The 57,671-nt window shown below is 52.5% G+C and carries 49 protein-coding genes, 2 tRNA genes and 2 rRNA genes (2 of these 53 running past the window's edge); 21 read left to right on the forward strand and 32 right to left on the reverse strand.

All coding sequences use genetic code 11. The features are described 5' to 3' along the window. The 6 genes from LOS15_RS06860 to msrP form a co-directional block, all read right to left on the reverse strand. Positions 1 to 121 (reverse strand): 23S ribosomal RNA (locus LOS15_RS06860); it reaches 2,773 nt to the left of the window's first position. A gap of 254 nt (positions 122 to 375) precedes the next feature. Further along, positions 376 to 451, reverse strand: a tRNA-Ala gene (locus LOS15_RS06865). A 111-nt stretch (positions 452 to 562) separates the two neighbouring features. Next, positions 563 to 639, reverse strand: a tRNA-Ile gene (locus LOS15_RS06870). 86 nt (positions 640 to 725) lie between these two features. After that, a 16S ribosomal RNA gene (locus LOS15_RS06875) occupies positions 726 to 2,258 on the reverse strand. Together the 16S and 23S rRNA genes with 2 tRNA genes alongside form the textbook arrangement of a ribosomal RNA operon. Positions 2,259 to 2,530: 272 nt before the next feature. Continuing rightward, entirely contained in the window at positions 2,531 to 3,139 is a 609-nt protein-coding gene (locus LOS15_RS06880) for a sulfite oxidase heme-binding subunit YedZ (protein WP_263069086.1), read from the reverse strand. A 17-nt stretch (positions 3,140 to 3,156) separates the two neighbouring features. Beyond that, the gene (gene msrP, locus LOS15_RS06885; protein ID WP_263069087.1) at positions 3,157 to 4,125 is read right to left on the reverse strand and encodes a protein-methionine-sulfoxide reductase catalytic subunit MsrP; all 969 of its coding nucleotides are present in this window, start codon (positions 4,123 to 4,125) and stop codon (positions 3,157 to 3,159) included. 277 nt (positions 4,126 to 4,402) lie between these two features. Here msrP and LOS15_RS06890 point away from each other — a divergent pair, with 277 nt between their 5' ends. Then, positions 4,403 to 5,392: a cytochrome-c peroxidase gene (locus tag LOS15_RS06890; RefSeq protein ID WP_263069088.1), complete on the forward strand. Its 990-nt coding sequence runs from the start codon at positions 4,403 to 4,405 to the stop codon at positions 5,390 to 5,392. A 67-nt stretch (positions 5,393 to 5,459) separates the two neighbouring features. On the opposite strand, the gene LOS15_RS06895 is transcribed toward LOS15_RS06890, so the two are convergent. The 6 genes from LOS15_RS06895 to LOS15_RS06920 all read right to left on the reverse strand — a co-directional run bounded on the left by LOS15_RS06895 (position 5,460) and on the right by LOS15_RS06920 (position 13,457). Continuing rightward, entirely contained in the window at positions 5,460 to 6,452 is a 993-nt protein-coding gene (locus LOS15_RS06895; RefSeq protein WP_263069090.1) for an adenosine deaminase, read from the reverse strand. 21 nt (positions 6,453 to 6,473) lie between these two features. Then, positions 6,474 to 8,195: a thiol reductant ABC exporter subunit CydC gene (gene cydC / locus LOS15_RS06900; RefSeq protein WP_263069092.1), complete on the reverse strand. Its 1,722-nt coding sequence runs from the start codon at positions 8,193 to 8,195 to the stop codon at positions 6,474 to 6,476. Then, a complete protein-coding gene (gene cydD, locus LOS15_RS06905) occupies positions 8,192 to 9,862 on the reverse strand; it encodes a thiol reductant ABC exporter subunit CydD (RefSeq protein WP_263069094.1) in 1,671 nt (556 codons plus the stop codon). The genes cydC and cydD overlap by 4 nt, the downstream gene beginning before the upstream one ends. Before the next feature lie 4 nt (positions 9,863 to 9,866). Next, complete coding sequence (gene cydB / locus LOS15_RS06910) at positions 9,867 to 10,868, reverse strand: cytochrome d ubiquinol oxidase subunit II (RefSeq protein ID WP_263069096.1); 1,002 nt, start codon at positions 10,866 to 10,868, stop codon at positions 9,867 to 9,869. 2 nt (positions 10,869 to 10,870) lie between these two features. Beyond that, positions 10,871 to 12,286: a cytochrome ubiquinol oxidase subunit I gene (locus LOS15_RS06915; protein WP_263069098.1), complete on the reverse strand. Its 1,416-nt coding sequence runs from the start codon at positions 12,284 to 12,286 to the stop codon at positions 10,871 to 10,873. Between the two features lie 196 nt (positions 12,287 to 12,482). Beyond that, entirely contained in the window at positions 12,483 to 13,457 is a 975-nt protein-coding gene (locus tag LOS15_RS06920; RefSeq protein ID WP_263069100.1) for a calcium/sodium antiporter, read from the reverse strand. A gap of 150 nt (positions 13,458 to 13,607) precedes the next feature. Here LOS15_RS06920 and LOS15_RS06925 point away from each other — a divergent pair, with 150 nt between their 5' ends. From LOS15_RS06925 to LOS15_RS06965, 9 genes are all read left to right on the forward strand, one after another. Further along, the gene (locus tag LOS15_RS06925; protein ID WP_263069101.1) at positions 13,608 to 14,969 is read left to right on the forward strand and encodes a paraquat-inducible protein A; all 1,362 of its coding nucleotides are present in this window, start codon (positions 13,608 to 13,610) and stop codon (positions 14,967 to 14,969) included. Then, positions 14,962 to 16,647, forward strand: a complete 1,686-nt coding sequence (gene pqiB / locus LOS15_RS06930; protein WP_263069102.1) for an intermembrane transport protein PqiB — start codon at positions 14,962 to 14,964, stop codon at positions 16,645 to 16,647. The genes LOS15_RS06925 and pqiB overlap by 8 nt, the downstream gene beginning before the upstream one ends. 12 nt (positions 16,648 to 16,659) lie before the next feature. Next, positions 16,660 to 17,247 (forward strand): membrane integrity-associated transporter subunit PqiC, encoded by a 588-nt coding sequence (locus LOS15_RS06935; RefSeq protein WP_263069103.1) that lies wholly within the window; start codon positions 16,660 to 16,662, stop codon positions 17,245 to 17,247. 110 nt (positions 17,248 to 17,357) lie between these two features. Further along, the gene (locus tag LOS15_RS06940) at positions 17,358 to 17,828 is read left to right on the forward strand and encodes a helix-hairpin-helix domain-containing protein (protein WP_263069105.1); all 471 of its coding nucleotides are present in this window, start codon (positions 17,358 to 17,360) and stop codon (positions 17,826 to 17,828) included. 263 nt (positions 17,829 to 18,091) lie between these two features. Then, positions 18,092 to 19,345, forward strand: coding sequence for a DEAD/DEAH box helicase (locus LOS15_RS06945; protein WP_263069106.1), 1,254 nt, complete (start codon positions 18,092 to 18,094; stop codon positions 19,343 to 19,345). A 77-nt stretch (positions 19,346 to 19,422) separates the two neighbouring features. Next, on the forward strand, positions 19,423 to 19,926 hold the full coding sequence (locus LOS15_RS06950; RefSeq protein ID WP_263069107.1) for a hypothetical protein: 504 nt from the start codon (positions 19,423 to 19,425) through the stop codon (positions 19,924 to 19,926). Between the two features lie 9 nt (positions 19,927 to 19,935). Beyond that, complete coding sequence (locus LOS15_RS06955; RefSeq protein WP_263069108.1) at positions 19,936 to 21,135, forward strand: MFS transporter; 1,200 nt, start codon at positions 19,936 to 19,938, stop codon at positions 21,133 to 21,135. Between the two features lie 68 nt (positions 21,136 to 21,203). Beyond that, the gene (locus LOS15_RS06960) at positions 21,204 to 22,274 is read left to right on the forward strand and encodes an asparaginase (protein ID WP_263069109.1); all 1,071 of its coding nucleotides are present in this window, start codon (positions 21,204 to 21,206) and stop codon (positions 22,272 to 22,274) included. A gap of 85 nt (positions 22,275 to 22,359) precedes the next feature. Next, positions 22,360 to 22,599, forward strand: a complete 240-nt coding sequence (locus LOS15_RS06965) for a DUF2789 domain-containing protein (RefSeq protein WP_263069110.1) — start codon at positions 22,360 to 22,362, stop codon at positions 22,597 to 22,599. A 41-nt stretch (positions 22,600 to 22,640) separates the two neighbouring features. Here LOS15_RS06965 and LOS15_RS06970 read toward each other — a convergent pair whose 3' ends face one another. Then, positions 22,641 to 23,306: a VTT domain-containing protein gene (locus tag LOS15_RS06970; protein ID WP_263069111.1), complete on the reverse strand. Its 666-nt coding sequence runs from the start codon at positions 23,304 to 23,306 to the stop codon at positions 22,641 to 22,643. Next, the gene (locus LOS15_RS06975; protein ID WP_263069112.1) at positions 23,299 to 23,715 is read right to left on the reverse strand and encodes an SRPBCC family protein; all 417 of its coding nucleotides are present in this window, start codon (positions 23,713 to 23,715) and stop codon (positions 23,299 to 23,301) included. The genes LOS15_RS06970 and LOS15_RS06975 overlap by 8 nt, the downstream gene beginning before the upstream one ends. Before the next feature lie 203 nt (positions 23,716 to 23,918). On the opposite strand from LOS15_RS06975, the gene queC reads away from it, so the two are divergent. The 4 genes from queC to ltrA all read left to right on the forward strand — a co-directional run bounded on the left by queC (position 23,919) and on the right by ltrA (position 27,338). Continuing rightward, positions 23,919 to 24,629, forward strand: coding sequence for a 7-cyano-7-deazaguanine synthase QueC (gene queC / locus LOS15_RS06980; protein ID WP_263069113.1), 711 nt, complete (start codon positions 23,919 to 23,921; stop codon positions 24,627 to 24,629). Continuing rightward, complete coding sequence (gene queE / locus LOS15_RS06985) at positions 24,629 to 25,273, forward strand: 7-carboxy-7-deazaguanine synthase (RefSeq protein ID WP_263069114.1); 645 nt, start codon at positions 24,629 to 24,631, stop codon at positions 25,271 to 25,273. Before queC ends, queE begins: the two co-directional genes overlap by 1 nt. Further along, a complete protein-coding gene (locus LOS15_RS06990) occupies positions 25,273 to 26,133 on the forward strand; it encodes a 6-carboxytetrahydropterin synthase (protein ID WP_263069115.1) in 861 nt (286 codons plus the stop codon). The genes queE and LOS15_RS06990 overlap by 1 nt, the downstream gene beginning before the upstream one ends. A 368-nt stretch (positions 26,134 to 26,501) precedes the next feature. Continuing rightward, positions 26,502 to 27,338, forward strand: coding sequence for a group II intron reverse transcriptase/maturase (gene ltrA / locus LOS15_RS06995; protein ID WP_232059512.1), 837 nt, complete (start codon positions 26,502 to 26,504; stop codon positions 27,336 to 27,338). Here ltrA and LOS15_RS07000 read toward each other — a convergent pair. The 6 genes from LOS15_RS07000 to LOS15_RS07030 all read right to left on the reverse strand — a co-directional run bounded on the left by LOS15_RS07000 (position 27,253) and on the right by LOS15_RS07030 (position 33,144). Beyond that, the gene (locus LOS15_RS07000; RefSeq protein WP_011783503.1) at positions 27,253 to 28,113 is read right to left on the reverse strand and encodes a LysR family transcriptional regulator; all 861 of its coding nucleotides are present in this window, start codon (positions 28,111 to 28,113) and stop codon (positions 27,253 to 27,255) included. The genes ltrA and LOS15_RS07000 overlap by 86 nt on opposite strands. After that, positions 28,107 to 29,117, reverse strand: a complete 1,011-nt coding sequence (locus LOS15_RS07010) for a phosphonate dehydrogenase (protein WP_058579626.1) — start codon at positions 29,115 to 29,117, stop codon at positions 28,107 to 28,109. The genes LOS15_RS07000 and LOS15_RS07010 overlap by 7 nt, the downstream gene beginning before the upstream one ends. Positions 29,118 to 29,126: 9 nt before the next feature. Continuing rightward, positions 29,127 to 29,957, reverse strand: coding sequence for a phosphonate ABC transporter, permease protein PhnE (gene phnE, locus LOS15_RS07015; RefSeq protein ID WP_058579627.1), 831 nt, complete (start codon positions 29,955 to 29,957; stop codon positions 29,127 to 29,129). A gap of 10 nt (positions 29,958 to 29,967) precedes the next feature. Continuing rightward, on the reverse strand, positions 29,968 to 30,831 hold the full coding sequence (gene phnD, locus LOS15_RS07020) for a phosphate/phosphite/phosphonate ABC transporter substrate-binding protein (protein WP_058579628.1): 864 nt from the start codon (positions 30,829 to 30,831) through the stop codon (positions 29,968 to 29,970). Further along, positions 30,828 to 31,673 (reverse strand): phosphonate ABC transporter ATP-binding protein, encoded by an 846-nt coding sequence (gene phnC / locus LOS15_RS07025; protein ID WP_011784779.1) that lies wholly within the window; start codon positions 31,671 to 31,673, stop codon positions 30,828 to 30,830. Before phnC ends, phnD begins: the two co-directional genes overlap by 4 nt. Before the next feature lie 442 nt (positions 31,674 to 32,115). Further along, positions 32,116 to 33,144: an IS630 family transposase gene (locus LOS15_RS07030; RefSeq protein ID WP_054645368.1), complete on the reverse strand. Its 1,029-nt coding sequence runs from the start codon at positions 33,142 to 33,144 to the stop codon at positions 32,116 to 32,118. 191 nt (positions 33,145 to 33,335) lie between these two features. Here LOS15_RS07030 and LOS15_RS07035 point away from each other — a divergent pair, with 191 nt between their 5' ends. Next, complete coding sequence (locus tag LOS15_RS07035) at positions 33,336 to 33,617, forward strand: YkgJ family cysteine cluster protein (RefSeq protein WP_263069118.1); 282 nt, start codon at positions 33,336 to 33,338, stop codon at positions 33,615 to 33,617. Between the two features lie 28 nt (positions 33,618 to 33,645). On the opposite strand, the gene LOS15_RS07040 is transcribed toward LOS15_RS07035, so the two are convergent. Continuing rightward, complete coding sequence (locus LOS15_RS07040; RefSeq protein ID WP_263069120.1) at positions 33,646 to 37,542, reverse strand: AAA family ATPase; 3,897 nt, start codon at positions 37,540 to 37,542, stop codon at positions 33,646 to 33,648. Positions 37,543 to 37,573: 31 nt separating this feature from the next. Further along, positions 37,574 to 38,230 (reverse strand): tRNA-(ms[2]io[6]A)-hydroxylase, encoded by a 657-nt coding sequence (locus tag LOS15_RS07045; RefSeq protein WP_263069121.1) that lies wholly within the window; start codon positions 38,228 to 38,230, stop codon positions 37,574 to 37,576. Between the two features lie 474 nt (positions 38,231 to 38,704). On the opposite strand from LOS15_RS07045, the gene acnB reads away from it, so the two are divergent. The 3 genes from acnB to LOS15_RS07060 all read left to right on the forward strand — a co-directional run bounded on the left by acnB (position 38,705) and on the right by LOS15_RS07060 (position 43,945). Further along, entirely contained in the window at positions 38,705 to 41,308 is a 2,604-nt protein-coding gene (gene acnB / locus LOS15_RS07050; protein ID WP_263069123.1) for a bifunctional aconitate hydratase 2/2-methylisocitrate dehydratase, read from the forward strand. Between the two features lie 192 nt (positions 41,309 to 41,500). Further along, positions 41,501 to 41,995 (forward strand): ribonuclease E activity regulator RraA, encoded by a 495-nt coding sequence (gene rraA, locus LOS15_RS07055; protein ID WP_263069124.1) that lies wholly within the window; start codon positions 41,501 to 41,503, stop codon positions 41,993 to 41,995. 6 nt (positions 41,996 to 42,001) lie between these two features. Then, on the forward strand, positions 42,002 to 43,945 hold the full coding sequence (locus LOS15_RS07060; RefSeq protein ID WP_263069126.1) for a glycerophosphodiester phosphodiesterase family protein: 1,944 nt from the start codon (positions 42,002 to 42,004) through the stop codon (positions 43,943 to 43,945). A gap of 77 nt (positions 43,946 to 44,022) precedes the next feature. On the opposite strand, the gene ggt is transcribed toward LOS15_RS07060, so the two are convergent. Both ggt and ppsA read right to left on the reverse strand, forming a co-directional pair. Then, positions 44,023 to 45,813, reverse strand: a complete 1,791-nt coding sequence (gene ggt / locus LOS15_RS07065) for a gamma-glutamyltransferase (protein ID WP_263069127.1) — start codon at positions 45,811 to 45,813, stop codon at positions 44,023 to 44,025. Between the two features lie 210 nt (positions 45,814 to 46,023). Then, complete coding sequence (gene ppsA / locus LOS15_RS07070) at positions 46,024 to 48,408, reverse strand: phosphoenolpyruvate synthase (protein WP_263069654.1); 2,385 nt, start codon at positions 48,406 to 48,408, stop codon at positions 46,024 to 46,026. A 302-nt stretch (positions 48,409 to 48,710) separates the two neighbouring features. Between ppsA and LOS15_RS07075 the strand changes: the two genes are divergently transcribed. Continuing rightward, complete coding sequence (locus LOS15_RS07075; RefSeq protein ID WP_263069129.1) at positions 48,711 to 49,544, forward strand: pyruvate, water dikinase regulatory protein; 834 nt, start codon at positions 48,711 to 48,713, stop codon at positions 49,542 to 49,544. 13 nt (positions 49,545 to 49,557) lie between these two features. On the opposite strand, the gene LOS15_RS07080 is transcribed toward LOS15_RS07075, so the two are convergent. Genes LOS15_RS07080 through LOS15_RS07095 form a run of 4 tightly spaced genes read right to left on the reverse strand, consistent with a single transcriptional unit; the run spans position 49,558 to position 52,462 of the window. Then, positions 49,558 to 50,136 carry a hypoxanthine-guanine phosphoribosyltransferase gene (locus LOS15_RS07080; RefSeq protein WP_263069130.1) on the reverse strand — a complete coding sequence of 193 codons (579 nt, stop codon included), beginning with the start codon at positions 50,134 to 50,136 and terminating at the stop codon, positions 49,558 to 49,560. Positions 50,137 to 50,192: 56 nt separating this feature from the next. After that, entirely contained in the window at positions 50,193 to 51,203 is a 1,011-nt protein-coding gene (gene nagZ / locus LOS15_RS07085) for a beta-N-acetylhexosaminidase (protein WP_263069132.1), read from the reverse strand. Positions 51,204 to 51,243: 40 nt separating this feature from the next. Continuing rightward, positions 51,244 to 51,807: a L,D-transpeptidase gene (locus tag LOS15_RS07090; RefSeq protein ID WP_263069134.1), complete on the reverse strand. Its 564-nt coding sequence runs from the start codon at positions 51,805 to 51,807 to the stop codon at positions 51,244 to 51,246. Beyond that, complete coding sequence (locus LOS15_RS07095) at positions 51,785 to 52,462, reverse strand: TetR/AcrR family transcriptional regulator (protein ID WP_263069135.1); 678 nt, start codon at positions 52,460 to 52,462, stop codon at positions 51,785 to 51,787. Before LOS15_RS07095 ends, LOS15_RS07090 begins: the two co-directional genes overlap by 23 nt. A gap of 271 nt (positions 52,463 to 52,733) precedes the next feature. Between LOS15_RS07095 and lexA the strand changes: the two genes are divergently transcribed. Continuing rightward, positions 52,734 to 53,414 (forward strand): transcriptional repressor LexA, encoded by a 681-nt coding sequence (gene lexA, locus LOS15_RS07100; RefSeq protein WP_263069137.1) that lies wholly within the window; start codon positions 52,734 to 52,736, stop codon positions 53,412 to 53,414. A gap of 36 nt (positions 53,415 to 53,450) precedes the next feature. Here the strand turns inward: lexA and LOS15_RS07105 are convergent, their stop codons facing one another. Both LOS15_RS07105 and purU read right to left on the reverse strand, forming a co-directional pair. Then, positions 53,451 to 54,122 (reverse strand): energy-coupling factor ABC transporter permease, encoded by a 672-nt coding sequence (locus tag LOS15_RS07105; RefSeq protein WP_263069139.1) that lies wholly within the window; start codon positions 54,120 to 54,122, stop codon positions 53,451 to 53,453. Positions 54,123 to 54,140: 18 nt separating this feature from the next. Further along, positions 54,141 to 54,995 (reverse strand): formyltetrahydrofolate deformylase, encoded by an 855-nt coding sequence (gene purU, locus LOS15_RS07110; protein ID WP_263069141.1) that lies wholly within the window; start codon positions 54,993 to 54,995, stop codon positions 54,141 to 54,143. A 353-nt stretch (positions 54,996 to 55,348) separates the two neighbouring features. Here purU and LOS15_RS07115 point away from each other — a divergent pair, with 353 nt between their 5' ends. After that, entirely contained in the window at positions 55,349 to 56,950 is a 1,602-nt protein-coding gene (locus LOS15_RS07115; RefSeq protein WP_263069656.1) for a ribonuclease J, read from the forward strand. Here LOS15_RS07115 and moaE read toward each other — a convergent pair. Then, positions 56,947 to 57,426 (reverse strand): molybdopterin synthase catalytic subunit MoaE, encoded by a 480-nt coding sequence (moaE, locus tag LOS15_RS07120; protein WP_263069142.1) that lies wholly within the window; start codon positions 57,424 to 57,426, stop codon positions 56,947 to 56,949. The two genes, LOS15_RS07115 and moaE, sit on opposite strands and share 4 nt — an antisense overlap. A 4-nt stretch (positions 57,427 to 57,430) precedes the next feature. After that, a protein-coding gene (moaC, locus tag LOS15_RS07125) for a cyclic pyranopterin monophosphate synthase MoaC (RefSeq protein ID WP_263069144.1) crosses the window boundary here: on the reverse strand, positions 57,431 to 57,671 show its 3' end. Its footprint extends 557 nt past the window's final position; the window shows 241 of its 798 coding nt (coding positions 558–798); its start codon lies beyond the right edge, outside the window — the gene reads right to left on this strand; its stop codon occupies positions 57,431 to 57,433.

A 57,671-nucleotide genomic window follows, 5' to 3' on the forward strand; every position in this document is an offset into this window, starting at 1 on the left:
CATTCAGAAATGCCCGGGTCACAGGTTGTTTGCCACCTCGCCGAGCCTTATCGCAGGCTACCACGTCTTTCATCGCCTCTGGCTGCCTAGGCATCCACCGTGTGCGCTTCATTGCTTGACCCTATAACCCGAAGGAGTCTGGGATTCACAATGATAACGATTGCCGGATACGCTTGAGACGTATCACAAAACAATTTACGTATAAACACTTCTTAGAAGTGTTTATGTCAGCATGATATACATTGTTAAAGAGCAGCTGTTCAATGAACAGTGATAAAGCAGTGCGTTAAAACACAGTGACTTATCAGTGGTCACAAAACATTCACAAACGGTCGTTAAGGTACTATAAAACGATACATATAAAACAGTACGTAATGGTGGAGCCAAGCGGGATCGAACCGCTGACCTCCTGCGTGCAAGGCAGGCGCTCTCCCAGCTGAGCTATGGCCCCATCGTTTTTGCTGACCTTACCTCTTGCCATTAATTTCTGTGAGACAAGGTAAAATGCAATGACGTATAGCCTGCTATACGAGGAGCATTTTAACGTAGTATCGCAGGAATTTGGTGGGTCTGGGCAGACTTGAACTGCCGACCTCACCCTTATCAGGGGTGCGCTCTAACCAACTGAGCTACAGACCCAAGAGGGGATCGTGCTTAAACCGTTTGCTCTACTATCTGATCAGGTAATTCATTGTGAGCGCTTACCGCGAGGATGATGCATCGCTTAAGGAGGTGATCCAGCCGCAGGTTCCCCTACGGCTACCTTGTTACGACTTCACCCCAGTCATGAACCACACCGTGGTGATCGCCCTCTTGCGTTAGGCTAACCACTTCTGGTGCAGTCCACTCCCATGGTGTGACGGGCGGTGTGTACAAGGCCCGGGAACGTATTCACCGTGACATTCTGATTCACGATTACTAGCGATTCCGACTTCACGGAGTCGAGTTGCAGACTCCGATCCGGACTGAGACCGGCTTTTCGGGATTAGCTCACTCTCGCGAGTTGGCAACCCTTTGTACCGGCCATTGTAGCACGTGTGTAGCCCTACTCGTAAGGGCCATGATGACTTGACGTCGTCCCCACCTTCCTCCGGTTTGTCACCGGCAGTCTCCTTAGAGTTCCCGGCATTACCCGCTGGCAAATAAGGACAAGGGTTGCGCTCGTTACGGGACTTAACCCAACATTTCACAACACGAGCTGACGACAGCCATGCAGCACCTGTCTCTGCGTTCCCGAAGGCACCAAGTGATCTCTCACAAGTTCGCAGGATGTCAAGAGTAGGTAAGGTTCTTCGCGTTGCATCGAATTAAACCACATGCTCCACCGCTTGTGCGGGCCCCCGTCAATTCATTTGAGTTTTAACCTTGCGGCCGTACTCCCCAGGCGGTCGACTTATCGCGTTAACTTCGCCACAAAGTGCGCTAGGCACCCAACGGCTGGTCGACATCGTTTACGGCGTGGACTACCAGGGTATCTAATCCTGTTTGCTACCCACGCTTTCGCACCTCAGTGTCAGTGTCAGTCCAGAAGGCCGCCTTCGCCACTGGTATTCCTCCCGATCTCTACGCATTTCACCGCTACACCGGGAATTCTACCTTCCTCTCCTGCACTCTAGCTTGACAGTTCCGGATGCCGTTCCCAGGTTGAGCCCGGGGCTTTCACAACCGGCTTATCAAGCCACCTACGCGCGCTTTACGCCCAGTAATTCCGATTAACGCTTGCACCCTCCGTATTACCGCGGCTGCTGGCACGGAGTTAGCCGGTGCTTCTTCTGCGAGTGATGTCTTTCCTAGGGGGTATTAACCCCTAGGCGTTCTTCCTCGCTGAAAGTGCTTTACAACCCGAGGGCCTTCTTCACACACGCGGCATGGCTGGATCAGGGTTGCCCCCATTGTCCAATATTCCCCACTGCTGCCTCCCGTAGGAGTTCGGGCCGTGTCTCAGTCCCGATGTGGCTGATCATCCTCTCAGACCAGCTACGGATCGTTGCCTTGGTGAGCCATTACCTCACCAACTAGCTAATCCGACATAGGCTCATCCAATAGCGGGAGCCGAAGCCCCCTTTCTCCCGTAGGACGTATGCGGTATTAGCCTGGGTTTCCCCAGGTTATCCCCCACTACCGGGCAGATTCCTATGCATTACTCACCCGTCCGCCGCTCGTCAGCATCTAGCAAGCTAGATCTGTTACCGCTCGACTTGCATGTGTTAGGCCTGCCGCCAGCGTTCAATCTGAGCCATGATCAAACTCTTCAGTTTAAAATCATTGTGATGCTTACCTGTCACTTGAAAGCAACAGAAGCGCATCAAACTTGGCTCAAGGTTCAAACGAATTCAAAAGATGTGAACATCTTTCTTGTGCGCCTGCCTTGATATTTGGTGATTTATCACCCTCATCGGCAAGCGCCCACATGAATTACCTGATCAAATTGTTAAAGAGCTTTCGAAGGCTGCTGCCGTTCGATCTGTGCATATAATACCGGTTTTTTTTCTCTGGTCAAGCACATAGCTCAGTTTTTTATTACTCGTTTTTACTGACGATGAACCCATGCATCAACGAGCCGAAAAAAGACCAATCCAGCTAATAATAAAGCAAATAAAGTAGGCAGCAGATAATCTGCACGAGTGAGAACCCACAGGTGATATACCCCAAGTCCTGCAGAGATATAGATCAACCGATGCAACCAGTGCCAAGCTTGCCAAGCTTGCCAGCCTATCTTAGCAGGCACCCAATGAAATGAGGTTAAAGCCAATGGTATAAGTAGCAGCAGAGCTACAGCGCCATAGCGTATATATTCAAGAGCGATCATTTCATGCCAAATCCACTGCCACTCCCAGTACTGATACAACCCCATCCATGAGAGCATATGCAAGGTTAGCCAAAAAAAAGACCACAGACCAATTTGACGGCGCGCCTTCATAATTCCCAGCCAGCGTGTCAGCCGAAACGCTGGGCTAAAAGATATCGTTACTAATAGCAGCGACAGTCCAACCTTTCCAGTGAAGTGGATCACGGCTTCCGCTGGATTTGCGCCTAGGTCCCCAAAGTACCACTGCCATATTAGCCACAAGCCCGGTAACAGACCGGCTGCTAACACGCTAAGGCGGAACAACGCTATTGGCTGTGCATTAACTGCCATAAATTACTCACTGCTTATCAATAATGTTTTTGAAGATCCATACCTTCATAGAGATGAGCTACTGCTTCACCATAACCATTGAATATCAACGTTTCCCGACGGCCTGACTCACCAATTCTACGCTCTCTTGCCTGCGACCAACGGGGGTGATTAACCTCAGGGTTTACATTGGCGTAAAAACCATACTCTTCAGGATTACGCGCTTGCCAGGACGTCGTAGGTTGCTCCTCCCGAACACGTATTTTAGTAATGGATTTAATGCTTTTAAAACCGTACTTCCATGGCACAACTAACCGAAGGGGCGCACCGTTTTGATTAGGCATTTTTTCTCCATACATACCCACTGCTAGCAGTGTTAGGGGATGCATTGCCTCATCAATACGCAGCGCCTCCCGATATGGCCAATCGATAACGGAGCGACGCTGCCCTCTTAGGTTATCTGGATCATACAACGACTCAAATTCAACATAATTAGACCGGGACGTTAGGCCTTGGTGGTTAAGCAGAGCCGCCAGAGGTATTCCAATCCAAGGAATCACCATCGACCATGCTTCAACACAGCGTAATCGGTAAATACGCTCCTCCAAAGAGTGACGCCTGAGAATATCCTCAAAAGGTATAGCCCCTGTGTTATTTAGCTCACCTTCTAAAACGACGCTCCAGGGATCAACCGGCAAATTATGAGCATACACTTCCGGGTCTCGCTTCCCTGTGCCGAATTCGTAGAAGTTATTATATGTGGTGGCATCTCGAAAGTCGGTTAGCGCTTCACCACCCGCCAGTTCCTGGCGCGGCAGATCACTTTCAAGCGCAGGCTTGAGCACATCAGCCCAAGCATGCGCATTTTTGGGGAGAAGCATACTGGGGAAAAGCAAGGCACCAGCTCCGGCAGCAAAGCTCTGGCGCAAGAAGTGGCGACGATTATCGAAAACTGACTTAGGCGTTACTTCTGATTCAGGAATAGCAGGATATCGATAACGCGGCATACTACCTCCGTGCCATTAAGGCAGCTAAATTACATTTTCAATCAGGGTATCTCACACCCTCCTCTCCTATCCCCCTGCAGCTTAGAACAAACCTTAAGTTTTAATAAAAATTGCAACAAACATTGACCCAGCGCAAGCCACCCGATTACCCGACCATTACACTCGGTTGAAAATAAGCACTAAAAGCACCTATTTTGATTAAGGGTAGATTAGCAAGCAGTAAGACTAGCCAATATAAGTGCTATTTATGAGTGCTACTCAAGCAGGGGGATCATCAATGAAAATGACGCAAAAAATTCTGCCCGGCATTATTGCCAGCGCAGCTTTAATATCCACTGGCGCCGTCGTTGCAGAAGACGGCTTTGAGGATTATCGAGCCCGTTTTGAGGCGCTGCCATATTTGCCGCCTATTCCAGCGAGCAACTCACTTAGCGAAGAAAAAGTTGAGCTGGGTAATATGCTGTTTTTTGAGCCGCGAATTTCTTCTAGCGGTGTCATTAGCTGCGCTACCTGCCATAACCCAGCTCTAGGCTGGGCTGACCGCATCCCTCGTGCAGTGGGCCATGACGGACAAGTAGGAGAGCGCAACACCCCAACCGTTCTAAACAGTGGTTTTTTTGAAGCACAGTTCTGGGATGGTCGTGAACCAGATCTTGAAGGGCAAGCGCTTGGCCCTATCGAAGCCGATGTCGAAATGGCGATGGATCTTGAAATGGCACTGGAACGCTTAACGGAATTTGATCTCTACCAGGAAAAATTTGCTGAAGCCTACCCTGACGACGAAGATCCAATCAGTGCCGATAACCTAGCCAAAGCGCTTGCCTCCTTCCAGCGCACACTTAATACACCAAATTCGCCGTTTGACCGCTACTTACGCGGTGACCTAAACGCCATTAGCGATCAAGCAAAGGATGGCATGGCAGCGTTTGTAAATAATGGGTGTATCGCTTGCCACAGTGGACCAGCACTAACAGATAGCCGTTTCCACGCAATCCAGGTGCCAGGCTCTACAGACCTAGGCCGCTACGTGGTGACAGGGGAAGAGAGCGACAAATACCGTTTTAAAACACCTACGCTTCGAAACGTCGCCGTTACCTACCCCTATATGAATAACGGTGCTACTGAAACGCTAGAGCAAGCGGTCGCCATCATGGGAGAAGAGATGCTAGGCCGCGAATTTGATGATGCCACGATTAGCGACATTACTGCGTTTTTGCATACGCTCACAGGCGAAATGCCTGACTTCGAAATCCCTGCACTACCCTAGTGCTGATAAGATAATGAACTATACAACTGCCGGCCTTGCGCCGGCAGTTGGCTTCCATGCATATAATTTATGCATTCATTAAACGCTGCATCAGTAATTCACGGCGCGCTTCCGTTGTGAATGCTTCTTCGATCGCATGACGATTTAGCGTACGAAAAACATCTTCGTCCCAGCCAAATGCTTCAGCACACGCTAAATGGTTTGTAAGTAAACCACCTCCAAAATACGCTGGATCATCTGAACTGATCGTCACTTTTAATCCTTCCGATAGCAACCTAGGGAGCGGGTGGTCGCTTAATTGCTCAACCACTTTCAGGCTAACGTTTGAGAGCGGGCAGACGGTTAGTACCGTCTGCTGCTCTCGAAGGCGTTGAATAACAGCGTCACTCTCCAAACAGCGCACACCATGATCAATACGCTGCACATCAAGTATATCGAGCGCCTCAACAATATAGTCAGCTGGGCCCTCCTCACCTGCATGAGCCACACGCACTAAGCCGACATCCTTCGCACGCGCAAACAGTGTTTGAAACTTGGAGGGTGGGTTATCACGCTCCGCACTATCTAAGCCAATCGCGTCAAGAAACTTCCAATAGGGAGCAGCCTGCTCAAAAACGTGCAACGCTTCATCCTCTGGACGATCCCGAAGGAATGCCATGATCATGCCAACAGACAAATCTAGCGACTTTTCAGCATCATCTTTCGCTTGTAACAGACCTGCCATCACAACTTCAAGCGGAACCCCGCGCTGCAAGTGCGCTTGTGGGTCAAAGTGCATATCGATATGCACCACGCCCTCTTCTCGTGCTCGTTTAAAGTAATCCATCGCCAAATCATAAAAGTCCTGCTTATTGCGCAGTACATCCATGCCCTGGTAATAGAGATTTAAAAATCCCTGTAGATCATCAAACTGATAAGCAGCTTTGACATCTTCAACCGTTGCATAAGGCAGCTTGATATTATTCCTCTGCGCAAGCTCAAACATGAGTTCAGGCTCAAGAGAGCCTTCAATATGCAGATGTAGCTCTACTTTTGGAAGCTGGCGTAAAAATTCATGCATATCGAACTCCTTGTGGATCGCTTAAGTCACTGAGCTATTGATGCTAGTATCAGTAATTAGCTGACCTTCATCAAGCCGCCAGTAATATTCAACTCCTGGTAATAACGCTGCATCGTCTATTTGATGAATAAAATAAATCACTGTTTTTTGGCGAAGCCACTGATCTAAAGCACCCGCTATGTGCCGTGCCGTTTCTGCATCCACACCAGCAAAAGGTTCATCCAGCAACACGACGCTTGGACTACGCAAAAACAAGCGCGCCAAGGCCACCCGTCGTGCTTGTCCACCGGAAAGCTGCTGCCCTTTTTCACCTACCGGAGTTGCCAGCCTCCGTGGTTGGCGCTGTGCCCAGTCGCTTAACGCTACTTGATCCAACGCATTCCATAGCTGCTCATCACTTGCGTTGGGATTAGCAATACGTAAATTGTCTGCCAGTGAGCCATCGAAAAGATCCACCTGCTGAGACAGCATGGCGAAACGGGCTGCACGGCTATCTTCTGTCAGCTCAGAGGGAGCAACGCCTGCAAAGCTGACATTCCCCGTAGAGGGCGATACACGCCCCATTAGCAGCTGTGCAAGTGTTGATTTACCAGCGCCAGAAATGCCTGTGATCACTGCTCGCTTCGCTGTAGGAAGCTCCAATGAAACCTCTCTCAAAGCAGGCTCAAGCATGCTGGGATAGCAATACGAGACGTCTTTAACGCACAGTGAATGGGCTTGGTGCTCGGTAGGAAAGACGACTGATGACGGGCTAACTGTATTCGCCGATAACATATTAAGCCGCTGAACCGCCGCATAGCTTGCCCCTAGCTTAATAAAAGCAGCAGGCAACAAGTTAAACGCTTCATTGATACCCAAAATGATCAATACAACCATTACCATAATTGGTCCGTTGACACGCCCTTCAACCAAAGCAATGCTGGCAAGCCACAATACGGCCAATAACAGCATGCCGGTCACAAGGGAGACCAATGCATTACCTAACGCTGATTTAAGCGCTAAGCGTCGGTGGTTAGCGGCAGCATACGCTTCATGACGGGAAATTTTCTGCTGATGCCAAGCACTCGTGCCGTAACTCATCAGCTCTGCAGACGCTTGAACTTGATCAAGTACCAAGTGGCGTAGCTCTCTTTGATCGCTTACCTGCTGGTAACTGTTGGAAAATCCAAACCAGGCATAGCCCAACGTAATAATCAGCCATAGCAGACCTAATGAGACAGCAACCACCAGCGCAACGCCCGGCAACCAAATAGCGATAAAAGCTGACACGGCGAGTAAGCACAATAGCGCAACAAGGGGCGGAATCAGGAGGCGAAGATAGAAATTATCCAGAGTATCGATATCTGCCGTTAAGCGGCTCAACCAGTCGCTAGCGCGACGGCGACGTAAACTGGCATCGTCAAGGTGCGTCAAATATCCGAACACCCGAAAACGTAGATCCGCCAGCAGCGTTAATACCGTATTGTGGTTATAAAGACGCTCTACGTAACGCGCAACCGTCCGTAACAAGGCAAAAAAACGAATGCCGCCACCGGGCACATAAATATCTAAAGAAGAAGGCAGCCCTGCGGCTAATGCGATGCCCGCTAGGGCGCAGCAAGCGATAAACCACCCCGATAAACCGAGAAGAGAAAGGCCCGCCAGCAGAGTGATCCAGACCAGCAGAGCGCCAAGCAAAAAGCGTTGACGGCGACGCAACAAGAGAGCCAGCCAAGGCTTGAACTCACGGTAGATAGGCCTCATGCGACCACCTCATCGAGCTTACCTGCTTCACATATGAAGTAACGATTAGCCACGTTCACGATGGCAGGATGATGAGTTGCAATCACCAGCGTTCTCCCCTCTCTGGCCCATTCAAGCAGCGCTTGAACAACGACCTCTTCCGTCGATGCGTCCAAATTTGCCGTTGGCTCATCCAATACTATTAACGACGCTGTACTTAAATAAACACGAGCAAGGGCAAGCCGTTGAGCCTGCCCACCCGAAAGGCCAACCCCCCGCTCACCAATCATGCTTTCGAGCCCGGCGGGTAATGCCTCGAGTAATGCAGTCAATCCTGCCCTGTGCAATGCCGCCACCATCGCTGACTCACTCACTTCTGGATTAGCTAATCGGAGGTTGTCCGCCATACTGCCTTGAATAATGCAGGGGTTTTGGTCAAGCCACGCCACTTTTGATGACCGGCGCCGATACTCCCCACTGACTGGCACCATAAATCCTGCCAAAACCGCTAACAAAGACGACTTACCGCTTCCCGACGCTCCCGTGATGGCCACAACATCACCGCCAACAACCCTCATATTTACACCTTGAAGAGAAGGTTCCCGCTCGGCATACCCCACACTCACACAGGCTAACTCGCACTCCACGCATTGCGCCTGAGGTGCCGATATATGATGAGGAACCAATGGTGGCTCATTAAAAATTGCAACGATGCTTTCTGCCGCCCCTAATGCTGCCGCACGATCATGATAGTGCTGGGAAAGCGTGCGTAGAGGTTGAAAGAATTCAGGCGCCAAGAGCAGCACGGCTAAACCACTGAATAGTGTAAGCGATGGCGAAGGGCCGTAATCGATATAACCCAGTAGACCAAAGCCTACATACATAGCAACGACCGCAATCGCGACAGACGCAAAGAACTCAAGCACCGCAGAAGATAAAAACGCCAGTCGCAAAGTGCGCATACTTAAACGGCGATACTCATCGGTGGCATACCACACCGCTTGCTGAGCAGAGCGAGTGTGACCAAAAAGCTGCAACGTCGTCATGCCGCGCACACGATCAATAAAATGAGCGGATAAGCGTGAAACTGCCGCAAACTGATCTCGATTCAAACGCTCAGCCCCCATGCCTACCAAAGCCATAAATAATGGGATAAGCGGCGCCGAAAGGAGCAGAAAAATAGCGACTAAATAATCGAGCCACCCCACAACGCAGGCTATTAGCAGCGGCAAGGCAACCACAATACGCAGCTGAGGGTAAAAGCGAGCGAAGTAGCCATCTAACGCATCAATATGCTCCACAGCCTGAGTAGCTAGCGCGCCACTTTGCCGCTGCGTTAACCAAACAGGCCCCAGTTTCGCGATCTTCGCTAACAGTTCGGCTCTAGCAAACTGACGAATTCGAAGGCTGGCCTCAGCACTTAAGGCTTCTTGCCCCCACAGGAAAAGAGCGCGAAGCACTACCGCTAGGGCTAACCCGCCAAATAGCGGCAAAAGCTCCGTAAGTGAACGGTGATGAATCACTAGCTGATCAATAAACCAGGCTAACCCCACTACCAGCGCCACGGTTTGAATACCGGCTAGGACACCGCAAACTGCTGCCCCCGCTAGCCGGTAGCGCTCTCGTTGAGCGAGTATTTTCAGCCAGTAGCGGGGCGCAATATGTCGCGTTTCATTTTGATCAGGCATAGGGCTAATGGTACCCATCCCCAACCCTTACCTTGCCGCGGAACACCCAATACGTCCACGCGGTATAAGTGAGAATAATGGGAATAACAAACACGACACCTACCAACAGAAATAGCTGAGACTCTGGCGCCGAGGCAGCATCCCAAATTGTCAGATCTGGGGGTACAATAACCGGCCATTTACTAACAATAAGACCCAGGTAAGTAAATACGTAGATACCTATTGTGGCGATAAACGGAACACTCTCTTTTCTCTGCTTAACCGCCCGATACACTGTAAAGGCACACAGCAGAGCAAGTGCCGGGAACACCCAGATGATTTGTAAATGGCCAAACCAACGCTCCCAAACTGCTGGGTCAACGAAGGGGGTCCATAAACTAATAATCGCAAATACGCCCAATACAAGGGCTAGCAGCAAGGGAGTAATCTTGTAGGCCCACTCCTGAATATGACCTTCAGACTTTAAGATCAACCACGTGGCGCCCAGCAGTGCATAGCCCGCCATCAAGCCCAACCCCGTTACAACCGAAAACGGGGTGAGCCAGTCAAAGGCACCGCCGACAAAGGCGAAATTTTCAACGCGAAATCCCTGAATATATGCCCCCACCACGGCCCCTTGGGCAAAAGCGGCAACAGCGGATCCCCAGCAGAAGGCCCGATTCCACCAGCGACGGTTACGACGTGACTTAAAACGAAATTCGAAGGCTACACCGCGAAAAATCAGGCCTGCCAGCATCAGAAAAACCCCAATGTAAAGTGCCGGCAAGAACACCGAATACACCAGTGGAAATGCGCCTAGCAGCCCCGCTCCACCTAATACTAACCAGGTCTCGTTGCCGTCCCATACCGGCGCCACAGAGTTCATCATAACGTCCCGGGCATCTTCGTCTGGGGCGAAGGGATAGAGTATTCCAAGCCCTAAATCAAACCCATCCATTAAGACGTACATCATGATGCCAAAGCCGATAATGAACGCCCATATTAGTGTTAAATCAAACATTTCCATGTTTAGCTCCTAACCGGATCAACGTCATCATCAAAGGGTGTATGAGAAGCAGACATGGGGCGCATAGGCCGTTGAAAATTTTCACCTGCTGTTTCACGCTCTTCTTGCGGCAGCATGCCATTGCGTACAACCCGCGTGAGGTAGTAAATACCCGCGTAAAACACCACGCCATAGACCAATACGTAGCCAATCAGGGTAAATAGTGCCATCGCGCCTGTTAGCGACGGCGTAACCCCCTCGGCGTGGGTCATCATGCCATACACCAACCAAGGCGAACGGCCTGACTCGGTGACCACCCATCCGGCCAACACCGCGACAAAAGGCATCGCAATCATGCCTGTTAACGCCTTCAGGAAGACAGGATTATGATAAATACCTCCTTTACGACGTAAAATTAAGCCCGCGAACGCCACGGCAATCATTAACAGGCCGATACCCACCATCACTCGGAAAGCCCAAAAAACGATGGCTACCGGCGGCTGCTCATCAAGTGCGGCCTCTGAAATACCTGGCACCTCGCCATCTGCCGAATGGGTTAAAATAATGCTCGCCAAATTAGGGATTCCCAAGGCAAAGCGGTTGGTTTGCGCCTCTTGATCAGGGATAGCAAATAACAGAAGCGGTACGTTGGTGGATGTTTCCCAATTCCCCTCCATCGCCGCCACTTTAGTCGGCTGGTGCTCAAGCGTATTTAAACCATGATAATCACCCACAACAGCTTGCGCGGGCGCCAGGAATAGCAATAACCACAGGCACATCGAGAGTGCACGGCGGTTCGCCTCTGGATCGCGATTTCTCAATAAAAACCACGCGCTAACCCCTGCGACAACAAACCCGCCGGTCAGGAAGGATGCCATGGCCATATGGGCAAAGCGGTAGGGGAAGGAGGGATTAAAAATAGCTTCCATCCATGACACGACATGGAAGCGGTTATCAATCAGTTCGACCCCTGCCGGTGTGTGCATCCAACTGTTGGCGGAGAGAATCCAGAATGATGAGATAAACGTGCCAACGGCCACCATAATTGCGGCAAACAGATGCACACCCTGCGGCACTTTTCCTCGACCAAACAGCAGTACCCCAAGGAAAGCCGCTTCTAAGAAGAAGGCCGTAACCACTTCATAGCTGAGTACAGGCCCCAAAAAGTTAGATGCGGCCTGGGAGAAGTTGCTCCAGTTCGTACCGAATTGGAACGACATCACAATGCCCGACACCACCCCCATGCCAAACACCACAGCGAAGACCTTTGTCCAAAACAGCGACAAACGGTCCCAAGCTGGGTTTTTGGTTTTAAAATAGAGGCCGTGCAGTAGAGCAATATATGAGGCTAAGCCTATGGTAAACACAGGGAATATAGCGTGAAACGATACAACAAAGGCGAACTGTATCCGCGATAACACCAGGGGGTCGAGTTCCATCACACTCTCCTAAGACCTGAACAATTATCCCCTCAAAGGGGTCACACAAGCTTAGTTGAGCCTAAGTGGCACTGCATTTTAGTTATAAGCACTAAGCTTATTCTTTTAATTCCGGTTATCTTACAGATTCGACAAAAGCTATACAGAGAAAGTTTGCCGCTGAACTGTGTCGCATTGACGCAGAGATAAAAGCGCGTCAGCTAGCGACAACGATACTCACCATATAGCCCGTATATGCAAGAAATAGCGCCAGCAAAAAACCGCCTTCTAACCGGTTAATCCGACGTGGGCGACCGCGCCAGGAAAATGCAAAGATAACCATCAACAGTGTCATCCCCGTCATAACGCTCCAATCGCGAACCAGCACCTCACGCCCCGCTTCGATGGGGTGAATAACCCCAGCTAGCCCCACTACTGCTAAGCTATTGAATAAATTGGAACCTACAACGTTACCTAGCACCATATCGTGCTCTTTGCGACGCAGTGCACTAATAGAAGATGCCAACTCTGGCAACGAAGTGCCTATTGCAACCACCGTCAAACCGATAATCAAATCACTGACACCAAAACCCACGGCGATCTCAACCGCTCCCCATACCAATAGGCGCGAACTCACAATCAAAAGAATTAAACCCACCAGTGTCCACATGAGCGCTTTGCCACGGGACATAGGCTTACTATCCAGCGTCTCTGCAACTTCTTTTACCAGTGGATCATCCACTTGACTGCGAGAGCGAACGATACTCACGCCAATAAAGAGCGCTAGCGCGACCAGCAATATCAGAGCCTCCCAGCGTGAAATCCATCCATCAAACAGCATGACACCGGTTAAAAGCATGACGGCAATTAATAACGGCATCTCTTTACGAATGACGTCTGAATGCACTGCCAATGGCGCGATAAGCGCTACAAAACCCAACACTAGACCGATATTGGCAATATTTGAGCCATACGCATTACCTACCGCTAAACCGGGGTTTCCCTGCAAAGCGGCCAGCACCGACACGGTCATTTCAGGCGCAGACGTCCCAAAGCCGATCACAAGCATGCCAATCAGCAGTGGAGAAAGCCCAAGCCAGCGTGATGTGGCTGCGGCACCATCAATAAATTTCTCGGCACTCCAAATAAGTAGGATCAACCCCACCAACACCGCTAGATAAGCAAGCAACATTTCAGTTCCTTAATGTCGTAATGTTAGGCACTATCGCGGATGCATCCTTGTCCAACGCTACACGTCCGTCAAGTAGAGTTTATTCATCTGTTTGACAGCCCGGCACACCATCGTATTAGCTTTAACTACTTAATGCATTGAGAGTTCCTGTTGACCCACAGCCCTTTAAAAAGACGCCCGTTGCCGGTTAATACGCCGCTCGTCGACCGTTCGCCGCCTGAAATACGCGTTCAGCGTAGGCGATTGCGCGCCTGCCATGAGTGTGACTGGGTGTCCGCCCTTCCACCCCTTAAGTCTGGCGAGAAAGCCACTTGCCCGCGCTGCTCTCATGTACTGGTGAAGCGTAACCGTTATCCTGCCCAGCGCAGCATGGCATTAGCACTCGCTTCACTTATTGCCCTGCTCATCGCGATATCGTTTCCTTTTGTCAGCTTTAACTTAGGAGGCGTGGGCAATCGCATTGAACTCTCACAGACCGCGACGACATTGATCACCTTTCATCAACCCGTTGTCGCCATTGCGGTCATCATGACGATTGTCGTGCTACCAGCGATTTATTTGGTGGGTGTCATTTGGCTTCAATATGGGCTTTTACGCGCCAAGCCCATGCCCTTCAGCCGAGATATAGCGCGCTCTCTCACCCACTTAACCCCTTGGATGATGGCTGATGTCTTCATCATCGGCGCGCTAGTGAGCCTTATTAAAATCGCGGGCATGGCGCAGATTGAGCTGGGTATCTCTTTTTGGTCGTTCTGCATTTTTGCAGTGTTATTACTCAAGACGTCACAGTCCCTTGACGCCGACTGGATGTGGTTCTCGCTGGAGGGTGAACCCCTTGCGCCTGAGGGAACAAAAACCGGCACCACTGGCGCAAGTCAAGGCGTCACCGGGTGCCCTACCTGTGGCTTAGTCAATCGGCTTTCCTCGCCAAGCAAGAGCCGCTGTATGCGCTGCCATGAGAAGCTCCATCAGCGCTTACCTCACAGCTTACAGCGCACCTGGGCACTGCTTTTTGCCGCCACCATTATGTATATCCCCGCTAACGTCTACCCCATCATGACCACCACCAGTCTAGGGCACACAACGCCATCCACCATTATTGGCGGGGTGGTGCAGTTGCTACAAATGGGCTCCTGGCCGGTGGCCGCGGTTATCTTTATTGCAAGCGTCATTGTGCCGGTAGGTAAGCTAGTGGCCTTGGCGTGGCTCTGCCTTGTGATAAAGCGCAGCAACGAACTAAACGCCCAAAGCCGTACCAGGCTTTACAGGCTGACCGAGTTTATCGGCCGCTGGTCAATGGTCGATGTGTTTGTCGTCGCCATCTTAGTTGCCCTCATAAGGGCAGGCTCATTAATGTCGATTACTCCCGGACCAGCTGCATTAGCATTTGGAGCCGTGGTAGTGTTCACCATGTTAGCGGCCATAACTTTTGACCCACGCCTGATCTGGGACGCCCCACCACCACGCTCTGATCGCCGTAAAACGGCCACCAAGGAACCTGTTGATGGCTAATGATTCAACTCCGCAACAAAAACCAACACCTTCAGAAGAGAATAACCTGCACAGAGCGAAGTCTTCGCCTCAAACCAGGCTTTCGCCTATCTGGATTGTGCCCATTGTCGCCGTGATTATTGGCATGTGGCTGGTATACGACAACTACTCAAGCCGCGGCACGCTGGTCACGCTCAATATGGAAAATGCCGAAGGCATTGAGGCGGGCAGCACATTAATCCGTAGCCGTAACGTTGAAATAGGCCGTGTACAGAGTGTGCGATTATCCGACGACCTTTCTCACGCGGTACTGACTGCTCGTATTCAGCCTGAAGCCGAGGCGATGCTTCGTGAAGATAGCCGTTTTTGGGTCGTCAAACCGCGCATCGGGCGAGAAGGCATCAGTGGCCTTGGCACCGTGCTTTCGGGTGCTTATATTCAACTTGAGCCAGGCAGGTCGGAAGAGCCACGCCGGGAGTTTCAGGTCAGCGACGTTCCACCGGTCGCGCCTGCAGGCCAAGCGGGCCTGCAAATCCGCTTAGTCAGCCAATTGGGCAATTCACTGCGCGTAGGCGACCCAGTCTCTTTCCAAGGTTATACCGTAGGTCGTGTTGAAGACACCCGCTTTGAGCCTGAATCTCGCACCATGCATCATCAGGTCTTCATAGAAGAGCCCTATGCGCAGCTTGTAACGGACAGCACCCGATTTTGGACATCCAGTGGCGTTGATTTTCGATTAGATGCCGACGGCGTGCGTGTCAATGTGGAGTCCCTCGAAGCACTCTTGGGGGGTGGAGTTACCTTCGGCGTTCCCGAAGACCTCCCCATGGGCCGCCCTGTAGAAGCCAATGCCAGTTTTAGCCTCTATGTGGATGAGGACAGCGCCCGCGAAGGAACCTTTAACCGCTATCTTGAATACGTATTACTGGTTGAGGATACGGTACGTGGTCTCTCTAAGGGAGCACCTGTGGAGTTTCGTGGAGTTCGCTTGGGCACCGTTGCCGCAGTTCCCTGGAATTTTACTGCTCCACAACCCGATTCAAGAGCCCAATTTGCCATTCCCGTACTCATCCGTATTGAACCGCAACGGCTAGGGATTGAAAACGAAGATATCGATTTAGAAATGTGGGAAGAACGCTTTCAACGTATGTTCGGCATGGGTCTGCGCGCTTCATTAAAAAATGGCAATTTGCTGACGGGTGCTCTCTTTGTGGATCTTAATTTCCAGCGTGATTTAGCAAACCAGTATTTGGCAGAGTCTTTCTCAGAGCGCACTGTTTTCCCTACGGTGGCAGGCGGGTTTGCCCAAATCCAAGCCCAGGTGACCAATTTGCTGGATAAACTTAATGGATTAGAGGTAGAGCCGTTACTCGCTGGCCTGGATCGCAACCTGCAAGCCTCCGAAAGCGTGCTCAACGAGGTGCGTGAGGTTAGCGCGTCCATGAACCAACTGTTAAATGATCCAGATACTCAAGCCATTGGTGGCAACCTTAACGCTACGCTTGATGAGCTACGCAGCACGCTACAAGGCGTTTCACCCTCATCGCCCGCCTATCAAGAGCTAACCACCGCGATCCAACGCTTAGACCGTTTAATGCGTGACTTACAGCCACTCACCCGAACCTTAAATGAAAACCCAAGGGCGTTGCTGTTCGATAACCTGGATACCCAGGACCCAATACCCCGTGCTCCACGCTAACAAGGAGTTATCATGCGCTATCTAGCGAACATTTTACCGTTGCTTAGCCTAAGCCTTTTGCTCTCGGCTTGTGCAAGCAGCGTTACCCCACCCGCACGTTACATGCTACCCAGCAGCCCGGCGGTAGACGCCCCTGCCCAGCCTCAAGGCACACTGCACGTACGCTCGCTGCGGCTAGCGCATTATTTAGATGTCGACGGTATTGTGATGCAGTTAGATGACATTACCCTTAATGAAGCGCGGGAGCATCAATGGGCAGAAAGCCTCGCCCGCCAGCTAGAGCGCACTCTACGGGCACATTTGGCGCATGAACTCCCCACGACCCAGGTCGTCCGAGAGGAGAGCAATGCATCCAACGCTCTCACGTTGCAACTGGAAATTGACCAGTTCCAAGGCAGGTACGATGGTGTTGCGGTAGCCAGTGGCCAGTGGCAACTCAGAACCGCCAGCAATGAGTTGCTGGCATTGAAGAGCTTTACCGCTAAGACAGAGCTCAATGAAGATGGCTACCCAGCACTCGTTCGCGCGCTCAGCACCAGCTGGGCCAACAGTGCCGCTCAGATTGCGAACCAGCTTCTCCAAGGCAACTATTTTGAATAGCGTCCCAAACGTCCTTTAAATGTGCAAATGCATAACCTTTATTTGGTTTTTTAAAAAACGTTCTTAAACTGAGACTCAGGCTACTTAAAAGACCCGAACAAGGATGCGTTATGAATAGTGACGACAACACCTTTGACGTTGAGGCGCTTTGCAACCATCTTGCCAACATGACGCACTCTCTTGAGGCATGGCTTGGAGGTGACTTGTCACTCTCGTTACTAGAAAAAGCCCAACACAGCCACGAGGCACTCACTGACGTGCTAGCTACTCAAGGAGTGTCGACTGAGACCATCGAGGTCCTGGAGCGTATCGAACGATTCATTGCTGAACAGGCTCTTGAAATATACAGCGCGCCCAGCTTTGCCCAGCAGCAAGCACGTATTCTCGAAAACTTTACCGGCCCACTAATGACACTAGACGGCATTGGGCCTGCCACGGCGACACAGCTGTTTGACGCGGGCATAGCACACCCCAACCAACTCTTTGAGCTTAGCGCCGATGAAGTAGCCTCGCTGCCACTGCCTGCCGCCAGCCATGCGCGGGTTACCAGCCTTTATACGCAACACGTTAACCACCAATAACCGCGTTGAAAGGCACCGTCAGCTAGCAATCGTGATACACTGTAGCGGTGTATCACCGTTATTTTTCAGCACTACCCCGTCACTTCCGAACAAGGCTTTGTCATACGTGCTTGCCTTTTACGGCTAATAAATGTCCATCGCGGCTGCGCACTTTATCTGGCAAACTTCGCTGCCGCGACGGTGTATCATCCTCGCTTTTTGAACATTACGCTTAGCAAACCGCCGCCTATCGGTGTGACTTGCTAGGTGATTGCGGAGAACGCATGAGCTTTTCTGAACTTGGTCTGCACGACGATTTACTGCGCGCCGTTACCGCGCAAGGCTATACCCAGCCAACCCCTATTCAATTAAAGGCTATCCCCGTTGTGCTGGAGGGGCGTGACCTACTCGCCAGCGCCCAAACCGGCACAGGTAAGACAGCTGGTTTTACGCTACCTATGCTGCAGCGGCTGGCTAACGGCAAACGCCCTGCCAAGCGCCAAGTAAGAGCTCTTGTCCTCACTCCCACCCGAGAGTTAGCCGCCCAGGTAGGTGAAAGCGTTTCCGCTTACGGCCAACACCTTGCGCTGCGCTCTCATATTATTTTTGGCGGCGTCGGTCAGCAGCCCCAAGTAGATGCCTTGAAAGCGGGCTTGGATGTTTTGGTTGCCACACCCGGCAGACTGCTGGACCTTCATCAGCAAGGCCATGTCGATTTGTCGGCGGTTGAAATCCTGGTTCTCGATGAAGCCGATCGTATGCTCGACATGGGCTTTATTCATGACATTAAACGGATACTGCGCTTAGTGCCTAAGAAGCGTCAAAATCTGCTGTTTTCTGCGACGTTTTCTAATGAAATTCAAGCGCTCGCCCAGCAACTACTGGACAACCCCGCGCTAATTGAGGTTGCACCACGCAACACCACTGCCGAAAGAATAGAGCAAGCCATTTACCGCGTTGATCGCGATAAAAAGCGTGAACTGCTCGCCCATTTGATTCAACAGCATAACTGGTTCCAGGTGTTGGTGTTTACACGTACCAAGCATGGTGCGAACCGCTTAGCAGAACAGCTCTCAAAGCAAGACATTCCTGCGATGGCCATCCATGGTAATAAGAGCCAGGGCGCTAGGACGCGGGCATTGGGCGCTTTCAAAAGCGGGGATCTGCAAGTGTTAGTGGCTACCGATATCGCCGCACGCGGGCTGGATATCAATGAACTTCCTCATGTAGTGAACTTTGACCTGCCAAATGTAGCGGAAGACTACGTGCACCGCATTGGTCGCACGGGACGTGCTGGCAGCAATGGTGAAGCCATATCATTGGTCTGTGTTGACGAGCATGGCTTGCTTAGCGGCATCGAACGATTAATCAAGCAGACACTTCCCAAGCGTATCGAGCCCGGTTTCGAACCTGACCCCAATGCGAAACCTGAACCCATAGAAAACGGTCGCCGTGGCCAGCGACAACCCCGCGCTAAGCGTAAGTCCGAAGGTCACTCTGCGCCGTCAGGCGGCGAACGCCGTCGCGCCCGCCGCTAGCCTGCCGAGAAGGAATATGCGATGGTTAGCGCCTTGCATATTCCGGCATTACCGCTGAATTGATTCATGGAGTGATTATGGCGTCGAAGCAACTAATTAATGAATACCGTCAGTGGCTTGCCTTTCAGCATCAAGAGCAGTTGAGTCGTGAACATCAGGGTATATCACAGCGCCTGGAAGATGCGCGTGCGTCTTCGGGACAAGTGCTTCAAGCCTATCGCAGCATGGCTGAAAAGGCATCGATAGAAGGCGCCTGCTATCGCACGCTTTTTTTACGCGAGCGCGACAGCAATGACGCGCTACCCTGCGAAGGCTGGCTCTTCGTACGGCGTGTACTGAGCGAAGGCAACAGCACGCGAGTGCGCGTGACCCTGCTTGAAACGTTTACCCTTGAAGAAGGCATTATCGCTCCTGGCGATAAACCGGCACGCAAGCTCACCCTCGAAATCTATGATAAATTAGATATCAATAAAGGAATGCGCACCCAGGTTCGGGTAGATTGTTTGGATACTCCTCAGGACTATCACTTCATTACTCTACTTGATGCCGTGCGTGGTGATTTACGTCCACACCTTCAATAAGCACTCTCTATGGTCTCTCGTCGTGCGCTAACGTTCATCTTACTGATGTTCGTAGTAGGGCTTAATTTACGCCCTGCTATGTCGTCGGTTGCCCCGCTGCTAAACCGCTTACAAGAAACCGCCGGTTTAACACCGGTGGCGGCCGGCATCCTCACCACGTTACCGGTGCTTTTTTTGGGCCTATCGGCCCCACTTGCACCGCTATTGGCCCACCGGCTTGGCAGTGAACGCGCGTTAAGCGGTGCGCTATTATTATTAGCCAGTGGACTAATACTGAGGGGCCTACCGCTGCCGGGCAGTTTGTTTATAGGCTCGGCTATGGCTGGCGCCGCCATCGGCATTAGTGGCACGCTGCTGCCCGCCCTAGTGAAACGCGAGCTGCCCGAAAGTGCCGACTTACTCACGGGTCTCTACACCATGGCGCTCTGCTTTGGAGGTGCGTTGGGGGCTGGCCTTAGCGTTCCGCTTATGCAATGGCTAGGCAGCTGGCAGTTGAGTTTAATGAGCTGGTCACTGTTGGCGCTTGTAGCACTTCTTCTTTGGATCGTAAAAGCTCCCAAAGCCGAGCATTCAGAACAACCCACCGCATCAAACGCACCGCTCTTACATTTACTACGCAAACCGCTGACGTGGCACGTTATGCTATTTATGGGTATCCAGTCCTCAATGGCCTATATCGTGTTCGGCTGGCTGCCCACCTTATTGGTATACCGCGGCTATAGTGAAGCGGCGGCGGGCTGGACAATGTCTATTTCCATTATGTGTCAGTTAGGTGCTGCCCTTGCCGCCCCTTGGCTAGCACGCCTGGGTAAGGACCAACGCCCCACGCTGCTATTGGTGCTTTTCAGCACAGCACTTGGCCTATGGATGCTGCTCATCGCACCGCTGGTCTGGAAGTGGCCCGGCGCAGCACTACTGGGTATAGGCCAAGGCGGCAGCTTCAGCTTAGCGCTTAGCCTTTTGGTATTGAGAACCGCTACTTCCCGTTTAGCCGGACAGCTATCAGGCCTCGTTCAAGGTGGCGGTTACACCCTTGCAGCCCTTGGGCCATTTGGCGTGGGTTTGATGCTCCAAGCAGGGGCCAACATTGCTGACATTGCCTGGCTACTTATTTTATTGATTGCAGTCTGCTGCGGCTTTGCGCTGCTCGCCGGCCGTAGACGTCAACTCGACGATCAATCGGGCGAACTGTTAGTACATAACAACTAAATGACTCACTATGCTAACCAATAACAGCACCTCATGAGCGCAGCCTTCAAACACTTTAGGATAGAACTTTGAGCACGACTTCATCTTTAACGTCTATTGCGCCGACTAAAGATCGCCTGCTAGTTATTTATACCGGTGGCACCATTGGTATGTGGCAACAGGCCAATGGCTTATCCCCTGGCGGCAATTTTGGTGAACGCCTACACCAAGCATTCAGCACGCTTCCCCTGTCAAAACAGCAAAGCCTGCCCGCTTATGATGTCATTAGCTACGCATCGCTAATTGACTCAAGTGCTGCCACGCCGTTTCACTGGCAGCAGTTAGCGAAAGATATTGCCAACAATCTAAACAAATATTGCGGTTTCGTAATTATTCATGGCACCGATACCTTAAGCTGGACAGCATCTAGTCTCGCCTATCAACTACAGGGAATTGATCGTCCTGTGGTGTTAACGGGCGCTATGCAGCCACTAGAGGCCGCAGGTAGCGATGCCCTGGATAACCTATACGGCGCGTTTTACTTTGCCGCGCAACCAGCGCTGCAAGAAGTCGCCATCTATTTTGCTAATCGACTGCTACGCGGCGCGCGCTCCGTTAAGCAGCATAGTGAGGCAGTCGATGCTTTCTCCTCCCCTAATTATCCTCTACTTGGCGAACGGATAGGGGATGACTTCATACATTATCCTAGCCGCGGGCTGGCCTACCAACAGCGTGGCGCCCCGCGATTTGAGCTAGTTGACTATCGACCACTGGCCCAGGGAGAAGTCGCAAGAGTCGTTCTATGGCCTGGCATTAGCCCTTGGCAACTCAAAGCGATGCTGGGGGATTCGCGGTGCAAAGGTGCGCTCATACAGCTATGGGGAGCGGGCAACCTTCCCAGCAACCCGGAGCTGCTTGCCATGATCGCCGAAGCCAGCGGCGAGGGAAAAATGATCGCCGCAATCAGCCAGTGCCCGCAAGGAAGTATTCATCTTGGCGCCTATGCAGCGGGCGATGGTCTTCTAGACGCTGGCGTACTCTCAGGCGATGATATGACGCCTGAAGCAGCCTATACCAAGCTGGTACATCTGCTTGCGCAGCCGCTCTCGCTAGAAGACCAACGCCACCGCTTTTTAACGCCCCTTGTTGGCGAACGCTAATCCGTCGTTGATAAAAGAGACTGGCATAGTCGCTCATTCACGCTATGTTTAAGTGTACGTTAACCACTGGAAAGGAAAGCAAAATATGGAACAACCCGTACACCATTTTAGCGAGCTTTTTGAGCAGCTCGGCCTACCATCAGACGCTCAATCCATTGAGCGATTTATTCAGCGCCACTCCCCGCTACCCGAAGAGATGGCGTTAGCAGATGCACCCTGCTGGAACGAAGGCCAAGCGGAGTTTTTACGCGAAGCCGTCGAAGAGGATGCCGACTGGGCAGAAGTTGTCGACCACTTAGATGCTTCAATGCACAAAAATGCCTAATTGACTGCATTGCACAAAACAGTGCATCAACTAACAGAATGTTAAAACCTTCGCGCCGCCTCAACGCGGCGCCTGAACCAGCCTCCCACCAGTAGCAGCAACGTGAGTGCTAGAAGAGGGAATATAACGTCAAGCTGAAAAGCATCCTCCTCTTCAATCGCTTCTAGCGCGCCATAAATAGCACTGCTATATACTGCCCATTTCACCGATAAGCCAAGCGCTGCCGCGAGTAGATAACGGCCCAGCGCAATGCGCCGCAAACCGGCTGCAAAATTGATCACCGAATGGGGGAATCCCGGCAAGACACGCAGCGCGCACTGAGTAAGAAGATCGCTACGCGCCTCTAACGTGCTCATAACCTTGAGCGTCAATCCTTTTGGGTTCCAGCGGTCGCCCGCATGCGCCGCTAACTGGTATGCCCCCCATGCGCCAGCAACACTGCTAATCGTCAACATAAATGTCGCAATTAACGGCGAATAAAAGGGAGCAATTAACCATAGGCCAATGCTCCCTGGCAGCCCGATGGCTAACGTGACCGCCATGATTACCATAACACCCACGATCACTACAGGATGATGAGACATCGTGGCTGCCCAGCGTTTTACCTCTAGCAGATCCGGGGAGTACCATAGCCAAACATAAGCGAGCATCGCCACAACCGCGAAGCCAGCGACCCAGCGCCATGAGTAGCGTGTAAAATTATTCATGCAGACGAGCTTCAACCCGTTCGAGTATTTGGCGGCTAACTTTACCCACTAGCGGCTTGGCCGCTTTATTAACCGCTTTCTCCATTAAACGATTACGGATTTCATAGCGTAGCGTTAACTCTACCTTCGTACCTTCGGGCACCGCGCGCAGCTGGTAGCGTCCCTGATTCTTGACCCCTTCCAACGACTCCCATGCCAACACATGAGGAGGCTGAATCTCTGTCACTTCCACATCGAACGACCAGTCCATTCCGACCGCCCGCACATGCCAGCGGTAACGATCGTTGCCAAGCGTATCGATTGAGCGAATTAGGTCAGAGTAATCCGCAAAATCTTCAACACGACGCAATAACTCAAATACACGCTCTGGGGACGCTTTGATAATCTCACTATGTTCTATGGTGGCCATGAGCTTGTCTCTAACAGCTGGAATAAACAGCTTAACATGCCAAACCATACCGACATACTCAACGACATAGCGCCCCTCAAAGCTTCTCTACTGGTCATAACACACCACATTGCGTACACTGCCGCACTTCCGGACCGGACCCCGGAAAACTGCCTTGCCAAGCGGCAAGCACACGATAAATTCTCCGACAATGAGCATCTTGTATGTCACCTACCGCTACACCTGACGCTAGCGCGTCAACCACCGTCGTGATCTACTCAGGCGGCATGGACTCCTACACTGTTCTGCACCGCGCCTTAAAAGAAGGCCTTACCGTTCATGCTCTCTCGTTTGATTATGGGCAGCGCCACGCACGAGAATTGATAACAGCACAAAACGTATGCCAACAGCTAAAGGTGCCTCATCAAGTCATCGATATACGTGCCATTCACGGTCTGATCGATAACTCAGCATTAACCAACGACACCATGGCCATGCCAGAAGGCGACTATGCGGCAGACAACCTGCGCACCACGGTCGTTCCAAACCGCAACATGATCCTCCTCTCGCTTGCCATTGCTAAAGCGGTCAATATTGGTGCCCAGCGGGTCGATTATGGTGCCCATGGAGGAGACCACATCCTCTATCCCGACTGCCGTCCTGAATTTGTTCAGGCCATGAACCATGTGTCTGGTATCGCTAACTTTAAACCCGTCACTATCCACGCCCCTTACCTTCAATCTACCAAGGCGGAGATTTTACGTGACGGGCTCGCTATGGGCCTGGACTATCGCGACACCTGGACCTGCTATGAAGGGCGCGAACTCGCCTGTGGCAAATGTGGAAGCTGTCGCGAACGCTTGGCCGCCTTTGCCGCTAATCAAGCAATCGACCCACTTGCATATGCAAACGACGATTCGCAAGGGATCTCCTGATGTACCAGGTGAAAGAGGCGTTTTACACGCTCCAGGGCGAAGGTGCCCAAGCAGGCCGTGCCAGTGTATTTTGCCGCTTCAGCGGCTGTAATCTTTGGTCAGGCCGAGAGATTGACCGCGCTAGCGCCCAGTGCACATTTTGCGATACAGACTTCGTCGGCACTAACGGTATTAATGGCGGCAAGTTTGCCACGGCAAACGCTCTGGCCGAGCATATCCATGCACTTTGGCCCCAAAGTACCAGCCGGGCAACACCCTATGTTGTGTTCACTGGGGGAGAGCCACTGTTACAGCTTAATGCCGAGCTGGTAGCGGCATTGCACAGCCGTGGTTTCGACGTTGCGGTGGAAACCAACGGCACCGTTCTTCCCCCGCCAGGTATCGATTGGTTATGCGTTAGCCCCAAGGGAGCTAATCCCCTTGCCGTCACCCAAGGGGACGAGCTAAAGCTGGTTTACCACCAGCCCGACGCGCCACCAGAAAACTTTACCTCATTAGACTTTGGTCATTTCTTTTTACAGCCTATGGATCGCGGCAGTGAGCAGCTCAATACACAGACGGTTCAATCAACGACCGCTTACTGCATGGCTAATCCACAGTGGCGTCTTTCGCTGCAAACGCACAAAATCGCAGGATTTGAGTAATGTCTCTATTTGTTAACCACCTGACCCATATTGATGTCTCTCTTTGGTGCCCGGAAAAAGGCTTGAAGGGGTGCAGCTGGCAAGTGGATGCCCTACTGGATGGTGAGCTAGGTGAAGACGGTATGCTGTTTGACTTTGGTGAAGTGAAGCCTTGGATCAAACGCACCCTCGACAGTGGCCTAGACCATACACTGCTAATCCCCCTTAAAGCGCAAGGTGTTGAGGTCAGTGAGTGTTCCGAAGGCGTTTGCGTTCGAACGACGACTCCTTACAAACTGGAAGTACGCGGCCCCGCCGAGGCATTTACGTTACTCCCCTGGGAAACGATTACCATTGAAAATGTCGCGGATTTGCTAAGTAGCACTCTCACGTCGCAGCGGCCGGATAACGTGCACTATGTGAAGCTAAGCTTAAGCGATGAAGCGATTGAAGGCGCAGCTTACGGCTATAGCCATGGGCTAAAACGCCACTTAGGTAACTGCCAACGTATTGCCCATGGACACCGCTCCAGGCTCTATATTTGGCAAGAGGGTGAACGCCAAACGACGCTTGAGCAGCACTGGGCTGACTGGTTAGACAACCGCTATTTGCTTGAAGAGGCCGATATCACGCGTCATGATGACACCACGCTCACCTGCCGCTATATAGCTGCCCAAGGGGAATTTTCACTCACTATCCCTAAGGCTCGCTGCTGCATATTGCCTAAGCCGACGACCGTCGAAAATATTTTTTTAAATCTGGCATTGGCTGATACATCCCACAAACCTGCTAATGCGCTCGCAAACATCTGTCCATTCATACTGAAAACGATCAAGTTGAACAATTCTCTCTGCACTGAAATAAGCTCAATGTCGGACTGACAGAGAGTCTCATCTACTATAACTCGAATCTGAGCATTTTCTGGTAAGAAGGGTTTGATACCGAGTGTTCTGATATTGCTAATCACGTGAAAGTATTCGCCATCCATATACCCAATTGGTGGGTGGGCCATAATGAATTCAAGAAGAATGTCATGGGGGATGGAAGAAAAGCTGTTCGATCGATATCGCAAACTGGTCAAGACGTGACGATAGTCAACGGATAGTTCAGGTGAAAGAATCAGCTGATCTACGCGAACTGTCATTACCTTGTGATTATTAGCCATGGGCACAACCTCGAATATTAACAATGCAGCCATATTACTAACTGAGGGGCGTGCTGTGTTTTATCTAATTTCGGTATTTCCGCAATTAGAGAAAAAAATTCCAAGCGCCAGGTATGGAAGGCGTATCAGCGCGTTAAATCAAATCGAGGTGCGGCCGGTGTAGATGGCCAGACGATTCAGGACTTTGATCGAGACTTAAGTAAGAACCTCTATCTAATTTGGAATCGGATGTCGTCCGGCAGCTATTTCCCACTGTCCGTCAAAGCAGTTCCAATTCCGAAGAAAAGTGGAGGAGAAAGATTGCTCGGGGTACCCACGGTTAGCGATCGTATAGCGCAAACTGTGGTTACTATGACGCTGGAACCTATCCTGGAACCTGTCTTTCATGTGGACTCGTACGGGTATCGGCGCGGGAAATCCCCGCATGATGCGCTTGCGATCACGCGAAAGCGGTGCTGGGAAAGGGACTGGGTGCTGGAGTATGACATCCGTGGCTTGTTTGATCATATTGATCATGAGCTATTGCTCAAGGCCCTTGACCACCATTGCTCTGAATCCTGGGTGCTGCTGTATGTGAGGCGCTGGCTAACGGCACCGATGCAGACGAAAGATGGTAAGCAGGAACGACGGAACGTTGGCACACCACAAGGTGGCCCGTTATCGCCAGTTCTGGCAAACCTGTTTCTGCATTATGCATTGGATCGTTGGCTGACCGTTCGTCATCCGGATATCCCATTCTGCCGATATGCAGATGACGGAATACTGCGTTGTCGAAGTGAGCGTGAGGCTCAGTATCTGCATTCCCAGCTAGATATGCGTGAGGTGGACCCAATAGCTATTCACAGAGATGCCCAACAAACGAGTATACTGGCCTGTGTTTGTCCAGGCTGCTCGGATAAATCACCATCAGCTCCTTGCTAAGGCCAGGCTCACTCACGGGAATAGCCACCAGACTTCCATTTTGGACCTCCTCCCGTACAGAACTTTCAAGCACCAACGATGCGCCAAGTCCGACCTTAACCGCTTGCTTGACGGCTTCGGTGCTACCCAGCTGCATAGATACCGTCGGAAATGGCCCATGCTCACCGAAGTAGGTCGCCAAAAGCCGGCCAGTGCCGGTGCCGGGTTCGCCGCCGATCAGAGCCATGTTAGACAGCGTATCGCGGTCGATATCGGTTCGACGGGCTAACGGGTGACCAGGCGGAACGATTAGAACAACGGGCTCGTTACGCCACGCCTGAGCATGGAATCCGGGTAGATCATGCCACCACTCCATAATCGCCACGTCCAGCTCACCGTCCGATAAATGCCGTGCAATAGTCGGATTGGAATCTATTACCACATCCACCTCGGGCCCTACGCCCAGCTCCTTGTAACGACGGATGTAGGGCTGGAGCATATAAATCCCAATATTGGAGCTCGCCCCAACGCGAAGTCGAGCCTCCATAATGGAAGATCTCGCCTGCTCCTCCAGCCGGAGCAGACTTCGGGCAAAAGGCAACAAGGTTAAGGCAGCCCGGGTTGGCTCACAGCCAGAGCGCCCCCTGTGGACCAATAAAACGCCAAGTTGGTTTTCGAGTTTTTGAAGGTGCTGGGACAGTGTGGGTTGTGCGATGTCCAACTGGCGGGCTGCGGCCTGAAACCCGTTGTGGTCCAGCACCGCCACGAAACTCTTCAGCCAGACAAGATTCAGCATGGGCCGCTCTCGCGGCCACTGGGATCATTGATCGCATCACCCGGCCGCTCACCCCGAAGCACTTGCAGAATGTTCCGAGCAGCGCGTTGCTCGATAGCCAGACGCACCTGGCTGACTGCCGATCCGATGTGAGCAGTAAACAGCGTGTTGGGGTGGGCCCTGAGCCCCTGGGCGATCTCCCTCGGACGATCTTCTCTCGCCCAATCTTCCATCTCAAACACATCAGCGGCGTACCCCCCCAACTGACCGGATTGAAGCGCTTGCAGAACACTACCCTCATCCACCACAGATCCACGGCAGGGATTGATAAGGAATGCGCCCGGTTTCATTCCTGTTAGCGTTTCGCGATTAATGGTGTGGAGGGTTTGCTCATTGAGCGCCAGTGCCAGGATCACAATATCTGACTGGGCCAGCAGCATCTTGAGGGGAGTATGGGACAAACCCAGTGCCTGCTCATGCTGCACGGGTAAACGTTCCGGCTGGGAATAGATTAAATCCGCTCCCCATCCGTTCAGGCGCTGCGCCACCGCTTGGCCGATGGCCCCCATACCCACAATACCAATCCGTGAGCCTTCGATCCCCTGCCCATAGAAGCGTGGTGTCCAGCCAGTAAATTCACCGGATCGAACGAAGTGGTCCGCCGCCTTGACTTGTCGGGTGAGACTGATCGTCAGCCCGACCGTTAGCTCTGCAGTAGGCACGGTTAGCAAATCCGGTACAAATGTCAGCCAAACCCCATGACGCGTGCAGGCATCCACATCAAAGTTGTCATAGCCTTTCAGGGCTGCACCAATCACCTTCAAGCGCGGACACCCCTGTAGGAACTCCACTCCAACTCGGTCTGGCATGAACGCCATCATCGCATCAGCGTCTGCAACGCGCGCAGCCACTTCCTCCTGGGGCAACGTGGCGCCGGATTGGTTGGTGACCAGCTCGCAATCTTGGGCAAGTTCATCCAGAACACTGTCATGGATCTTATGGGTTATCACAATCTTGGGTTTCATAGACGGTCCTTATTTGAATTTCTTACGAAGGCGGCCACTGAGACTGTCCACGACGGTGACCATCAACAAGATGACAATGAGAATGGCGCTGACTTCCTGATACTGCATGATTCTCAGCGAGCCCATCAATTCGAAGCCAATACCACCGGCACCCACCATGCCCATTACGGTCGAGGCACGGAAATTGTATTCCCAGCGATAAATGGACACGTCCGCGAATTGAGGAAGTACTTGTGGCAGCACGGCGTGATAGAGCACCTGCAAGCGAGTAGCGCCGGCAGCATCGGCCGCTTCCACTGGCGCCTCATCTACATGCTCAATCGCTTCGGCAAAAAACTTTCCAACCATGCCAATGGAGTGAAGACCGAGCGCCAGTACGCCAGGCAACGCCCCAAAACCAACAGCAGCCACGAAGATGATGCCCATGATCAGTTCCGGGACTGAACGCAAACCGTTTAAAAGGGTTCGAGTTACTTGGAACACCACCGGATGTGGAGAGGTGTTGCGCGCAGCCAGGAATGCCAGTGGCACAGACAAGGTTACTGCAATGGCAGTACCGGCAATGCTCATCGCAAGCGTGTCGATTAACGGCGACACCCAGCTGGCCACATTGGTGAAGTCAGGTGGAAGAGATTCGCCAATGAGTGTGCCTATGGCTGGCACGCCATTGGCAAGTGTATTGAAATTGAGCAGCCCTACGTGCCAACTTGCGACAAAAATGATGAGCAGCACTAACAGCGACTGTCCGAGTTTTTTCCGCCAGCCTTTCGCGTGCTCATCCAGCACGGAGGCCGACGGGGCCGGCGACAGAGTCGCCGGTTCCTTCGTTGTATAGTTCATGGGGCACTCCTCACATTTTTGCGAAATCAAGATTGAGCAGGCCACCCATAGCGCGGATGACATCGTAATCTTCGTCGGTAATTGCCGCGAATCCCTCAGCCTTCAGGTTGTCGAGAATCTCCGGGTCATCGATCTGCAGAAAGGCTTTCTGAATGTTGCTCTTCAGCTCAGGGGCCAGGTTCGAACGCATGGCCCAGGGGTATTGAGGAAAGTCACCGCTGTAGCCCAGCACTTTGACCTTGCTCCGATCAATCAAACCGAGGTCCATCACATGCTCGAAGATAACTTCGGACAACCCTCCGGCGTCGGCATTGCCATTGGCGACGTTAACCGCAACAGCGTCATGGCTACCGACGAAATGAGCCTCATAGTCCTTTCCGGCTTCGAGCTCTGCCTTCTCAAGGAGTACGGTCTTGGGGATCAGGTGGCTGGAAGTGGATGCGCGGTCACCGTAGGCCATTTTCTTGCCTTTGATATCCGCGAAGGAGCCAACGCCAGAGTCCGCATTGGCAATAATGATGGAGCGATAAGTCGGCTTCCCGTCTACCACCATGGCGGCAAAGGGTTCAATGTCACTCTTACTCTTGGCCATCACATAGGACAACGGACCAAAGTAAGCCAGGTCAATTCGGCCAAAACGCATGGCTTCGATCATGGAGGAGTAATCGGTGGTAACAATCAGTTCTACTTCCTTACCAAGAGTGGTTTCCAGGTAATCCTTCAAAGGTTGGTTTCGCTTGATCAGTTCTGACGCGTTCTCATCCGGCAGCAAGGCAACTTTCAAAAGATCAGGGTCTGTATCTGCGGCATGGGCTGACCAATGGATGCCGAGCATCATTATCAGAGCCAGCAAAGAGTGAATCATTGTCTTCATTGTGCTATCTCCAGTACGTCTGTTGTTATCGGGGTGGTCTTAGGTTTATGGATGGCTGGTTTGCCTTCCGCAGCTACCACGCTGGGTGAACGGTGGTAAATCTCGTCCAGGTGTTTCGATTTCAGGTTTTCAGGAGCATCGTCAAAAACGATATGAGCGTTCGAAAGGCCGATGATCCGGTCTGCAAAACGCTGGGCGTATTCCAATTGGTGCAAGGAAATAACCGCGGTGATTCCATCTTCCTGACAAATATCGCGCAGTAGGCCGAGTACCTTTTCAGAAGTGGCCGGATCCAGGCTGGCAACGGGCTCATCGGCAAGAATCATGGATGGTTGCTGCACCAATGCTCTGGCGATTCCAACCCGCTGCTGCTGGCCGCCGGACAACTGATCTACTCGGGAAAGCGCTTTGTCAGCCAGACCTACGCGGTCGAGGCATTGCAGAGCCAACTCCAGGTCCTGCCGGGGCAGGGGAAGCAGGCTTCGCCAAGTACCGTGATACGCAAGTCTGCCTGTCAGCACATTCTGTAACGCGGTGTATCGTTCGATCAGCTGGTGATGCTGGAACACCATGGCGGTGCGGCTGCGGTGCTGTCGCAGGATTCTACGGTTGGTCAGTTCACCAAACTCGCCAGACACAACCTTCCCGGTTGTGGGCTTAACCAGGTGATTCAGTGAACGAAGCAGAGTGGATTTACCCGCGCCTGAAAGTCCCAGTAGCACGGTGAATTCGCCCTTGTGAAAGTGAACGTTGGTGGGTTTGAGCGCGAGGACGTTTCCCGGGTAGGTTACGCCCATACTCTCGACTCGAAGCATCACATTGGTTGATTGAGTTGGGGCCACAGGATCACCTTTTGCAATAAATAAGCTCGCCGTATTGCGAGTTACAATTGAACGATAAAGCTGAGAGATGACACCGTCGTGTCACTGACGTGACAGTTTGATGAAGTGCTTTTGGTTCGCAAGGATTTTCCGAAGGGCTCTGTGAAATACATGGAGCTCAGCCAAAGTGGAACGAGCCACCCAGGAGCTTAAGCAACAAAAATTGCGTTCCACCGTCAGTCGGCGAATCTCACGGTACAGTTCGTCCGTGCTGAGTTCATCGAATTGCTTACCGACTATACTCTTGCCTTCGAGGAGGTCGGACGCGCTCTCCAATAGGTCGCGCTTCCAGGTGCTGACTATGGTGGGGTGGATCTGGAAACGGGCAGCAATTCAAGGTGTGGCCTTAAGGGTGGGCAAGGACAGCCTTGCACTTACTAATTCGAAATAAAGTAAGCGAACATTACCCGGAGATATAAGCCAAATCCGGATGGCCAAAAAACGATTTCAATAGTCGTGGCAATTTTTGCAAACGTCGAAGCTGCCGGTAAACAGTGCTCCGAAGTTGTTCTTTGCTGTTAATGATCTTTTTACCGACGTGATGGTATTTGATATAGCCCCAAACAGACTCGTCAGGATTCAGCTCCGGCGAGTACGGCGGCAGGAAGAACAACCTGAGCTTGCCGTCGAGACTCTCAACATAGTCTCGAACCCGACGAGCATGATGAACCGGGTGGTTATCGAGGATCAGGAAAACCGGCTTGTCAACGTCTTGCACCAGAGCCTTGAGGAAACCAAGAAACGCATCGGTGTTCATGTTGCCCTGAATGGTCTTAAAGCGAAGCTCGCCGCGAGGCGAGATGGCCGAGATCAGATTGATGCTGAAGCGACTGCCCGTATTACGGATGATCGGAGTTTCACCCCTGGGTGCCCAGGTGGTGCCACTGTGATAATCAGACCGAATGCTGGCTTCATCGCCGAAATAGATGGTGGCGCCGACTTTTTTTGCTTCCTTGCGAATTTCCGGGTAGGTCTCTTCTTTCCATTGTTTCACGGCCTCTGGCTTTTGCTGGTAGGCCCGATGCAGGGGTTTCTGAGGCGTCAGCCCCAGGTTTCGAAGCAGACGACCGACCGAGACATCGCTTAACCGGACGTTGAACTTTTGCCGGATGAGCTCACGCACTCGGCCCCGAGTCCACAGGGCAAAATCAAACTTCAACTGGTCCGGCGTAAAGGTCGTTATCCAGATATACAGCTCCCGGATCTGAGCACCGCTCAGTTTCTTGGGACGACCGGAAATCTGCTTGGCCTTGAGCGCGTCAAAGCCACCCTCGCGGTAGGCAGCCAGCCATTCATAGATTCGTGCTCGGCTCATCCCCAGCGCTTTGATGACGACTTCTGGACTCTCGCCATCCATGACCCGTTGAACGGCGCGAACGCGAATGGCTTCTAATGTTTTGTGATCAAGTTTACGACCGTCATCGTGGCGCATGTGTGTAAATATCCGATAAGCTTGGCGAACGGAGCCTACATTATAAATGATGTTCGCTTACTTTCGAACCCATTAGTAAATGGCTTTATTGCCTCATGGTTAGCCGACCAAATATCCGTACAGAGCGGAAAGTCATCTTCCGTACAGGCATTTGAAGGGATTAACAAAGGCGCGATGGCTGACGTATTAACATGAGCAGTAAGATCATTGCGAAGCAGCCGGCAGCGTGCCGTGTCGGCTGTGGGGCATGCTGCATCGCCCCCTCCATCACATCCCCTATACCGGGGATGCCTCACGGCAAACCCGCTGGGGTGAGATGTGCTCAATTAAGCGAGGACAACCTGTGTAAGTTGTTTGTCCATCCCACTCGCCCGGCGGTGTGCAGGCAGTTCGAGTTTGATAGCCAGGTGTGTGGCGAGCACCGCGAACAGGCGATCGCCACACTCACGTGGCTTGAAAAAACGACCGCCTAGATAGCGCGCTTCTTTACGTAAGCCAGCATCAGCTCTCCACACTTGTCGCATGGGAACGACGGTCTAGCAGGCTCATCCAACGCACTAGAACGGGCGCATCGCTGTGGCTAATTTCACCTAACAAACACCTAAATGCTTCTCTAGCCTGCTGGTCGCTAGGCGCTATACGCGTTAACCAAAACTCCAGCGCCGCTAACTCCTGATGACGATTACCGTGCTCTTGAGATTGATGAACCGCCATTTCCGCGAGCGCCTTTACCTCATTGGCTGGATGCCCGAGTAAATCGCGCACTTTAGCCAGCTGGGTAGCAAGCTCAGGCAAAAACAGTGTGGTTCGCTCACGCGCAATGACTAAACACTGATCGAGATAATCCTCCGCCTCAGTAAGCTCTCCAAGCTCAATACAGGCATCTGAGTACCACAATACTGGTCGTTGATAACGATCGCGGGCATTGAGTTCAGCCATTTGATCTAAACTCTCACGTATCTGCGCCAATCCACCTTGATCACCCGCCAAAGCACGTTGCCAGCCTAGCACTCCCTGGGCAGAAATTTGCCAAAGCTGCAAATCCGGGGTTTCTGTCATCGCCGCCGCACGCTCAGCATGACGTGCAGCAAGGTGCACATGACCCAACTGGCGATAAAGTGCAGCGGCAAACATTAACGCCATGGCTAACGTGCCAGGATGCCCGATTTTTTCAGCTAGCCGAATAGCGGATGAGACATGCCGTTCAGCACGCTGATAATCTCCCCGCAAACAGAGCGCCCATCCCTGGAAACACGCAGCCGTTACCTGCGGGTGATCTGAGAACGGGAGCCACTCAATCATCATCTGGGCGTTAAGTGGATCGATCTCATCGAGATGGTCGTGGGCCTGCTGAATTCGTCCCGCCCAATACTCGCACTGCGCCCTGGCATAGTCGGCCAACCGTTGATAGCGGGGGTCTTCCAAGCGCTCGGCAATATCAGACAGGGTAGATGCCAAAGCAAACGCATCCGCATGGGCATAGCGCTGGCTACGCCCCACCCATAATCCCCATTTGACGAGGAAAATTTGTTCGAGATCTTCTGGCTCTTCAGAGGCTTCGCCACACGGATGACGCAACAGCTCTCGGGCACGCACAAAGCTCTCATGTGCAGTTGGCGAGCCATGTCCCTCAAGCGCGAAAGCAGCCTGTCCACGCACCGTCAGCAGACTCACTTCCCGCTCTACTGGGTGTTCTACATGGCGCAGGCTCGCTAACCCAAAATCGGCCATACGCAGCGCCGTTCGATTGGCGCTCACTTTTAACGCCTCACGAGCGGCGAGTTCAAAATAACGAGCGCCACGGGCATAATGACCGCTGCGGCGCAAATGCGTAGCGAAGTCGCCAGGATGCCGACTAATCCATACAGGGAAACGCTCTTCAATCAGCGTTACCACTTGCTGGTGTAACTTAACCCGAACATCTCTAGGGCATGAAAGGTAGGCGGCCTCCTGAAGAAGCTGATGATTAAACTGGAACTCGTGTTCACCGCTCTCTTTTTCAACAGATTCAATAATTTCCAGCCGTCGCATATGCTCAACGGCCTGGGTAAGGCGCGCCTTGTCCCAACCGCTACACTCGAGCAAAAAGTCCAACCTAAACCGCTTACCTAGCACTGCCGCCACATGGGCTATTTCGCGGTCGCTTTCAAGTTGATCGATACGGCTGGCCAAAAGGCCTAATAATCCCTTGGGAAGCTCGTCGAACTGCACGCTGCGACCTTCCCGGCGATCCATATCCAAACGGCGGCAAATTTCTTGCATATACAGCGGCACGCCGTCGCAACGCTCAATAATTTGATTGCGCAACCGCGGGCTTAAGTGAATTCTATAGCGTCTTGAAAGTTGAGACAGCAAGCGAGATGACTGCAGTGCATCCAGTTTACTGAGCGAAATTTGCTGGTCCCAATGTAGCTTCACAGGGAGGGGCTCACGGCCGTGGTGACTCGCCACCAGCATAAAGGCCGTGTTGATAGGCAACCGCGCCTGAAGCCCTGCCAATACTTTAAAGGAGGGTTCATCTAGCCACTGCAGGTCATCAATCATCAGCACCAGCGTTTTAACCCCAGACTGCTGATCGACTAAGCGGTGAAGCAGACGAACTACCAGCTCAACGGCTTCACCATTTTGGGTAAGCTGAGTAATCTCCTGGACATCTCGGACGCCAAGCGCCTCTTCAAGCAGTTGCTGGCGTTGCTCGTCCAAAGGTTCTATTTCCAACTGAGCCTGTAGCTGACGAATAGAGTCGCAGGTAGGCGCTGCTTCTAAGAACCACGCCACTAAGGTCCGCGCAACACCATAAGGCTCTAGCACCGAAAGGCGCGTGGTAGGTTGCCAGCAAATAGCCGCATCACGGCTAAGCTCTAGCTGGCGAAACCCCACCATCAAAGCGGATTTCCCCATGCCAGAAGCACCACGTACCAGCACACTCTGGCGCAGCCCAATACCGGCTCGAGCGAGAGCATCCCGCAACGTACGTAGCGATGTTTCACGGCCCACTAGACTTGGCGGTAGTGCATCACGGCCACCCTCATTTTGGCCTAACACCAGGGCGCGTAGGCGAACACGGCCATCGCTGGCGACCAAGCGCGACACAAGCCTAGGCTGAAGATCAAGCGCAGGCGGCATGTGCTGACTCGACTCTTGAGAAATGACCAGCTCGCTACCTTCTGCTGCGCTCATCAGCTCCAAGGAAACCTGGGTTACCTGGCCAAGCGGATCCGCAAGTTGGCGCTCAGGCAGATAAACGACGCGACCACTATGCAGTCCCGCTGCCAGTTCAAACTTAGGCGGCTCGCCGTCCCCGGTCCAGTGTCGTGCCGACTCCTGAGGCAACGCTTGGCGGCAGTGCTCATATAAAGCCACCAGTTCTGCCAATTGGTGCGCTGGCCCATGGGTGCCAAAGCAGGCGAGACCCAATCCTCCTGTTGCCCCGGGAAGCCAGAAACCTCCCAGGTGGTGACACTGCTGCTCTAACCAGCGCAGTAGCTCTAATTGAAGAGCCAAGCAGTTGCGCGTTGCGGCACGCTCCTGCCAATCGCCTTGAAGCCTCAAACGAATCGCCATAACAGAGAGCTGACGCAGCTCAATTTCATCTTCCCTAAGCGGCTTGCTGTCAGCCGCTAACGCGCGGGAAAATGCCCCCTGAGGACTCATCGCCCGCGGATCGTGGTGACCGTCTGACCAGTAAGTGGCTAACTGTAAAAAGCTCGGTTCAGGCTGCTGGCCAGAAAGTGCCAATAGTTGTAAATAGCTATTAAATTGCTCATGCGCCGCTGCCATTTGGTTCTTTTCCGCAAGCTGGCGAACTAAACGCTCGTGGAAAGGCCCATAGCCTGAAAAGCGACTGACCAATCCCTCTAGCATGGGATCAGGCACATCGGCATGGGCTTCTAATACCTGTTCAGCAAAGCGAATTACGCGTTGACGCCACTCATTTCTTACCTGAACCAGCCAGCGTTGGAACTCACTACAGTTAGCAAGCTGCAGCTCTTCAATAAGGTCGCCTTGATAACATGCCATGACCGCCTCAAGCGTGGCTAAATCACGCGGACCCTCCAGCAATTGCTGTAATTCGTGTAAATCCACCTGCCAATGATTAGGCAGCTGGAAAGCGATCGTTTGGCGAGATACGTTCAGCACGTGCTCAGCATTATCGCCCATGGACTGGCGAAGACAGTGCAGCGCGTGGCGCAAATTGGTTCTGCCCGATGAGAGGCCTTGGTCGGGCCAAAGCAATTCAGCAAGCGCAGCGCGATTAACCGGCTGGCGGTGCAACAACAAATAAACCAAAAGGGCTTTAACTTTGTCGTAGCTGAAATGTGTCAGCACATCTTCGCCTTGGGTTAGCGAAAAATGGCCAAAAAGAGTCAGCTGGTCTGTCGGTTGAGCATCGCGCATGATACACATCCTGCCTGGGGCTAGCGGTGGCTTAAGCTGGCACGCCACTATGAAAACGAAAAGCCGTATCTGGCGAAGTTATCAGCTCCGCTTCACGCGCCACGAAAAAGGCGATTCGATCATCTAACGAATCATCAGTTTGCTGCCGTGCAAGCAATAAATAATCTTCAAAATGACGCCCTTCCGATTTCACCAGCGTGCGGTAAAAGCGCGCCAGCTCTGCATCTAGAAATGGAATTAAGCGAGCAAAGCGTTCACAACTACGCGCTTCAATTAATGCACCAATGATAAGTACGTCGATTAGCCGTTCAGGGTCGTTGCTGCGTAAATGTTTGCGCAACCCTTCAGCATAGCGAGACGCTGTGAGGTGCTGATAGGCCACGCCCCGTTTTTCCATCAATCCTACCACCTGCTCGAAATGCAGTAGCTCTTCTCGGGCAAGTTGTGACATTTTACTTAGCAAAACGGGCTGATCGACGTAACGATACAGCAAGCTCATTGCCGTAGAAGCCGCTTTCTTTTCGCACTGTGCATGGTCAATTAGCAGCGTCTCGGGATTCGCTAACGCCCACTGTAGCCATACATCTGGCGTTGGACATGCCAGAAAAGCTTCAAGACTTTCCGGCAGCAGATCATCCGCTTGAAGACCATGACCCGCCGGTTGCAGTACACTTAGTTGTATTGACATAACACCATTACCAATCGCTCATCACACTATTGTACAACATATAAACGCCTTATGGCGTTTTCTCCCTTTAAAACCGCGTGTCTTTTAACGCCAATTAACAACAGATAAAGAGGCTATCAGTCGCTATGGGGCGAACAACATGCACGCTTTTCACTCCATCAGCGAAAGGTATGGTAACGCGACAGCACCCTAATCACACCCGCACACGGCATCACTCACTCTTCTTAGGTAAAAAACTTACAATATATTGGCTTAAAATTTTAAATCGGCTCGCTCAAGAAACTAAATATCAGCTCATCAACATAAAGTACAACGCGCCCAGCCGCTTGTCTCCTTAACATTGTCGACAGTTTGCCGTAGAATCTCAGCCATCCACCAGACGCTGTTTGTCAAGCGTATGTCATGTGTACGGGCGTATATTCAATACCGTGTGAGTATGCGTTCGTCACCACTAGAAGATGAGAGGGCCCCAACGTGCTTGAAGCTTACCGCCAACATGTCGAGGAACGCGCTGCTGAGGGCGTCCCGCCCAAGCCCCTAAATGCTGAGCAAGTCGCTTCCTTAATTGAGCTGCTGAAAAATCCGCCAGCGGGTGAAGAAGAGATCATCCTTGATTTGATCACTAACCGTGTCCCGCCGGGCGTTGACGAAGCTGCTTATGTTAAAGCAGGTTTCTTAACCGCAATTGCCAAAGGGGAAGCCACCTCTCCACTTATCGATAAAATCCATGCGGTTAAATTGCTCGGCACCATGCAAGGCGGTTACAACATCGTCTCTATGGTTGAGCTGCTAGACAATGAAGAGTTAGCTCGTGAAGCAGGTGAGCAGCTAAAACACACCCTGCTGATGTTTGATGCCTTCCACGATGTGGAAGAGCGCGCTAAAAACGGCAACGCTGTCGCTAAGGACGTGATTCAATCCTGGGCTGACGCAGAGTGGTTCCTTTCCAAGCCTGCACTGGAAGAAAAAATCACGCTGACGGTGTTCAAGGTGCCGGGCGAAACCAACACCGATGACCTCTCCCCTGCCCCGGATGCTTGGTCACGCCCCGACATTCCGCTGCATGCTAACGCCATGCTCAAAAATGAGCGCGATGGTATCGAGCCGGAAGTCCAAGGCACCACTGGCCCGCTGAAGCAGATCGAAGACGTTAAAGCCAAAGGTTTCCCGGTTGCTTATGTAGGCGATGTCGTCGGCACCGGCTCTTCGCGTAAGTCAGCCACTAACTCCGTACTGTGGTTCTTCGGCGACGACATTCCTTACGTCCCGAACAAGCGTGCAGGTGGCTTCTGCTTCGGCGGCAAAATTGCGCCTATCTTCTTCAACACGATGGAAGATTCTGGTGCGCTGCCGGTAGAAATGGACGTTTCCAAGTTGGAAATGGGCGATGTCATCGACGTTTACCCCTACGCAGGCAAAGTGTGCAAGCACGGAACTGACGAAGTCGTTTCCACTTTTGAGCTGAAGACACAGTTAATTCTGGATGAAGTTCGCGCAGGTGGCCGTATTCCGCTAATTATTGGTCGCGGACTCACTGGCAAAGCGCGTGAATCATTAGGCCTTGAGCCATCCGACGTATTCCGCCTACCCGACCAGCCAAAAGATACGGGTAAAGGTTTCACCCTTGCTCAAAAAATGGTGGGTAAGGCCTGTGGTTTGGACGGCGTCCGTCCAGGCATGTACTGCGAACCCAAAATGACCACGGTTGGCTCTCAGGACACCACCGGGCCAATGACGCGTGATGAGCTAAAAGACTTAGCGTGCCTGGGCTTCCAAGCCGACTTGGTTATGCAGTCTTTTTGTCACACCGCGGCTTACCCCAAGCCAGTTGACGTTGATACGCACCACACACTGCCTGACTTTATTATGAACCGTGGCGGTGTTTCGCTGCGTCCCGGTGATGGCATTATTCACAGCTGGCTTAACCGCATGCTGCTGCCCGACACCGTAGGCACCGGGGGTGATTCTCACACCCGTTTCCCGCTGGGCATCTCGTTCCCTGCAGGTTCAGGCTTGGTAGCATTCGCTGCGGCGACCGGGGTTATGCCGCTGGATATGCCTGAGTCTGTACTGGTGCGCTTTAAAGGTGAACGTCAGCCAGGCGTTACGCTTCGCGACCTGGTTCACGCCATTCCGCTTTATGCTATTAAGCAAGGCCTTCTCACCGTTGAAAAATCCGGTAAGAAAAACGCTTTCTCTGGCCGTGTGCTAGAAATTGAAGGTCTTGAAGAGCTAACCGTCGAGCAAGCCTTTGAGCTTTCTGATGCGTCTGCCGAGCGTAGTGCTGCGGGCTGTACCATCACCCTCTCTGAAGAGAGCGTGACCGAATACCTAAAATCCAACATCACACTATTGAAGTGGATGATCGCGAATGGTTACGGCGACGAGCGTACCATTAGCCGCCGTATCGAAGGCATGGAAGCATGGCTTGCTAACCCAAGCCTGATGCGTGCCGACAAAGACGCTGAGTACGCCGAAGTTATCGAAATCGACCTCAGCGAAATTAAAGAGCCAGTCCTTTGCGCCCCGAACGACCCAGACGATGCACGCTTACTGTCTGACGTAGCGGGCCAAAAAATCGATGAAGTATTCATCGGTTCATGTATGACTAACATCGGCCACTTCCGCGCTGCCGGTAAACTGCTTGAGAAGCAGCCCGCAGGCAGCCTGAAGACCCGTCTATGGCTGGCGCCGCCCACCAAGATGGACCAGCACCAGCTGACCGAAGAGGGTTACTACGGCATTTACGGCCGTGCAGGTGCCCGCATGGAAATGCCGGGTTGTTCTTTGTGTATGGGTAACCAGGCACGCGTGGCTGCGAAAAGTACCGTGGTGTCTACGTCTACACGTAACTTCCCGAACCGTTTGGGCGATGGTGCCAATGTCTACCTCGCCTCGGCGGAACTGGCAGCGGTAGCCGCTGTAGAAGGCCGCTTACCCAGTGTTGAAGAGTACCAGCGCTATATGGGCGAATTTGACGCTATGGCGGGAGAGATATATCGTTACATGAACTTCCACGAAATCGAGGAGTATCAGAAGATTGCCTCGAACGTGATTCCGATTGCACAAGAAGCGTAAATTCTTTGTTGCAATCGATCTATCGCCGATGCTCGCACCATCGCAGAACAGGTGAAGACTACCTTTTTCTGAGTCGATGACCGAACGCCCCGCCCTGTTCACAGGTCGGGGCGTTTTTTATTGCTAGCCTCTGGCGTTACTCCATAACAAGCAAATTACTAACCAGCTAACTACTAATAGAAGGAGCATGTGATGCCCGCAACAACGATCGTGACCCCAGATTTATGCGATGCCTATCCGGAAGTAACCGTGCTTGAACCGATGTTTGCCAACTTTGGCGGCGTCGACAGCTTTTACGGCCCTATTCGCACGGTGAAATGCTTTGAAGATAACTCCATGGTGAAGCAGGCCGTCGCCGAACCTGGCGAGGGCGCGGTGCTAGTCGTTGATGCAGGAGGCTCACATCGTTGTGCCATGCTAGGTGACATGCTGGCCGAGCAAGCCGCTAAAAATGGTTGGGCAGGCGTTGTCATGTTTGGCTGTGTGCGGGATGTCGATATCTTAGCAACGCTTCCCTTGGGAGTGCAGGCAATGGGTAGTCATCCAAGAAAAAGTGAAAAGCGCGGCGAAGGCCAGCGAGATATTGCCGTGACCTTTGCTGGCGCCACTCTTCGGCCAGGCCAATGGCTCTATGCTGATAATAACGGCATTATTATCGCGGAGAAGGCGCTCGACCTTGCCGAATAGCGCACCTTGCCAGGCGTGGCAGATAGTGCCACCCTGGTGTTTCACTTTGACATTTTTGTGACCATGCAGCCGTTAAATCAATTAGGTTACGCGTTATTAAAAACCCTTCGTGATCATCTTCGCCCCCTGATTGCGTACCATCTACTCTTTACACTACTCGCCACCGCGCTTTTGGTGCCCTTGATTGCATGGGCAGCTCGGGCCGTTCTGGCGCAGCTTAATCGTGTGGTGATTACTAATGATGCGCTGATTAGTTTGCTGTTTAGCCCTTTAGGTTTAATGGCTATGCTAGTGGGGCTTGGATTTACCTTCTTGCTCATCTATTGGCAGCAAGCGGGTATGCTAATGGTGGCCGTAAAGCCTAAAGACAATCACTACCAGCTTGCATTTGAAGCACTGTGGCACAGCACAAGACGTTTGCACGCCCTATCAGGCTTAGTCGTCTTACAAGTAGGTACGCACCTGCTGCTATTGGCTCCTTTTATGGCTGGCCTTGCTTGGCTGTATGATTTTTGGCTGAGTGGGCTTGACCCCTACTACCTGCAGAGGGCGCGCCCTCCAGCATTTTGGTACTTTATAGCCAGTGCGTTTCCTCTGTTAATTGGCTGGGTAGGGCTTGCGGCATGGCTCTACTTACGCTGGCTGCTGGCACTGCCATTGGTTGCGCTAGAACGTTATACCCCCTATCAGGCACTCAAGCACAGCGTTGTATTAACCCGAGGATGGCACCGCTCTATAGGCATTGCGGTACTAACTCTCTTGGCCATTATTATTGGCCTTCCTTTCATCGCTACCTGGCTATTTGATCTTGTCTTTACGCCTCTTCTTTGGTGGCTACCTGAACGAAGTGCCGTACTTATTCCCGCGATGCTGGCCTATTTAACAGGCTATATACTAATAACACTTACCCTTACTTTTTTGGGTATAGCGACCAACGCTTTGCTGTCGGCCTGCCTCTACTTGCAACTTGCCTATCGTGAGGTGCGTCCCGCGCCCCGCTCTGATCAGGCGCATCCAGGCCGCTGGGCCTGGGCAATCGAACTCAGCGTGATAGTAATAGCAGCACTTCAAGCCTGGTGGATTCTCAATAGCTTCGAGATACGTGACCAAGTAACGGTCATTGCTCATCGTGGTAGTTCCATGGTGGCGCCGGAAAATACACTCGCGGCGGTAGAACAAGCCCTGATAGACCGTGCTGACTATGTTGAACTTGATGTGCGCCTGAGCGCCGATAATCATGTCATGCTCTACCATGATCGAACATTAACGCGCTTAACCGGCGATCCTCGCGAGTTTGGCGATTTAACCAGAGAAGAGCTAAGTCTTTTCGACGTAGGCAGTTGGTTTGGCGACGCCTATCAAAATGAAAAAATTGCGGGCCTCGATGAAACCCTGGCGCTGGTACGCGGACGCGCTGGGCTGATGATCGACATGAAACCCCTCCCCGGCCAAGAGCGGGCACTTGCCCGGGCTGTTTTAGATACGCTGGACGCAGAAACGGACCTTCGTTACCACTGCTGGGCCTCTCAAGAGAACACGTTAATAGCGGTCGCTAACTGCGGGTTACCCAACGCCTTGATGGATATGCGTATAGCCACTATGTCACCCGATACTGTTCGCTATATCAAACAGCAGGCCCCTGAGCTAAGGGTCACGCTGCTCGCCCAGTTAATACTACCCGGCAATCTTGATCGCCAAAGCTTCGACGCGCTAGGGCTCAGGCATAATCGTATAAATCGACGAGAAATCAGCCTAGCCGCGCTTTACGGTTACGAAATACACGCATGGACAGTTAATGACACAGCGCGCATGTCGACGTTAATTGACCTCGATGTTGATGCCATCATTACTGACTACCCAAATCGTTTGCGCGACCTAATGGAAGAGCGCCGCACGTTAAGCGACGGTGGACTCATGCTCGTGAAACTACGCAATTGGCTGCGTGAATAGCGGGGTGTAACGTCTCATCGAGCTGGCGCTCATACAAACGGCGGCCTGAGGGCCGCCGTTTGTTCTCCAACCCCTCATTAGTCTCCCATCACTACCCCTTCTCGGCGTGGATCTGCACCACCAAATAACGTCCCGTCGTCTAAACGCATAATCGTCTGCAGGCCGCTAGTTAGCTCTCGCTCAGTCACCGTATGCCCCCGCTCGCGTAAATCCTCTATTGTCTCGGCAGGAAAGCGCCCCTGCTCAACAAACACGTCTCCACCTAAGGTAATCGCATGGGGTAAATTCAGTGCGGCTTGCGCGTTTTGTCCCCAGTCACGCATTGCTACAAGCGTACGGGCCGTGTAATGGATAATAGCGGCTCCGCCGGGAGAGCCTAAACTGGCGACTAGCTCGCCGCTCTCTTGATCGAAAACGAGCGTAGGGGCCATGCTAGAGCGGGGGCGCTTACCCGGCTCAACGCGGTTAGCCACACGTTCTCCATCAACTTCAGGCACAAATGAAAAATCAGTTAGCTCGTTATTGAGCATATAACCGCCGGGAAGCCCCGTTCCTCCGTCAGCCAGCATCCGCGACCCAAAGGCCTGCTCAATAGAGGTTGTCATCGCAATGGCATTACCCTCTGCATCGATAATACTCATGTGGCTAGTGCCATACTCAGGCTGCTCAGGCTGGCTTGCAAAGCTAACCGCTTGCTCTCCAGGATTACCCGGCTCAGCGCTGTCGCCCATACTTTCCGGCCCAATTAAAGCGCTACGGCTGGCAAGATATTCTGGCGCCAACATCAATGACCAATCTCCTCCGGGTGCTTCAACAAATGCGGGGTCAGCGATATAACGGCCACGGTCTGCGAACGCTAAGCGAGACGATTCCAAAAACTGGTGCAGCCAGCCGCTGCTGGCGGCAGCATTATCTAGCGGAGCTTCTAATAGAGGCTGCTGATCCAGCATGCCTAAAATCTGCATGACGGTGATATGCCCAGAGGAAGGTGGAGGGAAACCGCATACCTCCCACTGCTGCCAAGGCGTACATAAAGGATCACGTTCAAGCGCTTGGTAACTACTCAAATCTTCCAGCGTCATATCACCGGGGCGTGCAGGGTGCGTTTGGACACGGTGGACTAAGTTTTCAGCGATCTCGCCCTCGTACAGCGCTACGCTCCCTTCACTGGCAATACGCTGTAAAATAGCTGCCAAGGCGGGGTTCGTCAGGGTCTCTCCTATCGCAATGGGCTCGCCGCTAGCATCATAATAAAAAGCACTTGCCAGAGCATCTTGACGCAACGCTTCATCGTTCGCCAAGCTGGTATGCAGGCGCTGACTAACGGCAAACCCCTCCTCGGCCAAAGTAATGGCCGGCTCAAACAGCACTTCCCATGGAAGCTGGCCATGGGTTGCATGGGCTTTTTCAAGCATTTTAAGCGTGCCCGGCACCCCGACGGAAAGGCCGCTTGCTACCGCATCCATAAACGCCAGTGGTTCGCCCTGCTCGATGAATAACTCTCCACTAACCGCTGCGGGGGCCGTCTCTCTGCCGTCGTAAGCCTGAACGCGTATACCATCGTAGTGCATCAGAAAAGCACCGCCACCGATGCCGCTGGACTGAGGCTCCACAAGAGTAAGCACCATCTGTACCGCTACCGCTGCGTCAACGGCATTGCCACCCGCTCTTAATACTTGATACCCAGCATCGGTTGCCAATGGGTTGGCCGCGGCCACTGCAAAAGACGATGTCGCCCAACCCGGTTTGTCTTCGTATCCTGAACCCACCTCGGGTGTCACGGAGGGTGCTTCATAGCTAAACCCATAGCTATACAGCGGCAACAGCAATAAACCTATTAGCGCCACATTTGTCTTAATGAACGACATAACCGTACTCCCTGTTAAAACGTCTGGCAGCCCCATTCAGCACCCTGTGTTTTGCATACCGCTAACTGTTTTGCTTACCGCGCAGCATTTTAAGCCAGAGCACTGACAAGGCCTTGCTCTCCAAACCACTAATGAATAGTAGCCTATTAAACGACTGCGCCCGGCACAATGGCCGGGCGCAGCAGCATTTAGATAGCCAGTTGGTGGCATCTAAGCAATGGTTTCTCCCGCCAGCATAAACCACGTTTCCAGTACCGCATCCGGGTTTAAAGAGACAGAGTCGATACCCTGCTCCATCAACCATTTGGCTAAATCAGGGTGGTCAGAAGGCCCTTGCCCACAGATACCCACGTATTTCCCCTGGGCTTTACACGCCTGGATAGCCATAGCGAGAAGCTTTTTCACTGCAGGGTTCCGCTCATCAAACAGGTGCGCCACGATGCCTGAATCACGATCCAAGCCGAGGGTTAACTGTGTCAAGTCGTTCGAACCGATAGAGAATCCGTCGAAGTACTCAAGGAATTCATCCGCTAACAGCGCGTTAGCAGGCAACTCACACATCATAATAACTTTGAGGCCATCGGGATTTTCAGCCCCGCCCCGCTTCAACCCATTAGCAGCAAGCAGTTCAACCACTTCACGCGCTTCATCCGGGGTACGTACAAAGGGCACCATGATTTCGACGTTATCGAAACCCATCTCTTCACGCACACGCTTAAGCGCCCGACACTCAAGTTCAAAGCAGGGGCGGAAAGCCTCTGAAATGTAACGGGACGCGCCCCGGAAACCTAGCATGGGGTTCTCTTCACCAGGCTCATACAGCTTGCCGCCGATAAGATTTTCGTACTCGTTCGATTTAAAATCCGACAGTCGAACAATCACTCGCTGAGGGTGGAATGCAGCCGCTAGGGTAGAAATACCCTCCACCAGTTTATCAACATAAAAACTGACAGGGTCTGAATAGCCAGCGGTGCGCAGGTCGATCACCTGCTGAAGATCAGCAGGCAAGGTGTCGTATTCAAGCAGTGCTTTAGGGTGCACGCCGATCATGCGGTTAATAATAAATTCAAGCCGCGCCAGGCCCACGCCCGCATGGGGCAGGCTGGCAAAACCAAATGCGCGATCTGGGTTACCAACATTCATCATGATTTTAAAAGGGATTTCTGGCATGGCATCGACACTCGACACTTTACAGTCAAATGCCAGCAACCCTTCGTACACGTGGCCGGTATCGCCTTCAGCACACGACACGGTCACATCAATGCCTTCTCTGAGCTGCGTCGTTGCATCACCACAACCGACGACAGCGGGAATGCCCAACTCCCGCGCAATAATCGCCGCATGACAGGTACGTCCACCGCGGTTGGTCACAATGGCCGAGGCACGCTTCATGATCGGCTCCCAGTCCGGGTCCGTCATGTCGGTAACAAGGACATCCCCCTCTTGGATTTTGTCCATTTCATCGGGGGTAAGCACAATTTTCACCGCACCCCGGCCGATGCGCTGCCCAATGGCTCGGCCGGTAATCAGCGTGCGTCCTTTCTCGCGCAGGTGGAACCGTTCAAGCTTGCCTCCCTCCTGCTGAGAGACCACGGTCTCAGGGCGTGCCTGAACGATATAGAGCTTGCCATCATCGCCATCAAGCGCCCACTCGATATCCATAGGACGCTGGTAATGCTGCTCAATGGTCATCGCCTGACGCGCAAGATCCATCACTTGCGCATCACTGATACAGAAGCGGCCGCGGTCTTTTAACGGTACATCTACTGTTTCGACCGATTTTCCTGCACTTGCATCCTGACCATAAACCATCTTAATAAGCTTTGAGCCTAACGTGCGACGCAACACGGCGGGGCGCCCTGCCGCGAGAGTCGGTTTATGCACATAGAATTCGTCAGGATTGACCGCCCCCTGGACCACCGTTTCACCCAGCCCCCAGGATGCGGTAACAAAGACCGCGTCACGGTAACCAGACTCGGTATCCAGCGTAAAGAGAACGCCCGACGCACCCGTTTCGGAGCGCACCATTTTTTGCACACCCGCCGACAACGCAACGTTCTCGTGGGCATAGCCCCGGTGTACCCGGTAAGAAATAGCACGGTCGTTAAACAGCGACGCAAAGACTTCATGTACCGCATGTTTGATGTTATTGAAACCTTCAATGTTCAGGAAGGTCTCCTGCTGACCCGCAAAGGACGCATCAGGTAAATCTTCGGCCGTGGCCGAACTGCGCACCGCAACTTTTAAATTCGGGTGCTGATTTTGTAGCTCTTCATAAGCACCGCGCAGTGCTTTTTCAAACGCAGGGGGCAAAGGCGTATCGATAATCCACTGGCGGATCATGCTACCCGCCTTGGCTAGCGCTTTAACGTCATCGACGTCTAAACGCGCTAAGGTAGCGTTAATGCGGTCATTCAGCCCTTCATGGGATAGAAACTCGCGATAGGCATGCGCGGTTGTGGCAAAACCACCCGGCACCGTCACGCCGACACCCGACAAGTTGGAGATCATTTCGCCAAGCGAGGCGTTTTTACCACCCACGCGTTCGACGTCTGCCATGCCAAGCTGATCGAACCACAGAATGTACTCTTCCACGCTACCCCCTCGCATTTAGACTTCTTGGCGACCAAACGGCCGACACTGAATGACCGTGCCACCCTAGCACTGCGGCGGGGTATTCGCCATTGGTCTAACAGCGAAGGAGGTGGAGGATTTTTACAACAAAGGCGCTTTAAACGCACTTTCTGTAGTTAAGAACGTCTGCTAAACACGTCTATGAAGAGCGCCTGCTTACATCGTCAATAGCAGCAATTGCCCACCAGCCGTTGTGCTGCTTCGCTGCCCAGCTCACAATGATGACCTTCAATAACGACTTTCATTCTTTGGTGGATTTCAACATGAAGCGGACAGCTTTTTTTATTTCTGACGGTACCGGTATCACCGCTGAAAGCCTTGGGCGTAGCTTGCTTGCGCAGTTCAGCGATATCGATATTGAAATGTTAACCAAGCCCTACATTGATACCGTTGAAAAAGCCCAGGCCCTGGCAGAGATCATTGAGTCCACCGCCATACGCAACGGCCAGCGTCCCATCATTATCGATACGATTGTCGATCAGCAGATTCGCGATGTGATTCGTAAAGCCAGCGGCTTCAAAGTTGATATTTTTTCAACCTTCCTGAAGCCGTTAGAGCAGGAGCTAGAAACCCACTCCTCATACAGTGTGGGTAGAACCCACTCTATCGGTAGCGATGCAGTCTATATGGACCGTATCCACTCGGTGCACTTTGCGCTCGATAACGACGATGGCGCCCGCACTCATCAGTACGATAAAGCAGATATTATCTTGGTCGGCGTATCACGCTGCGGTAAAACGCCAACGTCGCTTTATCTAGCCCTTCAATTTGGCATTCGCGCCGCTAACTACCCGCTAACGGAAGATGACCTTGACGAGGATGGCAGCTTAAAGCTACCTAAAGTGCTAGCACCCCACCGCCACAAACTGTTTGGGTTAACCATTGATGCGCGCAGGCTTGCGGCTATTCGAAACGAACGCCGGCCCAACAGCCGCTACAGCTCGATGGACCAGTGTTTACAGGAAGTGGAGCAGGCGGAGTCACTGTATCGCTCAATGAGCATTCCATTTATTGATACAACGCGCTTTTCCGTTGAAGAAATTTCCACGCGGATGATTGCAGAGACAGGTCTAGCGAGGCGCTTTTCGCCCCGCTAACTTTTAATCACGCTTACATGCCCTTGGGAGCGAAAATCCCAGGGGCGTTACGCCAGTAACCTTTGTAATCCATGCCAAAACCAAAGACATAACGATCCGCCACTTCAAGGCTACAGTAGTCGGCTTTCAAGCCCGGCACGGCCTTTCTATCGTGCTGCTTATCGACAAGCACAGCCGTCGTTACGCTGGCCGCCTGGGCTTCTTCGCAGTAAGCAAGAATGGCTGCCAATGTCGCGCCTTCATCGAGAATGTCATCCACAATCACCACATGTCGGCCCGCCATGGGAATTTCCGGCGATACCCGCCAGAATAGCTCGCCACCACGCAGTTCGTTGCGATAACGCGTGGCATGCAGGTAATCCACTTCTAGCGGAAAACCTAGCCGGGTTAAAAGATGCCCGGTGGTGATTAACCCGCCATTCATAACACAGTAAAAAACCGGCAACTTATCGCCCAAATCTTTGGTAATCGCCTCAGCCATACGATCTAAGGCACGCTCTACTTTTTCCTGAGAGATCAAGCAGTCAGCGTTATCCATCAACTCACGCATTGAATCCAGCGACTCAAGCGTTTCTTTATCCAATTTGGACATTCAATTACTCCAAAGCACGTAAACAGTATCGGGTTATTTACTTTAAACAGAGATGATTAATTAGCGAGTGCTTCTAATTGGGCATGCGTACGCCGCCAACGGCCTAATGCCGATAGCGCATCGAGATCGGGTCTAGCACGTCCATAGCGCAGTTTAGCGGGGCGCTTACTTTGCAAGCCCCGACAAGCATCGACCACCTCAAGTGCGGCAGCTCGATCATTACACACCAACAGCATGTCGCAACCAGCCGTTAACGCTGCGTTTGCACGCGCTTTTGGATCCCCAGCTTCATGAGCGCCTGTCATGCTCAAATCATCGGAAAAAATACACCCTTTAAACCCTAACGACTCCCTGAGCATACCCAGCCAATTAGGTGAAAAACCCGCAGGCCGGGTATCAAACGCGCTATAGATCACATGGGCAGGCATTACCCCACCCAGTTGACTTGCAAGACGGGTAAAGGGAAGAAGATCGTGCTGTTTTATTTGCTCGAAGGGGCGGTTATCAACGGGGAGTGCCACATGAGAATCAGCTGCAACGCCGCCGTGACCCGGGAAGTGTTTTCCCACGGCCGCCATACCCGCGTCATGTAAACCTTGAATAAACCCTTGGCCCAATAATGCAACATGGGCGGGATCACTGCTGAAACTGCGGTCACCAATCACGCTAGAAATTCCGCTCTCTACGTCCAGCACTGGGGCGAAACTAATATCCAGCCCACAAGCAGCCATCTCCATACCCAATAGCCAGCCTGCATCTTTGGCTAACGCCATACCCGCTTCTTGGTTGCCGGTAAATAGGTCGCCAATGCGCGCCATGGGTGGCAGCCTGGTGACGCCTTGCTTGAGACGCTGAACACGCCCGCCTTCTTGGTCGATAGCGAGCAGCAGATCCGCGCGTACCCGACGGATATCGCTGCATAATTGGCGCGTTTGATAGGCATTCTCTACGTTACGCGCAAACAGGATGACCCCGCCCACCGCAGGATCCCGCAACAGCTGTTTGTCAGCTTTAGTCAATTGCGGCCCTTCAAGGTCAAGCATGACCGGGCCTAGGGATTGAGTCATTGTGATGGATCCAACAAGGAGGGGTAGCAATTTTAGACGATCAATGAGGCGTGTCAAAATTATCAGAGACAGAAACGTAAGCATCGCCTCCATGCAGCCAAACCGACGTACCGGGTCGTGCAAACTGAAAAACCACTAATAAATCGTCATTGCGTAATCGAATACAGCCATGAGAGGCAGGCTCTCCCATCGGTTGATCGGGTGGCGTACCGTGCAAATAAATATAGCGCCGCTGGGAATCCACCTCGCCGCCACGGTTTTTGCCCACTTCTAAGCCGCACAGCCATAAAATCCGCGTCAATATCCAGTCACGGGAGTGATGGGTTTCCGCTAGTTCAGCGGTGTACACCTCACGCGTCCATCGACGGCCGCGAAACACCGCATTTTCTGGCAGGCCATCGCCAATCGCTGCCCGCACATAGTGCCAGCCCTGGGGCGTTTGGCCACTGCCCTCTTGCTGGCCGACACCCGCTTCCCCCGTTGAAATAGCGCATTCATGACGCAGTACTCGCCCCTGCCAACAGCGCAGTTGCTGTCTCTGCGTGTCAATCTCTAGCCAGTGATCGTCTAAAGGCGGTAGCTCAGCTAACGTGGGCGTTCTCATACGGACCTTCTTCTGGTGCAGGGGGTAGCGGTGCATGCATGGCGGCCACCACCACCGGGCGTAAACGTCTTACCAAGTCTCTAACGGTGACCTGCTCGTTGTAGTCTTTAGCAGCGATGTCGCGCAGTGCATCAAGACCCGACAGGGTGAAAATGACGGTACCTAACATGAAGTGTAGCCGCCAAAAGCGCTCCGCATCAGGCAAATCAGGGGTGGCTTGGCGTACCAGCTCAGTGAAGCGTGTAAATACATCGCCATACTCCTGCTGGATATAGCGCCGTAGATGTCCCTGCGCCTGGCTGTATGCGAGCCCCAACAACCGCATGAATACCTTCAAGCTATTCCGCTCTGCAGGCACTGCCAGCACCGTTGATGCCATGGTTTCAAGTAGCACCTCCAACGGTATAGGCGCGCCTTGATGGCGTGCCTCTAGATCATCTAGCGCGGTATGAAACCGTTGTGAAAAAGGCTCCAAGTACCGCGCAAAAACGGCTTGGATAAGCGCTTTTTTCGAACCAAAGTGATAGTTGACCGCCGCTAGGTTAACCCGCGCCTTGCTTGTGATATTGCGCAGCGAGGTTTCGGCAAAACCGCGCTCTGCAAATAGCACCTCTGCGGTATCTAAAATACGCGTTACCGTATCAGACTGCGCCATCGCGCCCTCCAAAAAACAAGTGTTTAAAACATCGCAAAATACTATGTCATTAACTCCCTCGTCTCAATCCTTTATATCCACTCAATCATTCACTACCTGTCACTATTTTTCTCAAAAATTCAAACGCTCGTGCTGTTTTTCACTTACATCAGCAAGCTCTACCGCTAGATAAAGCTCAACCATGTACTGGACAGAGGAACATACTGTATACTTAAACACATACTGATTAGCCGACATGTCGCTACTGTCTTTTCATTTTTTGGAGTTTGTTATGTCGCGTCCACTCACAGCACGTCAGCAGCACGTATTTGATTTCATCGTTAAAACGATGGGTGAATTTGGCTACCCGCCTACGCGCGCAGAAATTGCTAAGGCGCTGGGGTTCCGCTCTCCCAACGCGGCGGAAGAGCACCTGCGCGCGTTAGAACGCAAAGGCGCCATTCGGATTATCCGCAATACATCACGGGGTATCCGCTTGCCTAACCAGGACGCTTCAGAGGTGGCGGAAACTGCCTCACCAACGCCTTCAGCGACCAGTGTGGATACCCAGCTCATCGGGCTACCGGTCATTGGGGAGGTTGCCGCAGGTAGCCCTATTTTGGCAGCCGAGCATATTGACCGTTACTGCCCACTGCCTGCGGAATATTTCACGCCAAAAGCAGATTACCTGCTGCGAGTGCGTGGATTATCGATGAAAGACGTAGGCATCCTAGAGGGCGATTTGTTGGCAGTACACCGCACTGATCGCGTTCGCGATGGGCAAATAGTCGTTGCCAGGCTTGAAGATGAAGTCACCGTTAAACGCTTTAAGCGCCAAGGCCACCAAGTGACCCTGGTGGCTGAAAACGCCGACTTTGCCCCCATTGAAATCGATCTACGCACTCAGCAGCTAGACATAGAAGGGGTCGGCGTTGGGGTTATACGGGGCGGAAACGGGCAGGCATTAGGTTAGCCCTCAGGCTATAGCTATATAGCTGCTCCAGCAGGCTTATTGAGAATCGATATAGCGGTGGTCATTGAACGTGGCCACCCAGCTAGGATGATAGACCAGTAAAATGCTTAACAGCATGCCGGTTAGAAACGCTTCAGAGGGCATCAAAAGCGGCAGGAACCGAGCATACTCCTGAGCAAGATAAACTGCCTCAGGATCCGTCCCAGCCGCTACAATCAACAGCACGGTAACGAGCCCAGCCCCCAGCGTGGCTAACGCAGCACCGAAAAAACCGCATGCAAACATAAATACCATCAAGTTATCAGGCAACCGCCGGTCAACTAGGCGCCACACCAAGCCAATGATAAACGCGGGCACGATACCCGTTATCATGACATTAGCCCCCCAAAGCACCCAATCATTACGCCCTATCACCACCATCGCAATGTTGATCACTGCGTTACTTAGAAGCGCCAGCGGAATTCTAAATACCAGGGTCATTAACACGGTAAAAACAAGGTGAAGCGTCAGCCAATCGACTGCTTGGGCACGCAACTGCCACATCAACATGACGGCCAGCGTAGCACCCAACCAGCGATGCTGAAGTGCGATATCACTGCTCAATACTTGCCAGGGGCGCTGCCATACCACCCAGGCCAACACGCCCAGTGATATTAACCAGGTAAGCACCAGCGCCCAGGGTGCGAGAACACTTTGCGCAAATGACATGGAGGCCCCTAACAGTGGTTAACTAAATACAATCGTTTTATTACCGTGGATCAGCACGCGATCCTCAAGATGCCAACGTAACCCTCTTGCCAGTACCGCTTTCTCAACATCTCGGCCAAAACGCACTAGATCGGTAGGTGTATGGCAGTGGCTTACGCGATGAATATCCTGTTCGATGATAGGCCCTGCATCCAGTTCTTCGGTGACATAATGGCAGGTGGCCCCAATGAGTTTGACGCCGCGTTCGAAAGCTTGGTGATACGGTTTTGCGCCAGCAAACGAGGGCAGAAAACTGTGATGAATATTAATCACTCGCCCAGCATACCGCTCGCACAGCGCAGGAGGCAGGATTTGCATATAGCGAGCTAAAACGACGCAATCAGCGCGTACGCTATCAATTTGGGCCTGCACTTTCTCGAACGATGCCTGCTTGTTAGCCGCATCGACGGGCACATGGTGATAAGGAATACCGTACCACTCCGTCAGCGAACGCATATCTTCATGGTTAGAAATTACACCCACAATATCGCAATCAAGCTCACCGGCCTGCCAACGGTAAAGTAGATCCACCAAGCAGTGCGACTCCCGCGACACCATTAACACGACGCGACGACGCTTTTGGGTATCCATTAATGACCACTGCATATTGAACGCGTCTGCTACAGGTTCAAAAGAGGTGCGCAGCGCCTCGGCAGACATACCCAGCGAATCCGCTAAAATTTCATAACGCATAAAAAACCGGCCTGTTTCAAGGTCGGAGTGCTGGCTTGCTTCAGTAATTGACCCCCCCTGCTCGGCAATAAAGCTGGAAACACGCGCTACAATGCCCACTTGGTCGGGGCAGGAAACAACAAGACGATAATAGTGCGACATAGATAGCTATCTCTTAATTGGTACTTTTAAAAGGTGCTTTTTATAGGGGCTTTGATAAGTGCTTTTTTAATAAGCAGCTTTGATCGGCACACGTAACTTATTTCAATGGCATGCTTACGCTTCATTAGCTGATGCTATGAGCACCGCTTCAACCGCTCTAGTGTACCGGAAGCCCATAAGGTAAGCACCGGGCGGAGGCCATGATGATTGTTAGCCGCCCCTGCCTTCCCGTATAGTTAAGGTCTTACTTTTTAGGCTTTTCGTGACTAATGCATCCAACACGCGCTCTACTTCGTCCCCGTCGTCGCCCACCACTGCGCCTGCTTCCGCTGGGCGGGTGCGGTGAAATTGGAATGAATCTGACGCTGTATGGATACGACGATCAATGGATCGCCGTCGACTGCGGCATGATGATTCGTCAAGATTTACCCAATGCCCCCTTGCAAGTCCCGAATACGGACACCCTGGAAACGTTAGGCATCAAGCCGCAGGCACTTTTCATTACCCATGGGCACGAAGACCACATCGGCGCCGTTGCCTGGTTATGGCCTAAGTGGAACTGCCCGATTTATGCAACGCCACTGGCGGCTGGCTTGCTGCGTCTGAAATTTGCAGAGCGTCAGTTAAGCAGCGGTGCTATCCACGTCATTGAGCCGGGCGATGCCATGCAGCAGGGCCCCTTTACGCTGCGCTACTTATTGCTTACTCACTCCATTCCGGAAAGCTGCGCCATTATGATGATGGCGGGCGAATATCGTGTTCTGCATAGCGGTGACTGGAAACTGGACCCTGAGCCGTTAATCGGTTCGCCGGTGAATGCAGCGAATTTCCGAGCCCTAGCGCCGATTGATTTGCTAGTGGGCGATTCGACTAACGCCCCGATGCCCGGCCATTCGGGAAGCGAAGGCGATGTCGCCAGAGCACTCGTCAAAACCCTCGAAAAGTGTACCGGCCGCGTTGTGGTCTCATGTTTTGCCAGTAATTTAGCGCGGGTGTTGGCTATCGGCCTTGCCGCCCAACGCTGCGGTCGTCGTGTCAGCCTGATGGGGCGCTCGATGGAGCGTATGGTCAGTGTTGCTAAGGGCCTGGGCTACTTAGATGACTTTCCACCGCTGGTGCCCCCCCATGACCTTGGCTACCTGCCGCCTGATGAAGTCGTGGTGATTGCAACAGGCAGCCAGGGAGAGCCGCGGGCTGCCTTACAACGCTTAGCCCAAGGACGGCATCCCTTTATGGATTTAGCACCAGGCGATAGCGTTATTTTTTCCGCCAAAGCAATACCGGGAAACGAGCGGCCCATTGAACAGCTTAAAAGACGCCTCTCCAAAATCGGCGTGACCCTGTTTGATGAAACGAATCACCCAGAGCTACATGCCACTGGCCACCCCGCCCAAGAAGAGCTGAAAAAGTTCTATCAGTGGGTAAGGCCAAAATCACTTTTGCCCGTACACGGGGAAGCGCGGCACCAAGAATCCCATCAAGCCGTTGCCGCCTCTCTCGGCATCAGCGCCCCGCTGGCACCGACAAACGGTGATATGATCGTTTTTGACAACCAGGGCTTGCGCTGCGAGCAGCGCTATCCACAACTACCCTGCATTGTGAATCAAAATAGCGTCATCCCTCACCCTGGCCTCGACACTTCTTCCTCAAAAGCACGGCGTGGTAGCCTATTCCTTGCGTTACCCGTTACAGCAAGCGAAACCGGTTGGTGGCGGATAGGGCGTTTAATGCTTGATGCCAGTAGCGCAAGCCCCCTTGACGAAGAGAGCTTTAGCGATTGGCTGGATACGCAGCTAGAGGACATTAAAGCTGACACGTTAGCCGATTTACGCTTGGCGCTTCAGCCACGTCTTATTCAGTGGTTAGCAGACCACTGCCAACATATGCCAGACGTGCATTTGCAAATAATGGCCGCCGAAATGCCCTCCACTGAGGGGCTTAATAGCTCGTCTTAAGGGACGGGTGCCCAGCGGTCGGCATCCTGCTGATCGCTATGGCGCTCTTTAACCCAGTACGCCCCCTCTCGGGAGTGCTCTTTTTTCCAAAATGGCGCTCGGGTTTTCAAATAATCCATAATGAAATCGCAGGCGTTAAACGCATCCCGGCGATGAGCACTGGCAACGAGCACCCGAACAATCGGGTCGCCTGGTGCCAAATGCCCTACCCGATGAATAATCCTCACGGCTTGCAGTGACCAACGCTCCCACGCCTGCTCACCAATCTCGACTAGCGTCCGCTCCGTCATTCCTGGGTAATGCTCAAGCGTTAGCCCCATGACATCGGGGGTTTCGTTAAAGTCCCTTACCAAGCCCGTAAAACTAACGATGGCCCCAATGTCGGTACGCTGTTGAAGCGTTGTCTCATAGCCATAATCCATTGAGAACGGCGCTGACTGTACCTCGACCGCAATATCTAAGACTGCTTCAGCCATAGGGCTAGCCTCCCGTTACTGGCGGAAAGAAGGCAACTTCATCATCATCGGTGATACGCGACGTATCATTGGCCATCACTTGATTGATCGCGCAGAGCGCCCGCTGATCAGAGAGCACGCTAAAGCGCGCATCCTGCTCGGCTAAAGCAGCTTTCAAACCTGCTACGTCTCGGCTCGCTAACTGGTCAAGGTTGATCGTGATATCGCTCTGACCTACTCGCTCACGCAGCTCTGCTAAAAACTTG

This window comes from Halomonas sp. 7T, assembly GCF_025643255.1.
GTDB lineage: Bacteria > Pseudomonadota > Gammaproteobacteria > Pseudomonadales > Halomonadaceae > Vreelandella.

What these genes read in the sequence shown, in the direction of transcription:
- LOS15_RS06880 (WP_263069086.1), bottom strand. Translation starts at nt 3,139, where the DNA reads ATGGCAGTTAATGCACAGCCAATAGCGTTGTTCCGCCTTAGCGTGTTA.
- nagZ (WP_263069132.1), bottom strand. Translation starts at nt 51,203, where the DNA reads ATGACTCAATCCCTAGGCCCGGTCATGCTTGACCTTGAAGGGCCGCAA.
- LOS15_RS07030 (WP_054645368.1), bottom strand. Translation starts at nt 33,144, where the DNA reads ATGCGCCACGATGACGGTCGTAAACTTGATCACAAAACATTAGAAGCC.
- LOS15_RS06915 (WP_263069098.1), bottom strand. Translation starts at nt 12,286, where the DNA reads ATGGAACTCGACCCCCTGGTGTTATCGCGGATACAGTTCGCCTTTGTT.
- purU (WP_263069141.1), bottom strand. Translation starts at nt 54,995, where the DNA reads ATGTCGCACTATTATCGTCTTGTTGTTTCCTGCCCCGACCAAGTGGGC.
- queE (WP_263069114.1), top strand. Translation starts at nt 24,629, where the DNA reads ATGTACCAGGTGAAAGAGGCGTTTTACACGCTCCAGGGCGAAGGTGCC.
- LOS15_RS07045 (WP_263069121.1), bottom strand. Translation starts at nt 38,230, where the DNA reads ATGTCAATACAACTAAGTGTACTGCAACCGGCGGGTCATGGTCTTCAA.
- LOS15_RS06965 (WP_263069110.1), top strand. Translation starts at nt 22,360, where the DNA reads ATGGAACAACCCGTACACCATTTTAGCGAGCTTTTTGAGCAGCTCGGC.
- LOS15_RS07090 (WP_263069134.1), bottom strand. Translation starts at nt 51,807, where the DNA reads ATGAGAACGCCCACGTTAGCTGAGCTACCGCCTTTAGACGATCACTGG.
- LOS15_RS06975 (WP_263069112.1), bottom strand. Translation starts at nt 23,715, where the DNA reads ATGGCCACCATAGAACATAGTGAGATTATCAAAGCGTCCCCAGAGCGT.
- ggt (WP_263069127.1), bottom strand. Translation starts at nt 45,813, where the DNA reads ATGTCGTTCATTAAGACAAATGTGGCGCTAATAGGTTTATTGCTGTTG.
- LOS15_RS06935 (WP_263069103.1), top strand. Translation starts at nt 16,660, where the DNA reads ATGCGCTATCTAGCGAACATTTTACCGTTGCTTAGCCTAAGCCTTTTG.
- LOS15_RS07095 (WP_263069135.1), bottom strand. Translation starts at nt 52,462, where the DNA reads ATGGCGCAGTCTGATACGGTAACGCGTATTTTAGATACCGCAGAGGTG.
- phnE (WP_058579627.1), bottom strand. Translation starts at nt 29,957, where the DNA reads ATGAACTATACAACGAAGGAACCGGCGACTCTGTCGCCGGCCCCGTCG.
- LOS15_RS06990 (WP_263069115.1), top strand. Translation starts at nt 25,273, where the DNA reads ATGTCTCTATTTGTTAACCACCTGACCCATATTGATGTCTCTCTTTGG.
- pqiB (WP_263069102.1), top strand. Translation starts at nt 14,962, where the DNA reads ATGGCTAATGATTCAACTCCGCAACAAAAACCAACACCTTCAGAAGAG.
- cydB (WP_263069096.1), bottom strand. Translation starts at nt 10,868, where the DNA reads ATGGAAATGTTTGATTTAACACTAATATGGGCGTTCATTATCGGCTTT.
- LOS15_RS07105 (WP_263069139.1), bottom strand. Translation starts at nt 54,122, where the DNA reads ATGTCATTTGCGCAAAGTGTTCTCGCACCCTGGGCGCTGGTGCTTACC.
- LOS15_RS07000 (WP_011783503.1), bottom strand. Translation starts at nt 28,113, where the DNA reads ATGCTGAATCTTGTCTGGCTGAAGAGTTTCGTGGCGGTGCTGGACCAC.
- LOS15_RS06920 (WP_263069100.1), bottom strand. Translation starts at nt 13,457, where the DNA reads ATGTTGCTTGCTTATCTAGCGGTGTTGGTGGGGTTGATCCTACTTATT.
- LOS15_RS06945 (WP_263069106.1), top strand. Translation starts at nt 18,092, where the DNA reads ATGAGCTTTTCTGAACTTGGTCTGCACGACGATTTACTGCGCGCCGTT.
- lexA (WP_263069137.1), top strand. Translation starts at nt 52,734, where the DNA reads ATGTCGCGTCCACTCACAGCACGTCAGCAGCACGTATTTGATTTCATC.
- LOS15_RS07115 (WP_263069656.1), top strand. Translation starts at nt 55,349, where the DNA reads ATGAATCTGACGCTGTATGGATACGACGATCAATGGATCGCCGTCGAC.
- LOS15_RS07010 (WP_058579626.1), bottom strand. Translation starts at nt 29,117, where the DNA reads ATGAAACCCAAGATTGTGATAACCCATAAGATCCATGACAGTGTTCTG.
- LOS15_RS07035 (WP_263069118.1), top strand. Translation starts at nt 33,336, where the DNA reads ATGAGCAGTAAGATCATTGCGAAGCAGCCGGCAGCGTGCCGTGTCGGC.
- LOS15_RS07080 (WP_263069130.1), bottom strand. Translation starts at nt 50,136, where the DNA reads ATGTCCAAATTGGATAAAGAAACGCTTGAGTCGCTGGATTCAATGCGT.
- msrP (WP_263069087.1), bottom strand. Translation starts at nt 4,125, where the DNA reads ATGCCGCGTTATCGATATCCTGCTATTCCTGAATCAGAAGTAACGCCT.
- LOS15_RS07040 (WP_263069120.1), bottom strand. Translation starts at nt 37,542, where the DNA reads ATGCGCGATGCTCAACCGACAGACCAGCTGACTCTTTTTGGCCATTTT.
- LOS15_RS07075 (WP_263069129.1), top strand. Translation starts at nt 48,711, where the DNA reads ATGAAGCGGACAGCTTTTTTTATTTCTGACGGTACCGGTATCACCGCT.
- LOS15_RS06940 (WP_263069105.1), top strand. Translation starts at nt 17,358, where the DNA reads ATGAATAGTGACGACAACACCTTTGACGTTGAGGCGCTTTGCAACCAT.
- LOS15_RS06890 (WP_263069088.1), top strand. Translation starts at nt 4,403, where the DNA reads ATGAAAATGACGCAAAAAATTCTGCCCGGCATTATTGCCAGCGCAGCT.
- phnD (WP_058579628.1), bottom strand. Translation starts at nt 30,831, where the DNA reads ATGAAGACAATGATTCACTCTTTGCTGGCTCTGATAATGATGCTCGGC.
- LOS15_RS06955 (WP_263069108.1), top strand. Translation starts at nt 19,936, where the DNA reads ATGGTCTCTCGTCGTGCGCTAACGTTCATCTTACTGATGTTCGTAGTA.
- LOS15_RS06950 (WP_263069107.1), top strand. Translation starts at nt 19,423, where the DNA reads ATGGCGTCGAAGCAACTAATTAATGAATACCGTCAGTGGCTTGCCTTT.
- LOS15_RS06970 (WP_263069111.1), bottom strand. Translation starts at nt 23,306, where the DNA reads ATGAATAATTTTACACGCTACTCATGGCGCTGGGTCGCTGGCTTCGCG.
- LOS15_RS06895 (WP_263069090.1), bottom strand. Translation starts at nt 6,452, where the DNA reads ATGCATGAATTTTTACGCCAGCTTCCAAAAGTAGAGCTACATCTGCAT.
- cydC (WP_263069092.1), bottom strand. Translation starts at nt 8,195, where the DNA reads ATGAGGCCTATCTACCGTGAGTTCAAGCCTTGGCTGGCTCTCTTGTTG.
- queC (WP_263069113.1), top strand. Translation starts at nt 23,919, where the DNA reads ATGTCACCTACCGCTACACCTGACGCTAGCGCGTCAACCACCGTCGTG.
- cydD (WP_263069094.1), bottom strand. Translation starts at nt 9,862, where the DNA reads ATGCCTGATCAAAATGAAACGCGACATATTGCGCCCCGCTACTGGCTG.
- rraA (WP_263069124.1), top strand. Translation starts at nt 41,501, where the DNA reads ATGCCCGCAACAACGATCGTGACCCCAGATTTATGCGATGCCTATCCG.
- moaE (WP_263069142.1), bottom strand. Translation starts at nt 57,426, where the DNA reads ATGGCTGAAGCAGTCTTAGATATTGCGGTCGAGGTACAGTCAGCGCCG.